Source organism: Streptococcus sp. ALY_211 (assembly GCF_058314555.1).
This window is the reverse complement of sequence record NZ_JBZFUN010000007.1, coordinates 1-57671: the sequence shown is the minus strand read 5'-3', so window position 1 is coordinate 57671 and position 57671 is coordinate 1. Positions and strand designations below refer to the sequence as shown.

Annotated in this window: 54 protein-coding genes (1 of these 54 running past the window's edge); 44 read left to right on the top strand and 10 right to left on the bottom strand. The window is 41.7% G+C overall.

Annotated elements, in window-relative coordinates; translation table 11 throughout:
• The 15 genes from truB to AC4HAJ_RS06810 all read left to right on the top strand — a co-directional run.
• On the top strand, nucleotides 1–685 hold the 3' portion of the coding sequence (truB, locus tag AC4HAJ_RS06880; RefSeq protein ID WP_491079428.1) for a tRNA pseudouridine(55) synthase TruB. It extends 230 nt beyond the left edge of the window; 685 of the gene's 915 nt are visible here — the last part of the coding sequence; its start codon lies beyond the left edge, outside the window; its stop codon occupies nucleotides 683–685.
• Nucleotides 657–1580 carry a bifunctional riboflavin kinase/FAD synthetase gene (locus AC4HAJ_RS06875; protein ID WP_491079427.1) on the top strand — a complete coding sequence of 308 codons (924 nt, stop codon included), beginning with the start codon at nucleotides 657–659 and terminating at the stop codon, nucleotides 1578–1580. The genes truB and AC4HAJ_RS06875 overlap by 29 nt, the downstream gene beginning before the upstream one ends.
• Nucleotides 1581–1682: 102 nt before the next feature.
• Nucleotides 1683–2096 (top strand): Spx/MgsR family RNA polymerase-binding regulatory protein, encoded by a 414-nt coding sequence (locus tag AC4HAJ_RS06870; protein WP_491079426.1) that lies wholly within the window; start codon nucleotides 1683–1685, stop codon nucleotides 2094–2096.
• A complete protein-coding gene (locus AC4HAJ_RS06865; protein ID WP_491079425.1) occupies nucleotides 2089–2367 on the top strand; it encodes a UPF0223 family protein in 279 nt (92 codons plus the stop codon). Before AC4HAJ_RS06870 ends, AC4HAJ_RS06865 begins: the two co-directional genes overlap by 8 nt.
• Nucleotides 2357–3121, top strand: coding sequence for an inositol monophosphatase family protein (locus tag AC4HAJ_RS06860; RefSeq protein ID WP_491079424.1), 765 nt, complete (start codon nucleotides 2357–2359; stop codon nucleotides 3119–3121). Before AC4HAJ_RS06865 ends, AC4HAJ_RS06860 begins: the two co-directional genes overlap by 11 nt.
• Nucleotides 3122–3163: 42 nt before the next feature.
• Entirely contained in the window at nucleotides 3164–4498 is a 1335-nt protein-coding gene (locus AC4HAJ_RS06855; protein ID WP_491079423.1) for an RsmF rRNA methyltransferase first C-terminal domain-containing protein, read from the top strand.
• A 130-nt stretch (nucleotides 4499–4628) separates the two neighbouring features.
• Nucleotides 4629–5501 (top strand): phosphate ABC transporter substrate-binding protein PstS family protein, encoded by an 873-nt coding sequence (locus AC4HAJ_RS06850; RefSeq protein ID WP_491079422.1) that lies wholly within the window; start codon nucleotides 4629–4631, stop codon nucleotides 5499–5501.
• An 11-nt stretch (nucleotides 5502–5512) separates the two neighbouring features.
• Complete coding sequence (pstC, locus tag AC4HAJ_RS06845; RefSeq protein ID WP_491079421.1) at nucleotides 5513–6448, top strand: phosphate ABC transporter permease subunit PstC; 936 nt, start codon at nucleotides 5513–5515, stop codon at nucleotides 6446–6448.
• Nucleotides 6438–7325, top strand: a complete 888-nt coding sequence (gene pstA / locus AC4HAJ_RS06840; RefSeq protein WP_491079420.1) for a phosphate ABC transporter permease PstA — start codon at nucleotides 6438–6440, stop codon at nucleotides 7323–7325. The genes pstC and pstA overlap by 11 nt, the downstream gene beginning before the upstream one ends.
• A 9-nt stretch (nucleotides 7326–7334) precedes the next feature.
• Nucleotides 7335–8141 carry a phosphate ABC transporter ATP-binding protein PstB gene (pstB, locus tag AC4HAJ_RS06835; RefSeq protein WP_491079419.1) on the top strand — a complete coding sequence of 269 codons (807 nt, stop codon included), beginning with the start codon at nucleotides 7335–7337 and terminating at the stop codon, nucleotides 8139–8141.
• An 11-nt stretch (nucleotides 8142–8152) separates the two neighbouring features.
• Complete coding sequence (gene pstB, locus AC4HAJ_RS06830; RefSeq protein ID WP_491079417.1) at nucleotides 8153–8911, top strand: phosphate ABC transporter ATP-binding protein PstB; 759 nt, start codon at nucleotides 8153–8155, stop codon at nucleotides 8909–8911.
• 32 nt (nucleotides 8912–8943) lie between these two features.
• Nucleotides 8944–9597 (top strand): phosphate signaling complex protein PhoU, encoded by a 654-nt coding sequence (gene phoU, locus AC4HAJ_RS06825; RefSeq protein ID WP_491079441.1) that lies wholly within the window; start codon nucleotides 8944–8946, stop codon nucleotides 9595–9597.
• Nucleotides 9598–9690: 93 nt separating this feature from the next.
• Nucleotides 9691–12243 carry a M1 family metallopeptidase gene (locus AC4HAJ_RS06820; RefSeq protein ID WP_491079416.1) on the top strand — a complete coding sequence of 851 codons (2553 nt, stop codon included), beginning with the start codon at nucleotides 9691–9693 and terminating at the stop codon, nucleotides 12241–12243.
• Between the two features lie 316 nt (nucleotides 12244–12559).
• Nucleotides 12560–13249, top strand: a complete 690-nt coding sequence (locus AC4HAJ_RS06815; RefSeq protein WP_491079415.1) for a response regulator transcription factor — start codon at nucleotides 12560–12562, stop codon at nucleotides 13247–13249.
• Nucleotides 13239–14624: a sensor histidine kinase gene (locus AC4HAJ_RS06810; protein ID WP_491079414.1), complete on the top strand. Its 1386-nt coding sequence runs from the start codon at nucleotides 13239–13241 to the stop codon at nucleotides 14622–14624. Before AC4HAJ_RS06815 ends, AC4HAJ_RS06810 begins: the two co-directional genes overlap by 11 nt.
• Before the next feature lie 261 nt (nucleotides 14625–14885).
• On the opposite strand, the gene rpsT is transcribed toward AC4HAJ_RS06810, so the two are convergent.
• The gene (rpsT, locus tag AC4HAJ_RS06805; protein ID WP_491079440.1) at nucleotides 14886–15134 is read right to left on the bottom strand and encodes a 30S ribosomal protein S20; all 249 of its coding nucleotides are present in this window, start codon (nucleotides 15132–15134) and stop codon (nucleotides 14886–14888) included.
• Nucleotides 15135–15186: 52 nt separating this feature from the next.
• Nucleotides 15187–16107, bottom strand: a complete 921-nt coding sequence (coaA, locus tag AC4HAJ_RS06800; RefSeq protein ID WP_491079413.1) for a type I pantothenate kinase — start codon at nucleotides 16105–16107, stop codon at nucleotides 15187–15189.
• Between the two features lie 123 nt (nucleotides 16108–16230).
• On the opposite strand from coaA, the gene AC4HAJ_RS06795 reads away from it, so the two are divergent.
• The 9 genes from AC4HAJ_RS06795 to nox all read left to right on the top strand — a co-directional run bounded on the left by AC4HAJ_RS06795 (nucleotide 16231) and on the right by nox (nucleotide 25493).
• Complete coding sequence (locus tag AC4HAJ_RS06795; RefSeq protein WP_491079412.1) at nucleotides 16231–16821, top strand: class I SAM-dependent methyltransferase; 591 nt, start codon at nucleotides 16231–16233, stop codon at nucleotides 16819–16821.
• Entirely contained in the window at nucleotides 16818–18095 is a 1278-nt protein-coding gene (locus AC4HAJ_RS06790) for a pyrimidine-nucleoside phosphorylase (protein WP_491079411.1), read from the top strand. Before AC4HAJ_RS06795 ends, AC4HAJ_RS06790 begins: the two co-directional genes overlap by 4 nt.
• Nucleotides 18096–18104: 9 nt before the next feature.
• Nucleotides 18105–18767: a deoxyribose-phosphate aldolase gene (gene deoC / locus AC4HAJ_RS06785; protein WP_491079410.1), complete on the top strand. Its 663-nt coding sequence runs from the start codon at nucleotides 18105–18107 to the stop codon at nucleotides 18765–18767.
• On the top strand, nucleotides 18757–19143 hold the full coding sequence (locus tag AC4HAJ_RS06780; protein ID WP_491079409.1) for a cytidine deaminase: 387 nt from the start codon (nucleotides 18757–18759) through the stop codon (nucleotides 19141–19143). Before deoC ends, AC4HAJ_RS06780 begins: the two co-directional genes overlap by 11 nt.
• Nucleotides 19144–19237: 94 nt before the next feature.
• Entirely contained in the window at nucleotides 19238–20296 is a 1059-nt protein-coding gene (locus AC4HAJ_RS06775; protein WP_491079439.1) for a BMP family lipoprotein, read from the top strand.
• Nucleotides 20297–20446: 150 nt separating this feature from the next.
• Nucleotides 20447–21982 (top strand): ABC transporter ATP-binding protein, encoded by a 1536-nt coding sequence (locus AC4HAJ_RS06770; protein ID WP_491079408.1) that lies wholly within the window; start codon nucleotides 20447–20449, stop codon nucleotides 21980–21982.
• Entirely contained in the window at nucleotides 21975–23039 is a 1065-nt protein-coding gene (locus tag AC4HAJ_RS06765) for an ABC transporter permease (RefSeq protein WP_491079407.1), read from the top strand. Before AC4HAJ_RS06770 ends, AC4HAJ_RS06765 begins: the two co-directional genes overlap by 8 nt.
• A 2-nt stretch (nucleotides 23040–23041) precedes the next feature.
• On the top strand, nucleotides 23042–23998 hold the full coding sequence (locus AC4HAJ_RS06760) for an ABC transporter permease (RefSeq protein ID WP_491079406.1): 957 nt from the start codon (nucleotides 23042–23044) through the stop codon (nucleotides 23996–23998).
• Between the two features lie 127 nt (nucleotides 23999–24125).
• Nucleotides 24126–25493: a H2O-forming NADH oxidase gene (gene nox / locus AC4HAJ_RS06755; RefSeq protein ID WP_491079405.1), complete on the top strand. Its 1368-nt coding sequence runs from the start codon at nucleotides 24126–24128 to the stop codon at nucleotides 25491–25493.
• A 72-nt stretch (nucleotides 25494–25565) separates the two neighbouring features.
• Here the strand turns inward: nox and AC4HAJ_RS06750 are convergent, their stop codons facing one another.
• Complete coding sequence (locus AC4HAJ_RS06750) at nucleotides 25566–26555, bottom strand: L-lactate dehydrogenase (RefSeq protein ID WP_491079404.1); 990 nt, start codon at nucleotides 26553–26555, stop codon at nucleotides 25566–25568.
• 200 nt (nucleotides 26556–26755) lie between these two features.
• Between AC4HAJ_RS06750 and gyrA the strand changes: the two genes are divergently transcribed.
• Both gyrA and AC4HAJ_RS06740 read left to right on the top strand, forming a co-directional pair.
• On the top strand, nucleotides 26756–29215 hold the full coding sequence (gene gyrA / locus AC4HAJ_RS06745; protein ID WP_491079403.1) for a DNA gyrase subunit A: 2460 nt from the start codon (nucleotides 26756–26758) through the stop codon (nucleotides 29213–29215).
• Nucleotides 29202–29963 carry a class A sortase gene (locus AC4HAJ_RS06740; protein ID WP_491079402.1) on the top strand — a complete coding sequence of 254 codons (762 nt, stop codon included), beginning with the start codon at nucleotides 29202–29204 and terminating at the stop codon, nucleotides 29961–29963. Before gyrA ends, AC4HAJ_RS06740 begins: the two co-directional genes overlap by 14 nt.
• A gap of 129 nt (nucleotides 29964–30092) precedes the next feature.
• Here AC4HAJ_RS06740 and AC4HAJ_RS06735 read toward each other — a convergent pair whose 3' ends face one another.
• The 6 genes from AC4HAJ_RS06735 to AC4HAJ_RS06710 all read right to left on the bottom strand — a co-directional run bounded on the left by AC4HAJ_RS06735 (nucleotide 30093) and on the right by AC4HAJ_RS06710 (nucleotide 35235).
• Nucleotides 30093–31811 carry a phospho-sugar mutase gene (locus AC4HAJ_RS06735; RefSeq protein WP_491079401.1) on the bottom strand — a complete coding sequence of 573 codons (1719 nt, stop codon included), beginning with the start codon at nucleotides 31809–31811 and terminating at the stop codon, nucleotides 30093–30095.
• 81 nt (nucleotides 31812–31892) lie between these two features.
• Nucleotides 31893–32462, bottom strand: coding sequence for an ECF transporter S component (locus AC4HAJ_RS06730; protein ID WP_491079400.1), 570 nt, complete (start codon nucleotides 32460–32462; stop codon nucleotides 31893–31895).
• On the bottom strand, nucleotides 32459–33001 hold the full coding sequence (gene coaC / locus AC4HAJ_RS06725) for a phosphopantothenoylcysteine decarboxylase (RefSeq protein WP_491079399.1): 543 nt from the start codon (nucleotides 32999–33001) through the stop codon (nucleotides 32459–32461). The genes AC4HAJ_RS06730 and coaC overlap by 4 nt, the downstream gene beginning before the upstream one ends.
• Nucleotides 32994–33680, bottom strand: coding sequence for a phosphopantothenate--cysteine ligase (locus tag AC4HAJ_RS06720; RefSeq protein ID WP_491079398.1), 687 nt, complete (start codon nucleotides 33678–33680; stop codon nucleotides 32994–32996). Before AC4HAJ_RS06720 ends, coaC begins: the two co-directional genes overlap by 8 nt.
• Nucleotides 33681–33773: 93 nt before the next feature.
• Nucleotides 33774–34460, bottom strand: a complete 687-nt coding sequence (locus AC4HAJ_RS06715; RefSeq protein ID WP_491079397.1) for a DUF4956 domain-containing protein — start codon at nucleotides 34458–34460, stop codon at nucleotides 33774–33776.
• A 19-nt stretch (nucleotides 34461–34479) separates the two neighbouring features.
• The gene (locus AC4HAJ_RS06710; protein WP_491079396.1) at nucleotides 34480–35235 is read right to left on the bottom strand and encodes a polyphosphate polymerase domain-containing protein; all 756 of its coding nucleotides are present in this window, start codon (nucleotides 35233–35235) and stop codon (nucleotides 34480–34482) included.
• Nucleotides 35236–35675: 440 nt separating this feature from the next.
• Here AC4HAJ_RS06710 and AC4HAJ_RS06705 point away from each other — a divergent pair, with 440 nt between their 5' ends.
• From AC4HAJ_RS06705 to AC4HAJ_RS06680, 6 genes are all read left to right on the top strand, one after another.
• On the top strand, nucleotides 35676–37346 hold the full coding sequence (locus tag AC4HAJ_RS06705; protein ID WP_491079395.1) for a formate--tetrahydrofolate ligase: 1671 nt from the start codon (nucleotides 35676–35678) through the stop codon (nucleotides 37344–37346).
• A 276-nt stretch (nucleotides 37347–37622) separates the two neighbouring features.
• A complete protein-coding gene (locus AC4HAJ_RS06700; protein WP_491079394.1) occupies nucleotides 37623–38942 on the top strand; it encodes an FAD-containing oxidoreductase in 1320 nt (439 codons plus the stop codon).
• Nucleotides 38943–39042: 100 nt separating this feature from the next.
• Nucleotides 39043–40620, top strand: coding sequence for a cardiolipin synthase (cls, locus tag AC4HAJ_RS06695; RefSeq protein WP_491079438.1), 1578 nt, complete (start codon nucleotides 39043–39045; stop codon nucleotides 40618–40620).
• A gap of 389 nt (nucleotides 40621–41009) precedes the next feature.
• On the top strand, nucleotides 41010–42086 hold the full coding sequence (locus AC4HAJ_RS06690) for an aspartate-semialdehyde dehydrogenase (protein WP_491079393.1): 1077 nt from the start codon (nucleotides 41010–41012) through the stop codon (nucleotides 42084–42086).
• Between the two features lie 251 nt (nucleotides 42087–42337).
• Entirely contained in the window at nucleotides 42338–43273 is a 936-nt protein-coding gene (dapA, locus tag AC4HAJ_RS06685; RefSeq protein WP_491079392.1) for a 4-hydroxy-tetrahydrodipicolinate synthase, read from the top strand.
• Nucleotides 43274–43417: 144 nt separating this feature from the next.
• Nucleotides 43418–43756 (top strand): ATP cone domain-containing protein, encoded by a 339-nt coding sequence (locus tag AC4HAJ_RS06680; protein WP_491079391.1) that lies wholly within the window; start codon nucleotides 43418–43420, stop codon nucleotides 43754–43756.
• Nucleotides 43757–43843: 87 nt separating this feature from the next.
• Here the strand turns inward: AC4HAJ_RS06680 and AC4HAJ_RS06675 are convergent, their stop codons facing one another.
• Nucleotides 43844–45148 (bottom strand): aminotransferase-like domain-containing protein, encoded by a 1305-nt coding sequence (locus tag AC4HAJ_RS06675; RefSeq protein ID WP_491079390.1) that lies wholly within the window; start codon nucleotides 45146–45148, stop codon nucleotides 43844–43846.
• A 134-nt stretch (nucleotides 45149–45282) separates the two neighbouring features.
• Between AC4HAJ_RS06675 and AC4HAJ_RS06670 the strand changes: the two genes are divergently transcribed.
• From AC4HAJ_RS06670 to AC4HAJ_RS06615, 12 genes are all read left to right on the top strand, one after another.
• A complete protein-coding gene (locus AC4HAJ_RS06670) occupies nucleotides 45283–45693 on the top strand; it encodes a peptide deformylase (protein WP_491079389.1) in 411 nt (136 codons plus the stop codon).
• 176 nt (nucleotides 45694–45869) lie between these two features.
• Nucleotides 45870–46721, top strand: coding sequence for a ribosome biogenesis GTPase YlqF (gene ylqF, locus AC4HAJ_RS06665; RefSeq protein ID WP_491079388.1), 852 nt, complete (start codon nucleotides 45870–45872; stop codon nucleotides 46719–46721).
• Nucleotides 46708–47469: a ribonuclease HII gene (rnhB, locus tag AC4HAJ_RS06660; protein WP_491079387.1), complete on the top strand. Its 762-nt coding sequence runs from the start codon at nucleotides 46708–46710 to the stop codon at nucleotides 47467–47469. The genes ylqF and rnhB overlap by 14 nt, the downstream gene beginning before the upstream one ends.
• Before the next feature lie 34 nt (nucleotides 47470–47503).
• Complete coding sequence (locus tag AC4HAJ_RS06655; protein ID WP_491079386.1) at nucleotides 47504–49009, top strand: ROK family protein; 1506 nt, start codon at nucleotides 47504–47506, stop codon at nucleotides 49007–49009.
• A 463-nt stretch (nucleotides 49010–49472) separates the two neighbouring features.
• The gene (locus tag AC4HAJ_RS06650) at nucleotides 49473–49865 is read left to right on the top strand and encodes a hypothetical protein (RefSeq protein ID WP_491079385.1); all 393 of its coding nucleotides are present in this window, start codon (nucleotides 49473–49475) and stop codon (nucleotides 49863–49865) included.
• 188 nt (nucleotides 49866–50053) lie between these two features.
• Nucleotides 50054–50899: a DNA-processing protein DprA gene (gene dprA, locus AC4HAJ_RS06645; RefSeq protein WP_491079384.1), complete on the top strand. Its 846-nt coding sequence runs from the start codon at nucleotides 50054–50056 to the stop codon at nucleotides 50897–50899.
• A gap of 178 nt (nucleotides 50900–51077) precedes the next feature.
• Nucleotides 51078–53222, top strand: coding sequence for a type I DNA topoisomerase (gene topA / locus AC4HAJ_RS06640; RefSeq protein WP_491079383.1), 2145 nt, complete (start codon nucleotides 51078–51080; stop codon nucleotides 53220–53222).
• A gap of 250 nt (nucleotides 53223–53472) precedes the next feature.
• Entirely contained in the window at nucleotides 53473–54822 is a 1350-nt protein-coding gene (locus AC4HAJ_RS06635) for a hypothetical protein (RefSeq protein ID WP_491079382.1), read from the top strand.
• A 158-nt stretch (nucleotides 54823–54980) separates the two neighbouring features.
• On the top strand, nucleotides 54981–55607 hold the full coding sequence (locus AC4HAJ_RS06630) for an SGNH/GDSL hydrolase family protein (RefSeq protein WP_491079381.1): 627 nt from the start codon (nucleotides 54981–54983) through the stop codon (nucleotides 55605–55607).
• A 74-nt stretch (nucleotides 55608–55681) separates the two neighbouring features.
• Nucleotides 55682–56527: a patatin-like phospholipase family protein gene (locus AC4HAJ_RS06625; protein ID WP_491079380.1), complete on the top strand. Its 846-nt coding sequence runs from the start codon at nucleotides 55682–55684 to the stop codon at nucleotides 56525–56527.
• Entirely contained in the window at nucleotides 56527–57036 is a 510-nt protein-coding gene (locus AC4HAJ_RS06620) for a phosphatase PAP2 family protein (RefSeq protein ID WP_491079379.1), read from the top strand. Before AC4HAJ_RS06625 ends, AC4HAJ_RS06620 begins: the two co-directional genes overlap by 1 nt.
• 216 nt (nucleotides 57037–57252) lie before the next feature.
• The gene (locus tag AC4HAJ_RS06615) at nucleotides 57253–57423 is read left to right on the top strand and encodes a hypothetical protein (protein WP_491079378.1); all 171 of its coding nucleotides are present in this window, start codon (nucleotides 57253–57255) and stop codon (nucleotides 57421–57423) included.
• Nucleotides 57424–57671 lie beyond the last annotated feature (248 nt).

Genomic DNA, 57671 nt, shown 5'->3' with positions numbered 1-57671 from the left:
AATGACAGAAGATGCAAGTGGTGAAGTCTTAGAAAAGACTCCTGTTCCAGATAATCTCACGGCAGATGAGATTGATTTAGCTATGGCGGAATTTCTTGGTCAGATCACCCAGGTGCCTCCTATGTATTCAGCGGTCAAGGTTAATGGCCGCAGGCTATATGAATATGCGCATGCTGGCGAGACGGTGGTCCGTCCCGAACGTAAGGTTTGGATCAAGAGCTTCGAGCGAACATCAGAGCCAATCTTTGAAGAAGGTATCTGCCGTTTTCGCTTTCGAGTGGTCTGTAGTAAGGGTACCTATGTACGCACCTTGTCTGTAGACTTAGGAGCGAAGCTAGGTCTGGCGAGTCATATGTCAGATCTTAGCCGTACCGCTTCAGCAGGATTATCTTTGGATCAGGCCTTAACACTAGAGGAGGTTGCGGCATGTGTCGCCCAAAATGACTACAGCTTTCTGCTCCCTATAGAATATGGCGCCAGTGACCTTCCTAAAGTGACGCTGAGTGATGCCCAGTATCAGGATGTGACGGCAGGTCGTTTTATTGAGCTAGACAGCCAAGAACCTCTTCTAGCAGCTTTTTATAAAGACAAACTAGCAGCTATTCTAGAGCCACGAGGGGCTGCCTATAAGCCTCGAAAGGTATTAATGAAAAACCATGAAAATCACACACATAACAAGAGCTAACGATATCAAGCAAACGACGGACACCGTTTTAGTTTTAGGCTATTTTGATGGTCTTCACAAGGGGCATCAGGTTTTATTTGAAGAAGCCAAGGCGATCGCAGATAGAGATGGTCTGAAAATAGCAGTACTCACCTTTAATGAAAGTCCCAAATTAGTCTTTGCCCGCTTTGAGCCAGATCTACTCAATCATATCACCTACCCTGAGAAGCGTTACCAGCGTTTTCAGGAGTTTGGAGTTGATGAACTGTACCTTATTGATTTTACAGCAAGTTTTGCCAAGCTAGATGCAGACAGCTTCCTTACCAGCTATATTAATCATTTACGAGCCAAAGCAGTCGTCGTTGGCTTTGACTATAAATTTGGGAGTGATCGCAAAGATGCCAGCTACTTGGTTGAGAAGTTTGACGGTCAGGTCCTCAGTGTTCCAGAAGTTAGGCAGGCCGGATCAAAAATTTCTTCAACGCGTATCCGCCGGCTCATCGCTCAAGGAGCTGTGGCAGAAGCTAATCAGCTATTAGGTTTTCCTTTTTCCACTAGAGGAATGGTCGTACATGGTGATGCCAGAGGTCGGACTATAGGGTTTCCAACGGCCAATTTAGCTCCGATTGATCGAACCTATCTACCAGCAGATGGTGTCTATGTTACTGATGTATTAGTTGGTTCAAAAACCTACAGGGCAATGACCAGTATTGGAAAAAATGTGACATTCGGTGGCAGTGACCTACGTTTAGAAGCAAATATTTTTGAGTTTGACCAAGAGATCTATGGAGAAACAGTAGAGGTTTTTTGGCTTGCCAAGATACGTGATATGGTAAAATTTAGTGGGGTAGACGAACTAGTGGATCAGCTCCATAAAGATCGAAAACAGGCCCTCAGCTGGCTTCTAGACTCCTAATCTCTTTAGGGGGACCGTATAGAACAATCCCTAGAAATGTCTAGCAATTTCTAGGGAATTTTTGTATAATGTCAAAATGAAAGGGGTAAGACTGATAATTTTATGATTACATTATTTTTATCACCAAGCTGTACGAGCTGTCGTAAGGCACGTGCATGGTTGGCAGACCATGAGGTCGAGTTTCAAGAACATAATATCATTACCAGTCCCTTGTCACCCGAGGAGTTGAAGGCTATTTTAGCGCTAACAGAAAACGGAACCGAAGATATTATTTCAACCCGATCAAAAGTCTTTCAAAAATTAGACCTTGATGTTGAAGAGTTGTCTATTTCAGAATTGATTGATTTGATTGCCCAAAATCCTAGTCTCTTGCGCAGACCGATTATATTGGATGATAAGCGCATGCAAATCGGATTCAATGAAGATGAAATTCGTGCCTTCTTACCAAGGCACTATAGGCAGCAAGAGCTCCGCCAAGCAACTATTCGAGCAGAATTAGAGGGAAAACATGAATAAAAACTATAACTATCCTCTCGATTCCAGCTGGAGCACTGATGAAATCTCTTCAGTGCTTTATTTTTTGAATCAAGTCGAGGATGCCTATGAGGCAAAAGTAGATGTCCAAAAATTCTTGCAATCCTATCAGGAGTTTAAGAAAGTAGTCCCAAGTAAGATGCAAGAAAAACAGATTGATCGTGCCTTTGAAAAAGCTAGTGGCTATTCGACTTATAGAGCTGTTCAAGCTGCAAAGGAACAGGAGAAAGGATGGCTCACTCTTGAAGGCTAGATTTGAACTGGCAAAAGCAATGATTTATGAAGCTGGGACCTTCATCAAATCGCATATGTCTGACAACCTGATAATCGAGGAAAAATCAAGCGCTGACGATTTGGTGACTAATCTTGATAAAGAAACCCAGGATCTCCTAGTGAATCGGATCAAAACCGCCTATCCAGGGGATGCCATCTTTGGCGAGGAAAACGATCTTTATCATGATATAAAAGATGGTCATGTCTGGGTTTTGGATCCGATTGATGGGACGGTGAATTTTATCGCACAAGGGCGTGATTTTGCGGTAATGATTGCCTATTATGAGCATGGTGTTGGTCAGTTTGGTTTGATCTACGATGTTATGGAGGATCGCTTGTACAGCGGAGGAGGCGAGTTTCCAGTAACCTGCAATGGTAGGGAACTTGCTCCTTATCAACCTAAACCGCTCAAGCGTCAACTATTAGCTGCAAATGGTAGTATGTATACCCACAATTACTTTGGTCTTGCTGATTTGGCTAAATCACTCTTAGGCATCCGTGTTTTAGGGAGCGCTGGCATTAGCATGAGCCGTGTTTTAGAAGGGCAGTTACTGGGCTATGCCTCAGCTATCTCACCTTGGGACTATGCAGCAGCTAGTATCATGGGAAAGTCTCTGGGTTATACTGTCCATACCTTAACGGGTGATAGGTTAGATTATCAGACGAGACAGGCGGTGATCTTTCTTCCGGATACGGAGGCAGAGACCCTCAAAGGATTGCTAAGATTGGACTGAGTGAGACTGCTCACGCCAGTCTTTTTTTGTTATAATGGCAATATGAATCTACCAAAAGAATTTATTGATAAATATAAACAGCTTCTCGGACCCGAGAGTCAAGATTTTTTGGACAGTTTTGAGCAGCCGCCGCAATCTGCTTATCGTACGAACCCTTTAAAGAAGGTTCAGCAGAGTTTTGATCAAGCCATCCCTAACACCAACTGGGGGCACTATGGCAAGGTATCAGGAAAATCTGTGCCCCATACAACTGGTCTTGTCTATTCACAGGAACCGGCTGCTCAAATGGTGGCTCAAGTTGCTGCTCCCCAAAAAGGCATGCGGGTTCTTGACTTAGCAGCTGCTCCGGGTGGCAAGACAACTCATCTTCTCAGTTACTTAGATAACACAGGTGTTTTAGTCTCCAATGAAATTTCTAAGAAGCGAAGCAAGATTTTAACTGAAAATGTTGAACGCTTCGGGGCTAGAAATGTCATCGTGACAAATGAAACTCCTCAAGGCTTGGCTAGGGTATTTACAGATTATTTTGATGTCATTGTATTGGACGCCCCTTGTTCAGGAGAAGGAATGTTTCGTAAAGACCCTGATGCTATCCAATATTGGTCTGCAGACTATCCAAAAGAGTGTGCTAAATTACAAAAAGAAATTCTTGAAGAAGCCATTAAGATGTTACGACCAGGCGGTCGTCTGATCTACTCTACCTGTACTTGGTCCCCTGAGGAAAATGAAGATATTATCAGATGGCTCTTGGAGGACTTTCCACAGTTTTCTCTACTGCCTATAGAGCTGCTCAATGGCATGCTGCCAGGGATCCACATGCCGGAGGCTGCAAGGATGTACCCCCACCATTTCAAGGGGGAAGGACAGTTTGTAGCCCAACTCCTAGATAAGCGTCCTCCTCTCCCTGCAAGGACTAGAAAAAAAGGATACAAAGGTAAACATCATCCGCACACGAATTTATCCAGAGAACAGATTGATTTGTGGCAATCCTTTGAAGAAGAGCAGCTCTCTACCAGATTATCGGGGATCTTGCAGGCTTTTGGAACGGAGCTTTATCTGTTGCCAGAGGACCTTCCAAATCTTGAGAGAATCAGGATTGCAAGGAATGGACTTCATCTAGGAACCTTTAAAAAAAGGCGTTTTGAACCATCTTTTGCTCTGGGTCTCGCCCTCACTAGTGATGAGACCAAGCAGACATTAGAGCTAACCGAGGAGCAGTACTGGACTTATGTTTCTGGTAATACGGTAGCCTTACCCACTAGCCTCCCCAACGGCTGGTACCATCTACTCGTTCAGGGAAACGGTCTAGGATTTGCCAAAGTTGTGGGGCAAACACTTAAGAATTTTTACCCCAAGGGACTGCGTTTTAATAGATAATTTTTGTATAAGAATTCTAAAAAATAGCTATTCAAAAAAAGACCGATGTGTTATTATTAGAAGTGGAGGCTATTGGCTTTCAAATACACTTTTTGCAAGCAGTTATTACAGTAAAAAACGGGATTAAAAAATGAAAAAATTGAATAAGAAACGCTTGGTATTTCTTGCTTTTATGGGAATTGCTCTACTGACCTTGTCAGCATGTGCTTCTTGGATTGATCGTGGAGAAAATATCACAAGCGTTGGCTCAACCGCACTTCAGCCCTTAGTAGAAGGGGCGGCAGATGGTTTCCAAGAAAAAAACAGCGATAAGATTATCAATGTTCAAGGTGGTGGATCAGGAACAGGTCTATCTCAAGTCCAATCTGGAGCTGTTCAGATTGGTAATAGCGATGTTTTCGCTGAGGAAAAGAGTGGTATAGATGCTAGTAAGCTAGTCGATCACCAAGTAGCTGTTGCCGGTATCGCCGTTATTGTCAATAAGAAAGTTGGCATGAAGAGCATTACAAGTGATCAGCTCCAAAAGATTTTCACAGGTGAATACACCAACTGGAAACAGTTAGGTGGTAAAAATATGGAAATCACTATAGTCAATCGTGCGACTGGTTCAGGAACGCGTGCGACATTTGACAGTGTCATTATGAAGGATAAGTCCAGTAAGCAGAGTCAAGAGCAAGACTCAAACGGAATGGTTCGCTCCATTGTCTCACAGACACCGGGTGCTATATCCTACTTAGCCTTCCCATATGTCGATGATACAGTTGATACGATTCAGATCAATGGCTATGAGCCGACGACTGAAAATGTTGCTACTAATAAATGGACACTATGGTCGTATGAACACATGTATACCAAGGGTAAAGCCACTGGTCTGACCAAGGAATTTTTGGACTATGTCCTCAGTGATGAGGTTCAAGAGGGCGTCGTCAAAGAGATGGGATACATCTCTATCAATGACATGAAAGTGGTCAAAGATGCCCAAGGTAAGGTAAGGGAAAAATAAGAGGAGCATTCATGAAACAACAAGATTTGGCGAAAAAATTAACATCGCCATCAAAAAATTCTCGTCTTGAAAAATTTGGTCGTACACTGACCTTTATGTGTTTAGTCTTGATTGCCTTCATTGTGGCCATGATCTTAATCTTTGTGGCACAAAAAGGACTATCGACATTCTTTGTAGATGGAATCAATATTTTTGATTTTCTATTTGGGAGAGTGTGGAAGCCTTCTGTCAAGGACGCCAATGGTTTACCGATCATGGGTGCGCTTCCTATGATTACAGGTTCCTTTATCGTAACCATTTTATCCGCCCTCATTGCAACACCATTCGCTATTGGGGCAGCTATCTTTATGACAGAGATTTCTCCCAAGCGTGGAGCTAAACTACTGCAACCAGCTATTGAATTGTTGACAGGGATCCCATCTGTTGTCTATGGCTTTATTGGTCTTCAGGTTGTTGTTCCCGTCGTACGTACTATTTTTGGTGGTACTGGTTTTGGTATTTTATCAGGAGTTTTTGTCCTTTTTGTTATGATTTTACCGACTGTTACCTTTATGACAGTAGACAGCCTGCGTTCGGTACCAAGACACTATCGTGAAGCCAGTTTGGCGATGGGAGCCACACGTTGGCAAACCATTTGGCGCGTCATTCTCAATTCCGCTAAACCTGGAATTTTTACAGCAGTCATTTTCGGAATGGCTCGTGCCTTTGGTGAAGCTTTGGCGATTCAGATGGTTGTTGGGAACTCTCCAGTTATGCCGGAGTCATTGACTACACCTGCCTCAACACTGACCTCAGTATTGACTATGGGAATTGGAAATACCGTCATGGGAACAGTCCAAAACAACGTTCTTTGGTCATTGGCCTTGGTACTCTTAATCATGAGTTTGGCCTTCAATATGTTGATGCGATTCATTACTAGGGAGCAAAAGGTAAATTATGAACGCTAAGAAATTTGATAAATTGATGACTGCGATTCTCTACACTATCGCAGGGATTATTGTAACCATTTTGGCCTCCTTGATTCTATACATCCTATTGAGGGGCTTACCACATGTTAGCTGGCAGTTCTTAACAGGAAAATCTTCAGCCTATAAGGCTGGTGGTGGTATCGGAATTCAACTTTATAATTCCCTCTTTCTTCTGGTAGTAACATTGATTATCTCAGTTCCTCTATCAATGGGAGCAGGAATATATCTATCAGAATACGCTAAAAAAGGTCGTTTGACCGACTTTATTCGTATCTGTATTGAAATCTTATCTTCCTTACCATCAGTTGTTGTTGGTCTATTCGGTTATTTGATTTTTGTAGTACAGTTCCAATATGGCTTTTCAATCCTGTCCGGTGCTTTAGCCCTAACTGTATTCAATCTACCGCAGATGACTCGTACTGTAGAAGACAGTTTGCGAAATGTTCATCACACCCAGCGTGAGGCAGGTCTTGCTTTGGGGATTTCTCGCTGGGAGACAGTCCTTCATGTCGTGATTCCTGAGGCGATTCCTAGTATTGTTACTGGTATTGTTCTCGCTTCAGGACGTATCTTTGGAGAAGCAGCTGCCTTGATTTATACAGCGGGGCAATCAGCGCCAGCCCTCAACTGGAGCAATTGGAATCCCTTAAGTGTAACCAGTCCAATCTCTATTTTCCGCCAATCAGAAACATTAGCGGTACATATTTGGAAGGTTAACAGCGAAGGAACTATTCCAGACGCAACAATGGTATCGGCAGGAAGTGCCGCCATTCTCTTGATTTTCATTTTGATTTTCAATCTCTCTGCACGCTTTATCGGTAAGAAATTGCATGCACGATTGACATCAGCAAAATAAGGAATAACTATGGCAGAATATAATTGGAATGAACGTCATATCATGACCTTTGATAACAAGGAAGAATTGGCCCTCGAGACCAAGGATCTCCATGTTTATTACGGGCAAAATGAAGCCATCAAAGGCATTGACATGCAGTTCGAAAAGAATAAAATTACGGCTTTTATTGGACCGTCTGGATGTGGGAAGTCGACATTCTTACGCAGCCTTAACCGCATGAATGATACGATCGATATTGCAAAAGTAACTGGAGAAATCTGGTATGAAGGCATCGATATTAATCGTCCAGAGATCAATGTCTTTGAAATGCGAAAGCAAATCGGAATGGTCTTTCAAAGACCCAATCCATTTGCCAAGTCTATCTACAAAAATATTACGTTTGCGCATGAGCGTGCAGGCATCAAAGATAAAAAGGTACTTGATGAGATTGTCGAAACTTCACTAAAGCAAGCAGCACTTTGGGATCAAGTCAAAGACGATCTTCATAAGTCAGCTTTCACCTTGTCAGGTGGTCAGCAGCAGCGCTTATGTATCGCACGTGCGATCTCAGTCAAGCCTGATATTTTATTGATGGACGAGCCTGCCTCAGCCCTGGATCCTATTGCTACTATGCAACTAGAAGAGACAATGGCAGATTTGAAGGAAGACTACTCCATCATCATTGTAACTCACAATATGCAACAAGCAGCACGTGTGAGTGATTATACAGCATTCTTTTACCTTGGTGACTTGATCGAATATGATAAAACGGCAAAAGTCTTTCAGAATGCCGCTTGTCAATCTACCAGTGATTATGTATCCGGTCGCTTTGGCTAGAGAGGAGTTCTATGTCTAAACCAATCTTACAGGTCAATGATCTGTCTGTTTATTATAATAAAAAGAAGGCCCTAAACAGCATTACGATGGATTTTATGCCCAATGAGATTACAACCCTCATTGGACCGTCAGGGTCTGGGAAATCGACTCTATTACGTGCTATCAATCGTATGGGAGACCTCAATCCTGAAGTGACCTTGACAGGATCAATTACCTATAATGATCATAATATCTATGGACCTAGAACAGATACTGTTGAGCTTCGTAAGGAGATTGGAATGGTTTTTCAACAGCCTAATCCATTTCCTATGAGTATTTATGAAAATGTCGTCTATGGTCTTCGTATCAAGGGAATCAAGGATAAGTCAGTTCTCGATGAGGCTGTTGAAAAATCTTTGACGGGAGCTTCCATATGGGATGAAGTAAAAGATCGTCTTCATGATTCAGCCCTTGGCTTATCAGGTGGTCAGCAACAACGGGTTTGTGTGGCACGGGTTCTTGCAACCAGTCCCAAGATTATTTTGATGGATGAGCCAACATCAGCTCTGGATCCTATATCATCTGGTAAAATTGAAGAGACGCTGTACAATTTAAAAGATCAGTATACGATGCTGATTGTGACGAGGTCCATGCAGCAAGCCTCCCGTATTTCAGACAAGACAGGGTTTTTCTTGGATGGTAATTTAGTAGAATTTAATGCAACTAAAGACATGTTCCTAAACCCAGCTAATAAAGAAACTGAAGATTATATTACAGGTAAATTTGGATAGTATAATCTATTCCATAGACAGGAAGTAAAATGATGTTACGTACACAATTTGAAGAAGAATTAGAAAAACTACATAATCAGTTTTATGCGATGGGAACTGAAGTCAGCTCCCAAATCAGTAAAACAGTTCGTGCTTTCGTCAGTCATGATCGTGAGCTGGCAAAAGAAGTGGTCGATGCTGATATCGTAGTGAATAATTATGAAACTAAGCTTGAGAAAAAATCTCTTGAAATCATTGCGCTCCAACAACCGGTATCAGCTGACCTTCGTACAGTGATCACCGTACTCAAGGCGTCAAGTGATGTTGAAAGAATGGGAGACCATGCTACAGCTATCGCTAAGGCTACCTTGCGTATGAAGGGAGAAGAACGCATTATTGCCGTTGAAGAAGCCATTAGCAAGATGGGACGTCAGGTCAGAGATATGGTTGAGGATGCTTTGACGGTATATATCAAGGCGGATGAAGACAGTGCTTACGAAGTAGCTGCACGTGATGAAATCATCGACAACCTTTTTGTCGATATTCAAAATATGACGGTGGAAGCGATTCGTGAAAAGCCAGAAGCTGCCTTTGCCGCCAAAGAGTATTTCCAAGTATTGATGTATTTGGAGCGTATCGGTGACTATGCCTGCAACCTCTGTGAGTGGGTGGTTTACCTCAAAACTGGAAAAATCATCGAACTTTAAGGCAGCTTATGTTATAATTGGCTAGACACTTGTGCTCTAGCTTTTTTGCGTATTTGGCTAGAGTCTAACCTATGTAAAGAGTGAAGGAGTTTTATGAATTCTGTAGAACACTTGATTGAAAAATTTGTCCCTGAAAATTATAATCTTTTCCTTGATATCAATCGTAAGGATAAGGTCTTTTCGGGTAATGTTGCCATATCTGGAGAAGCACTCAGTAGTGAGATTGCACTCCATCAAAAAGGATTAGCTATTAATTCAGTTTTATTGGATAATCAACCGGTTGCTTACACGATGGATGATGAGCACGAAGCTGTCCGCCTAAGTCTACCTGACTATGGTAGCATGACCATTGTGGTTGAGTTCTCAGGTAAGATTACAGATAACATGACCGGTATGTATCCTTCCTACTACACCGTAGATGGTATCCAAAAAGAAGTGATTGCGACACAGTTTGAAAGTCACTTTGCCCGTGAAGTCTTTCCCTCTATTGATGAGCCTGAAGCTAAGGCGACATTTGATTTAGCAATTAAATTTGACCAGATGGATGGTGAAATTGTCCTGTCAAATATGCCTGAGATCAATCAGGAGCTCCGTCAGGAAACAGGAGTTTGGATTTTCGATACCACCCCTCGTATGTCATCTTATTTGCTGGCCTTTGCCCTAGGTGATTTACAAGGAAAGACAGCTGAAACTAAAAATGGCACTCAGGTCGGTGTCTATTCTACCAAGGCACATCAATTATCATCCTTGGATTTTGCCTTAGACGTGGCCGTCCGTGTCATCGACTTCTATGAAGATTACTATGGTGTTGCTTATCCAATTCCTCATTCTTACCATATCGCTTTGCCAGATTTTTCGGCGGGCGCAATGGAAAATTGGGGACTAGTTACCTACCGTGAAGTCTATCTTGTTGTTGATGAGAATTCAACTGCTAGCAGCCGTCAGCAAGTGGCGCTGGTCGTAGCTCACGAGCTCGCCCACCAATGGTTTGGAAATTTAGTGACTATGAAATGGTGGGAAGATTTATGGCTCAATGAATCGTTTGCCAATATGATGGAATATGTTTCCATTGATACTATTGAGCCTAGCTGGAACATATTTGAGGATTTTCAAACAACAGGTGTCCCACTGGCCCTCAAGCGCGATGCTACTGATGGTGTTCAGTCAGTCCATGTAGATGTCAATCATCCAGATGAGATCAATACTTTGTTTGATCCAGCTATTGTCTATGCCAAGGGTAGCCGTCTGATGCACATGCTACGCCGTTGGCTAGGTGATGAGGCTTTCCGAGCAGGTCTTAAGATCTATTTTGAAAAGCATCAGTATGGCAATACTGTTGGACGGGATTTGTGGAATGCCCTTGCTCAAGCCTCAGACAAAGATGTAGCAAGCTTTATGAACGGTTGGCTGGAACAACCGGGCTATCCAGTGGTCGATCTTCAAGTTCAAAACGACCAATTAATCATCAGTCAAAAGCAATTTTTCATCGGTGAGCATGAAGATCAAAACCGTCTATGGACAATTCCACTCAATGCCAACTGGACTGGTCTGCCTGATACACTCTCAGAAGAAGGTCTTATCATTCCAAATTTTTCAGAGTTGGCGGCTGCTAATGCTCAACCTTTGCGTTTGAATACAGATAACACCGCCCATTATATCAGCCATTATCATGGTGAACTCTGGGATAATCTGCTCACAAAGTTTTCAAGCCAGGACAAGACAACCAAGCTCCAACTGTTACAAGAGCGTCGCTTGCTGGCTGAAAGTGGCGAGATTTCCTACGCTGATTTAGTCCCTCTATTAGATAAGCTTCCTGAAGAATCCTCCTTTATGCTAGCAGCAGCAGGAGAGCAAATACTTTCAGGATTGGAGCGTTTTGTTGATGAAGGTAGCCCAGCAGAACGAGCTCTTAAAGCCTTAATAAAGACTGTTGCAGGTCAAAATTTCTTGCACCTTGGTTTTGACAAGAAAGCTGGCGAAAGTGATGAAGATGAAATGCTTCGCCAGTCTGCCATCGCTCTCATGCTCAAGGCTGATGACGATGAGGCTATCGCTAAGGCTCACGATATTTATCTCTCTTTCAAAGATCGTTTAGAGCAAATACCTGCTGGCATCAGAGGCTCTGTCCTCGCTAGTGAGATGAAGCATGCCGAGACAGATGAATTAGTTGATCAGTATTTAGAAGCCTATCAAAATACTACTGATGGTAATTTCAAACGCCAATTAGCCAATGCTTTATCCAATACTAAAAATAGCACCACACTCAAGTACCTGCTTAATCAATGGAAAGATAAGACGGTTGTTAAACCACAAGACCTAGCCAGTTGGTATGCTGCCTTTTTAGCTAAGCCATTTACGCAAGAAATCGTGTGGAAATGGGCCAAAGAAAACTGGGACTGGATAAAAGCTACCTTGGGTGGTGATATGAGCTTTGATCGCTTTGTCATTTATCCCGCTAACCATTTTAAAACCCAAAAACTATTGAATGATTACCGCAAATTCTTTGAACCACAGCTTGATGATAAAGCCATCTCTCGCAATATCTCCATGGGTATTAAAGAAATCACAGCTAGAATTGAATTATTAGATCGTGATAAATCTGCTGTTGAAAAGGCACTGCGAGAAGCTGCTGGTCAGATGATTTAGCAACCATAGTTTTCCAATTACCTAGTGTTCAAACTCTAGGTAATTTTTCTTAAAAAGTTTAAGGTTTTTAGCGTCCAATTAGTAATTCCTTACCCTTTTTTAAGGTTTCTTTGCTAGAATGTATGACATAGCTAAGACAAGATATTAAGTCAAGTCATGACAAGCTAGCTCTAATAAGAATCTTTAAACATGATAGTGATAGAGCTTATGACGATCTTACTTGTCATAGGATAGGGATGCTTGAATTCCCATATAGTTAGAGTGATCACAAGGGCGGTTGATCTTGCCCAAATTCTTTGCTTAAGAGGAGTCGGTTATGAAAAAAACAAACCTAATAAAAATATTGTTAGTTGAGGATGATCTAAGCTTATCAAATTCAGTTTATGACTTCCTGGATGACTTTGCAGAAGTAACGCAGGTCTTTGATGGAGGAGAAGGGCTTTTTGAAGCTGAAACTGGTGTATACGACTTGATCATCCTGGACCTTATGTTACCTGAAAAAGATGGCTTGTCAGTCTTGAAAGAAATGCGTGAAAAGGGAGTCAAAACACCTGTTTTGATTACAACAGCCAAAGATTCCTTGGATGATAAGGGACATGGTTTTGACTTGGGTGCAGATGACTACTTGACAAAGCCATTCTATCTCGAAGAGTTGAAAATGCGTATTCAAGCACTCTTGAAACGTTCGGGCAAGTTAAATGAGAATATTCTCACCTACGGAGACCTTACTTGTGATACATCTACAAAAGCTGTCACAGTCAATGGTAGAGAAGTTGAACTGCTTGGAAAAGAATTTGACCTCTTAGTCTACTTCCTACAAAACCAGAATGTTATCTTGCCAAAAAATCAAATCTTCGATCGTATCTGGGGATTTGATAGTGATACCACAGTATCAGTCGTTGAAGTGTATATCTCTAAAGTACGTAAGAAATTAAAGGGCACTGATTTCGAAAGACAATTACATACACTACGCAGTGTGGGGTATATTCTAAAGGATGCTGCCTAATCTCAAAAAACACTTAGCTTCTGAGGGATTCAAAACCTTTTTACAGTATTCATCTGTATTCACAGTTATTTTCTTGGTTATGGCCCTGTTGATTTTGCAGATTATGCAAATTGGTATTTATTCATCGGTTGATGATAATATTAATAAAGCTGCAAACAGGATCGAAGCCTATGTTTATCGTACTATGTATCGGGCTAACTTCTTTTCAACCATTGAAGGAAGTGATGACTCCGATATTTCTGTATTTACGGATGGTAATGATTTTCTAGGATCAAAAACCTTGTTTGACAATGACGGTCAGACAGATGATGAAGACAATACAAATAGTCTATATGTTGCCCCTAGTTCGATTGTAGACATTATTGTGTATGACAAGAATGGTAAAATCCTTAATAGCAAGGACATCTTTACGGGACTGAATCAGTTAAAATTAGATAAGAACCACCTCAATGAATATCGAGCCATCAGTGTTGCAGGAAACTTTAATGATGTTGAGCACTATCGCTACAAGACCATTTCTGTATCAGATGACCGTTTTCCAGATGCAGCCTATGCAACCATAGCAATCAGTGTTAATCAGTTAGATGGTTTAAAATCTCAATATCAATTTATTATTATCACGGTGATGGTGATCTTTTGGTTGCTCTCTGTTTTTGCCAGTCTTTACTTGGCTTATACATCACGTAAACCCATTCTAGAAAGTTACGAGCGTCAGAAAAACTTTGTAGAAGATGCTAGCCATGAGTTACGGACACCTTTGGCTGTACTTCAAAATCGCTTGGAAACGCTCTTTAGAAAACCCGATGAAACAATTCTCGATAATTTTGAGACCATTGCCTCTAGTTTAGATGAAGTACGCAATATGCGGATTCTCACTACTAATCTCCTAAATCTTGCTCGCCGTGATGAAAGTTTCACTCCAGAGATCAGTCAGATTCAACCCACATTTTTTGATAAGATCTTTGAAAATTACAGCATGATCGCAGAAGAAAATGGAAAGCAATTTACCTTTACTAATCAAGTGAATCGCCCTATCAATTCAGATGCAACCTTGATCAAGCAATTAATGACAATCTTTTTTGATAATGCTGTTAAATATACAGAAGAAGATGGTGCCATTGATGTCATGGTAAGCACTAGTGATCGCCGATTGACGATCCGAGTAGCAGATAATGGCTCTGGGATTAGTGATGAGGATAAGATAAAAATCTTTGATCGTTTCTATCGTATCGACAAGGCAAGAACTCGTCAAACAGGTGGATTCGGACTGGGACTTTCTTTAGCCCAACAAATTGTAACTGCTCTTGATGGGACAATTACTGTCAGTGATAATACACCCGTTGGGACTGTCTTTGAGATTAAGATGACAGCTTAAAATGATGGATAATCATCATAGGCGCTAGACGAACAGATCTTTATGATCACTTAAAGATAAGCATATGCCCATAAAGTTCCTTTTAACGGTAGTAGTTCATTGGTGGACTATCATAATAACTCTGCTCTAAATCACTGTGCTTAATAGGTAAAATTGACTAAATAAAAAAGGCTGAGAACTTTTGTCTCAGCCTTTTTTACTCCTCAAATCAACATCGGTCCAACAAATAAAAAAACCTCCAGATTATGGAGGTGACAAGACTTAGCCAAGTTTAGTCGCAAGACGAGCTTTATCGCGGCTAGCTTTATTTTTATGAATCAATCCCTTGCTTGCAGCTTTATCGATGCTTGAAGAAGCAGCACGGTAGAGCTCTTCAGAAGGGTCAGCTTCAAAAGCTTTGATAGCAGTACGCAAAGCTGATTTTTGCGCTGAATTTTTTTCATTTTGCTTAACGTTCTTTTCAGCACGTTTGATAGCAGATTTAATATTTGCCAAAGTTTTCACCTCCATTTTTACTAACCATTCCATTATATAGGAAATAGCAGGGTTTGACAAGTCCTATTCACTTTTTCAAATAAATTTTATCGATGTTATGATAACTAGATTTGTGAAGAATTAATTCTGCTCGATTTCTCGTAGGCTTGATATAATCCTGTAAGTTGATCAGATTGATAGATTGCCAAGTTTCTTTGGCGATAGCGATAGCTTCCTCTATAGGCATTTGCGATAGATAGTGATAATAATTATCAGGATCAGTTTTTGCCAGTTCAAGCAGGCTTCTAAAACGCTCTAGGTACCAAGTTTCAATCTGATCAGCCTCAGCATCGATATAGATAGAAAAATCATAGTAATCATTGATGTAGAGATGATGATTCTGCTGGTTTTGAAAGACATTAATCCCCTCGACAATGAGAAAATCAGGAGACTGTATGGACTGGACCTCTCCGGGAATGATATCATAACTGGAATGTGAATAGACTGGAATATCCATGTCTTGACCATTTTTCATAGCATCCAAAAAGGTAACCAAAAGCTCCATATCATAACTCTCAGGGAAGCCCTTGCGATTTAGCAGCTGATGTTCGATCAAAACTTCATTAGGATAAAGAAAGCCATCTGTGGTCACAAGATCAACCTTGCTGTTCTTAAATTTCCGAGTCAGCAATAATTGCAACAGTCGACTGGTAGTAGATTTACCGACAGCGACAGACCCAGAGATGCCGATGATAAAAGGACCTTGGCTGACATTCTTTTTTAAAAAGATCCCCTTGGAAAAGCGGAGATTTTCTTGAGCGTTTTTGTAAATTTGAATAAGACTGATCAAGGGAAGGTAGACATCACGAACATCCTGGATATCAATCTTATCATTTAGACTTTTAATAGAGTCGAGCTCTTCTTGCGTCAACTCCAACTGTTCATTTTGGTGCAAGGATTGCCAGAGAGAGCGATCGATCTTTTCAAAATTTTTTAATTCTTGAGACATGGCTCTATTGTAGCATAAAATATGATAAAATAACGGCAGGAATAGCGCCTCAAAATGATCTTGCAAGAAGCAGATTTCAAGAGAGCCAAGCACTTATGCAATGAGAATAGAAAGAAATCAACAATGGCAAAAATGTACTACGCAGAAAATCCAGATGCAGCACATGACATTCATGACTTATCGGTTCGCCTGCTGGGAGAGACCTTTCACTTTTATACAGATGCTGGTGTCTTTTCAAAGAAAAGAATCGACTATGGCAGCGAAGTTCTATTGAATCAGCTAAATTTCCAGCAAGGTGAGCGTTTACTGGACTTAGGCTGTGGTTACGGCCCTCTAGGAATTAGTTTGGCTAAAGTACAGGGTTTAGAAGTGACCATGATTGATATCAATAACCGAGCGATTGACCTAGCTAAGAAAAATGCTGAGCGCAACGGTGTTATCGTAAGCGCTTATCAATCCTCAGTCTATGATAAGGTAGAAGGAAGTTTTGACCATATCATCAGTAATCCACCGATCCGAGCAGGTAAGCAAATTGTGCATCAAATTTTAGAGGAAGCTCCGGATCATCTTAAAAAAGGTGGGACCCTCACTATTGTCATTCAGAAAAAACAAGGAGCACCAAGTGCAAAAGCTAAAATGCAAGAGGTATTTGGCAATGTTAGTGTCCTAAAAAAGGATAAAGGTTATTATATTTTAAGGAGTGAAAAGATATGAGAGCAGTTGATCTAATTCAAAAAAAGCGTGATGGTCAGAGTTTATCGACGCAGGAAATTAACTGGTTGGTGGCAAACTATGCTTCTGGCCAGATCCCAGATTATCAGATGTCCGCTTTTGCGATGGCTACCTATTTTAAGGGAATGACCATGCAGGAAACCCGTGATCTAACCATGGCTATGGTTAAGACGGGAGATGAGCTAGATCTGACTGCTATTTCAGGTATTAAAGTAGATAAACACTCGACAGGAGGGGTTGGTGATAAGGTTACCCTCATACTGGCTCCTTTAGTGGCCAGTTTTGGTGTCCCCGTTGCTAAGATGAGTGGCCGAGGACTTGGGCATACCGGTGGAACCTTAGATAAATTAGAATCAATCGATGGTTACAAAATAGAGCAGAGCGAAGCTGATTTTATCGCACAAGTTCAAGACATTGGAATCGCTATTATTGGTCAGTCAGAGCACATGGTCAAAGCCGATAAATTACTCTATGCTTTGCGTGATGTAACTGCGACTGTTGATATTATGCCCTTGATTGCCAGCTCTGTTATGTCTAAAAAAATTGCAGCAGGAGCTGATGCCATCCTTCTTGACGTCACTGTTGGGGATGGTGCTTTTATGAAGACACAGAAAGAGGCTCAAGAGTTATCGGAAACGATGGTACAGCTTGGCAAGGAAGTTGGGCGCCAGACCGTTGCTGTCATGACTGATATGAGCCAACCCCTCGGAAAAGCCATTGGTAATCGTCTAGAAGTTTTGGAAGCCATAGATATCATGAAGGGACAAGGCCGTGACGATATCACAAACTTTATCTGTGACTTAGCCAAGCTCCTCCTCAAGCTCGGTGGTGTGACTGCAAAGCCATCAGAGATAAGAGAGCATTTAGTAAATGGCAAAGCCTTGAAAAAATTTGAAGAATTAGTCCAAGCTCAAGGAGGAGATGTCACAGACATCTATCGTCCGGTTAAAACCGACTTTGTCTATGATATAAAGGCTCAAAAATCAGGGTATATTACAGAAATTCCTGCTTTATACTATGGACATTTTGCCATGGAAATTGGAGCCGGGAGAGCCGTAAAAACCGACCGATTGGATTACGATGCGGGCATTATGTTCGAGAAAAAGGTTGGAGATGAGGTCAATGAGGGAGATTTAATCGCAAAAATTTACACAAATCGAAAAATTACTCAAAAAAAGATTACAGAATTTACAAAAAATGTTACAATAGAGGACAATAAGATAATCCCTCACGAGATTATTGCTATCATCGAATAGGAGAAAAAAGTGTCTATCAATAGTTATATCGACCATACTTTGTTAAAGCCTGAAGCTAGTCAGGCGCAAATTGATGCCTTATTGACTGAAGCTAAGGAGTATACCTTTGCAAGCGTTTGTGTCAATCCTACTTGGGTAGCTTATGCAGCACAGGCTCTTAAAGAGTCACCTGTTAAAGTATGTACCGTGATCGGCTTTCCTCTTGGAGCAAACACTACGGCCGTCAAAGTCTTTGAAGCCAAGGATGCCCTCGCCAATGGTGCAGATGAAATTGATATGGTCATCAACATTGGTGAGTTAAAATCAGGGCATTTCGATAAAGTTCAGGATGATATTCAAGCCGTTGTTCAGGCTAGTGGTGATAAGTTAGTCAAGGTTATCATCGAGACCTGTCTACTCACTGATGATGAAAAGGTCAAAGCCTGTCAGTTAGCTGTAGCAGCTGGAGCTGACTATGTCAAGACTTCAACAGGTTTCTCAACCGGTGGGGCAACTGTCGCTGATGTTGCGCTTATGCGCCAAACAGTCGGTGATACAGTTGGTGTCAAGGCCTCTGGTGGTGCACGCTCTTATGCAGATGCACAAGCCTTTATTGAGGCGGGTGCTACCCGTATCGGAGCGTCGGCGGGAGTTGCTATTGTAAATGGAGAAATCGCAGATAATGACTACTAATCTGGAGCAGTTGGCTATAGATGCTAGTCGTCAGGCTTATACGCCCTATTCTAATTTTCCAGTGGGAGCAGCCTTGCTGACAAAATCAGGAGAGATTTATCAGGGGTGCAATGTTGAAAATGCCAGTTATGGTTTGACCAATTGTGCTGAACGAACTGCAATTTTTAAGGCAGTATCAGAAGGCCATAGGGACTTGGAACGCATTGCGATTTATGGACACACCAAGTCTCCCATATCACCCTGTGGTGCCTGCCGTCAGGTCATGGCTGAGTTCTTTGAGCTATCAGCCCCTGTGACCTTGATCTCTAAAGAAGGTGAGACAGTCGAGATGACAGTCGGTGAGTTACTTCCATACTCATTTAGGAACTTTGAATAAGGTCCTTTAGTTGTTTTTTTGCATTAAACCTTTGGGTTTAAGATATATTTGCAACCTTGTTGCGACTTTTTTATAGGAGGGTTCATTCATGAAAATGAACAAAAAATTTGTCGGTCTTGGTTTGGCTGCTGTAGCTTTGCTTTCGCTGGCTGCATGTAACCGTTCTTCCCAATCGAAGTCAGATAGCTCTGTCCGTGCAGCTATTGTCACAGATACTGGTGGTGTTGATGATAGATCATTTAACCAATCAGCTTGGGAAGGGTTAGAAGCTTGGGGTAAGGATAATAAATTCAATAAAGACAGTGAATATACTTACTTCCAATCGAAATCAGAATCTGATTATTCCAATAATCTTGATTCTGCCAATGATAAGGGCTATAACCTTGTCTTTGGAATAGGCTATGCCCTTCATGATGCCGTTGAAGAAGCAGCAGATACCTATACGGATACCAACTATGTCATTATTGATGATGTCGTCAAAGACAAGGATAACGTGACAAGTGTCTTGTTTGCAGATAATGAAGGTGCTTACTTAGCCGGTATTGCCGCCGCTAAACAGACTAAGACCAATAAAGTTGGCTTTATCGGTGGGGTTGAATCAGATACCATCACACGCTTTGAAACAGGATTCAAAGAAGGAGTTGCCTCTGTTAATAAGAATATCAAAGTAGATGTTCAGTACGTTGGAAGCTACGATGATGCGGCTAAGGGACAAACGAAAGCAGCAACTATGCGTGCAGGTGGTGCTGATGTGATCTATCATGCTGCTGGAGGATCAGGTAAGGGAGTCTTCTCAGAAGCTAAGGAACACAATGAAGGTCTTGCCGCAGATAGTGATAAAAAGCTTTGGGTCATCGGTGTGGACCGTGACCAATCTGCAGAAGGAGATTACACCGCTTCGGATGGCAAAAAATCTAACTTTGTTTTAACGTCAACCATAAAAGAAGTGGGCACTGTTGTTAAAGACATTTCAAATGCACAATTAAAGGGTGAAAAATTCCAAGGTAATACAACCAAAACGTATGGTCTCAAAGATAAAGGGGTTGACCTTGTAACGAAAAACCTCCCAGAGGATATTAAAAAGGCTGTAGAACAAGCCAAACAAGATATTATTGATGGCAAATTAACAGTTAAAGATGGTCTTAAAAAATAATGACTTCTCATCGCAGCTGTTCTTAAAAGGGCGACCTTAAGGGTCGCTTTTTAAAGGGACTGAGATAAAAATTTTTATCTCAGTAAAACCTATAATCCTATGCAGTTATAGGTTTTACTGACCTAAAAAAGTTAGTTGAAAGGAAAGACTATGGCACAAGAAACTGTCATTGAGATGCGAAATATTACCAAAAAGTTTGGTGATTTTGTAGCCAACGATCATATCAACTTTGATGTCAAAGCTGGTGAAATTCATGCCCTTCTAGGAGAGAATGGAGCTGGTAAGTCCACTTTGATGAATATGCTCTCAGGCTTGCTAGAGCCTACAGAGGGTTCTATTCTGCTAAGGGGAAAGGATGTGAAATTAGATTCCCCCTCTAAAGCTTCCAAACTAGGTATCGGAATGGTCCATCAGCATTTTATGCTGGTCGATGCCTTTACAGTTGCTGAGAATATTATCCTAGGTAGTGAAGTGACACGCAAGGGTAAGATCGATATCAAAAGAGCGACAGATGAGATCAAAACTCTTTCAGAGAAATATGGCTTAGTTGTTGATCCATCAGCTAAGGTCGCAGATATTTCTGTGGGTGCTCAGCAGCGTGTCGAAATTTTAAAGACACTCTACCGAGGGGCAGATATTCTTATTTTTGATGAGCCAACGGCAGTGCTGACACCATCTGAAATATCAGAACTGCTTGATATTATGCGCAACTTAGTAAAAGAGGGTAAATCTATTATCCTTATCACGCATAAGCTAGATGAAATTCGTGCGGTTGCTGATCGTGTGACCGTCATCCGCCGAGGTCAGTCCATCGATACTGTCTCAGTGGCAGGAGCCAGCAGTCAAGACCTAGCAGAGATGATGGTAGGGCGTGCCGTTTCCTTCAAAACGGATAAACAACCTGCAAATCCCAAAGAAAATGTTCTTGAGATCAAGGACCTCTTTGTCAATGAAAACCGTGGTGTTGCAGCGGTCAAAGGGCTGTCTTTGGAGGTAAAAGCAGGAGAAATTGTTGGGATTGCTGGTATTGATGGTAACGGCCAAACAGAATTGGTCGAAGCGATTACTGGTCTACGCAAGATTGCTAAGGGAAAGATCTCAATTAAAGGAAAAGCCATTAACAATCTACGTCCTCGCCAGATTACTGAATTAAGTGTCGGACATATCCCTGAGGATCGTCACCGTGATGGTATGGTTCTGGAAATGACCGTCGCTGAGAACTTAGCCCTGCAGTCCTACTACAAAGAACCTTATAGTAAGTATGGTATCTTGGACTATAACTATATTAATAGCCATGCTAAGCAGCTGATGGAAGAGTTTGATGTGCGTGGTGCTGGTGAGCAAGTCAGCGCAGGATCACTATCAGGTGGTAACCAGCAGAAGGCTGTTATCGCACGTGAGGTCGACCGTGACCCAGATTTATTGATTGTTAGCCAGCCGACCCGAGGTCTGGATGTTGGTGCGATTGAGTATATCCGCAAGCGTTTGATTGCTGAGCGTGACAAGGGAAAAGCCGTCCTTGTCGTCAGCTTTGAGTTAGATGAGATTTTAGATGTTTCCGATCGTATTGCGGTTATCCATGATGGTAAAATTCAGGGAATTCTCGATCCAGAAGAAACCAACAAGCAAGAGCTTGGTGTCTTGATGGCTGGTGGAGACTTTACTAAGGAGGCTACAAATGACTAAGAAAACACAAAGTTGGGCAGTCCCATTGATTGCTGTACTTTTAGGCTTGCTGGCTGGAGCAGTTTTGATGCTGATTTTTGGCTACAATCCAATCTTTGCTTACAATGACCTACTTTATAAAGACTTTGGTTCTGTCAAAGGAATCGGTGAGATCTTTGCTACAATGTCACCACTGATTTTAATTGGTCTAGGGTTTGCTGTTTCTTCAAAGGCAGGTTTCTTTAATGTTGGTCTACCTGGTCAAGCCTTAGCAGGATGGGTATTTTCAGCTTGGTTTGCTTTAGCTCACCCTGAAATGCCACGTCCTTTATCTATATTATGCACGGTAATTATTGGACTACTAGCGGGTGCCATTATCGGAGCTGTTCCTGGTATTTTACGGGCTTATCTGGGGACCAGTGAGGTCATTGTCACCATCATGATGAACTATATTGTTCTCTATCTGAGTCAGCATTTACTAGCCAATGTCTTTTCTAAGGAGTTTATGCGTAACTCAACTCAAACGATCAAGTTCTCAGAATCGGCAACCTATCGGACCGAATTCTTTAAAGAGTTAACTAATAATTCTCATCTAGGTATCGGCTTTATTTTTGCCCTTATTGCCATTGTCATTATTTGGTTTGTTCTCAAAAAGACTCGGACCGGTTTTGAAATTAATGCTGTTGGATTAAATCCTAATGCTGCAGAATACGCTGGGATGTCTTCTAAGCAAATCATTATTTTATCGATGATCATTTCAGGTGCCTTAGCTGGTCTAGGTGGTACGGTTCATGGTTTCTCAGTAGCTGAAAACTTTAATAATCAGACCTCTTCATTGCAGATCGGCTGGGATGGTATGGCGGTGGCTCTCTTAGCTGCCAACAATCCAGTCGGTGTACCATTTGCCGCCTTCTTGTTTGCTGTGTTATCGGTCGGTAAGACAGGTATGACATCTGTTGCTCCATCAGAAATTATCGATGTAGTATCTGCCTTAATTATTTTCTTTGTAGGTAGTGATTATATGATCCGCCGCTACCTCAAGCCTCGTAAACAAATTTCCAAAAAAGGAGGTCAGTAATATTGGGTATTTTAGCAATTATTGTACTGGTTGTTGCTCAAACACTTAAGTACTCCGCACCTTTGATTTTCACAAGTATCGGTGGGACATTTTCCGAACGTGGTGGTGTTGTTAATGTCGGTTTAGAAGGTATTATGGTAATCGGTGCCTTTTCAGGAATTGTATTCAACTTGACCTATGCAGATAGTCTGGGACAAGCCACTCCTTGGATTGCCTGCCTAGTAGCTGGAGTAGTAGGGATCATCTATTCACTGATTCATGCAGTAGCTACTATCAATCTGCGGGCAGACCATGTTGTATCAGGTACTGTTCTTAATCTGATTGCCCCAGCCTTTGCAGTTTTCCTCTGCCGTGTTTTATATGGGAAAGGGGAAACGGCAAACATTGCACAATCCTTTAAACGCTTCTCATTTCCGATTTTAAAGGACATTCCAATTATTGGTGATATTTTCTTCAATAATATTTCTTTAATTGCTTATGTAGCCATCTTGGTATCTTTCCTCGCCTACTTTATCATTTTCAAGACCCGCTTTGGTCTGCGTTTACGCTCAGTAGGTGAGCATCCTCAAGCTGCAGATACCCTAGGAATTAACGTCTATTTAATGCGCTATTATGGGGTTATGCTTTCAGGATTGTTAGGAGGTGTAGGAGGAGCGATCTATGCACAATCTATTTCAAATAACTTTTCGATCACGACCATTGCTGGTCCTGGATTTATCGCGCTAGCTGCTATGATCTTTGGCCGTTGGAATCCGATCGGTGCTATGCTATCAAGCCTCTTCTTTGGTTTCTCACAATCACTAGCTATTGTCAGCCAAAGTATTTCTTTCTTGAAAGATATTCCGGTTGTTTATTTTCAAATTGCCCCTTATCTACTGACTATCATCGTGCTTGCCGCCTTCTTTGGAAAAGCAGTAGCGCCTAAAGCTGATGGTGTGAACTATATTAAGTCTAAATAATTCAAAAAAACTTGAGGATAACGACTCCTCAAGTTTTTCATTATGTGATTTTGTGAATTTGTAGTTGAAATCGTTTTCAGACTATGCTAAACTTATTAGGTAATCTATAAAGAAAGTTGGATTCCTTATGTCTAAAATCGTTGTAGTAGGTGCTAACCATGCTGGCACATCTGCCATTAAAACGATGTTAACAAATTATGGTGAAGCAAACGAAATCGTTGTCTTTGACCAAAATTCAAATATTTCATTCTTAGGGTGCGGGATGGCACTCTGGATTGGTGAGCAGATTTCAGGACCAGAAGGTCTCTTTTATTCTGATAAAGAGGAATTAGAGTCACTGGGAGCTAGAGTCTACATGGAGTCACCGGTTGAATTCATCGACTATGACAAAAAAGAAGTGACTGCTTTGGTCAATGGTCAAAAGCACACTGAGAGCTACGATAAGCTGATTTTGGCAACAGGATCACAGCCAATCTTGCCCCCTATCAAGGGCGCAGAGATTAAAGAAGGATCTCGTGAATTTGAAGCAACATTGGAAAATCTGCAGTTTGTTAAACTCTATCAAAACTCTGCTGATGTGATTGAAAAGTTAAAGCATAAAGATATTAACCGTGTTGCTGTAGTGGGTGCTGGTTACATAGGTGTTGAGCTAGCTGAAGCCTTCCAACGTAAGGGGAAAGAAGTTGTCTTAATTGATGTTGTAGACACATGCTTAGCAGGGTATTATGACCGTGACTTGACAGACAAAATGGCTAAGAATCTCGAAGATCACGGTATTCAATTAGCCTTTGGTGAAACTGTTAAGGAAGTTGCCGGCAGTGGCAAAGTTGAAAAGATTATCACCGATAAGCATGAATACGATGTTGATATGGTCATCTTAGCGGTTGGATTTAAGCCTAATACAGCTCTTGGTAATGGTAAGCTAGAACTCTACAAGAACGGTGCCTTCTTAGTAGATAAACATCAAAGAACCTCTCTACCAGATGTCTATGCTATTGGTGATTGTGCGACTATCTATGACAATGCTACAGGAGAAACAGGCTACATTGCCCTAGCTTCAAATGCCGTGCGTACAGCTATCGTTGCAGCTCATAATGCCTGTGGCAAGGAACTTGAAGGAATTGGTGTCCAAGGTTCTAATGGTATCTCTATCTATGGACTGAATATGGTATCGACGGGATTGACTCTAGAGAAGGCTAAAAATCTCGGCTTTAATGCAGCTGTGACAGAATATACTGATAATCAAAAACCTGAGTTCATTGAGTATGGGAACTTTCCGGTCACACTAAAGATTGTTTATGACAAAGATTCTCGTCGCTTACTGGGAGCACAGATGATGGCAAAATCAGACATTTCCATGGGGATTCATATGTTCTCCTTAGCTATTCAAGAGGGCGTTACGATTGACAAACTAGCTTTGACAGACATTTTCTTCCTGCCTCATTTTAATAAACCTTATAACTATATTACTATGGCAGCGCTTGGAGCTGACTAAACTAAAAGAGGATGGTAGCATCCTCTTTTTTTAGTTATAAAAAAATCAGACATTTGTCTGATTTTAGATCAATTAGTTTTTAGATGCTTCTTGGAACTCTGGGTTCTTCCATGCTTCTTCAATGATGGCTTTCAATTCATCAGCAGAAGCTTTCATTTTTTGTTGTTCAGCATCGTTCAATGGAATGTTGATTGGACGAACGATACCATGTGCACCAACAAGGGCAGGTTGACCAATGAAGACACCTTCAACGCCATCGTATTGACCATCTTGGAATACAGAAAGTGGCAATACTGCATTTTCATCGTCAAGGATAGCCTTAGTAATACGAGCAAGTGCTACAGCGATACCGTAGAAAGTTGCTCCCTTTTTATTAATGATAGTATAAGCAGCGTCACGTACGCCTTCAAAGAGTTCAACCAACTCTTCTTCTTTGAAGTTGCGTGCATCTTTGAGGAATTCTTCAAGGTTGACACCAGCAACATTAGCGTGTGACCATACAGCAAACTCTGAGTCACCGTGTTCACCCATGATGTAGGCATGGACTGAGCGAGCATCCACACCGATTTTTTCAGCGAGAGCTTGACGGAAACGTGCTGAGTCAAGTGATGTACCTGAACCAATAACGCGTTCTTTAGGGAAACCTGAGAATTTCCATGTTGAGTATGTCAAGACATCCACTGGGTTAGCAGCAACGAGGAAGATACCGTTGAATCCTGATTCAACAACTTGTGTAACGATAGTTTTGTTGATAGCAAGGTTTTTACCAACCAAGTCAAGACGAGTTTCACCTGGTTTTTGAGGAGCACCTGCAGTAATGACAACCAAATCAGCATCTGCACAGTCAGAGTATTGAGCTGCATAGATTTTCTTAGGTGATGTAAAAGCAAGTGCGTGAGAAAGGTCCAGTGCATCCCCAACAGCTTTTTCGTGAAGCTGAGGAATTTCAATAATACCAAGCTCTTGAGCGATACCTTGGTTAACGAGTGAGAATGCGTAAGATGAACCTACGGCACCGTCACCGACGAGGATGACTTTTTTATGTTGTTTAGTTGCAGTCATGTCTAAACATCTCCTTAATTTTTTTAGGCTTAAGCCCATACCACCTTATCTTACCACCTTTTAGAGAAAATGTCACTAGCTAATCCCAGATCTTCTTTTTTTAAGCGCCATGACTGGTTTATTTAGATATTAGAATACCTGAAAAAATGCCGCTTTTATGCTATAATAGTAGGGATTAAATGCAAAGAAAGAGTAGATAAATGCAAGATAGAAATCTAGTAGATGTCAATCTAACCAGTGAGATGAAAACCAGTTTCATCGACTATGCCATGAGTGTCATCGTAGCACGTGCTCTGCCAGATGTTAGAGATGGACTGAAGCCAGTCCATCGTCGTATTCTCTATGGGATGAATGAGCTTGGTGTAACTCCAGATAAGCCTCATAAGAAGTCTGCCCGTATCACCGGGGACGTTATGGGGAAATATCATCCTCACGGAGATTCCTCTATCTATGAAGCCATGGTACGTATGGCCCAATGGTGGTCTTATCGCCATATGCTGGTAGATGGACATGGAAACTTCGGTTCTATGGATGGCGATGGCGCAGCAGCACAGCGGTACACAGAAGCGCGTATGAGTAAGATTGCGCTAGAGATGCTGCGTGATATTAATAAAAATACTGTAGATTTTCAAGATAACTATGATGGTAGCGAGCGTGAACCCTTGGTTTTACCGTCTCGTTTCCCTAATCTGCTCGTCAATGGTGCTACAGGGATTGCTGTCGGTATGGCAACCAATATTCCGCCTCATAATCTAGGCGAAGCGATTGATGCAGTCAAGTTAGTCATGGATAAGCCTGATGCAACTACACGTGAGATCATGGAAGTGATGCCAGGCCCTGATTTTCCAACAGGAGCTTTGGTCATGGGGAAATCTGGTATCCATAAGGCCTACGAAACCGGGAAGGGCTCTATTGTGCTTCGTTCTCGCACAGAAATTGAGACAACAAAATCTGGTCGTGAACGGATCGTGGTAACCGAATTTCCTTATGGTGTTAATAAAACTAAGGTGCACGAACATATTGTCCGTCTAGCTCAAGAAAAACGTATCGAAGGGATCACAGCTGTACGTGATGAGTCTAGCCGTGAGGGTGTTCGCTTTATTATCGAGGTGAGGCGTGATGCTTCTGCCAATGTTATCCTGAATAATTTATTCAAGCTGACCAGCTTACAAACTAACTTTAGTTTCAATATGTTAGCTATTGAAAAGGGTGTTCCTAAGATCCTTTCTTTGCGTCAGATTATCGAAAACTACATTGAACACCAAAAAGAAGTTATCGTTCGTCGGACACGTTTTGATAAGGAAAAAGCAGAAGCGCGTGCCCATATTTTAGAAGGCTTGCTGATTGCGCTTGATCATCTTGATGAAGTCATTGCAATTATTCGTGGCAGTCAGACAGATGCTGAGGCTCAAGCCGAGTTGATGAGCCGCTTTGACTTATCTGAGCGTCAAAGTCAGGCCATTCTGGATATGCGTTTGCGCCGTTTGACCGGTTTGGAACGTGATAAGATTCAAAATGAATACAATGATCTCTTGGCTCTCATTGCTGATCTAGCTGATATTTTGGCAAAACCAGAGCGTGTAGTGACCATTATCAAAGATGAGATGGATGAGATCAAGCGCAAATTTGCAGATCAACGTCGGACAGAACTTATGATCGGGGAAGTGCTATCACTTGAAGATGAAGACTTGATCGAGGAAGAAAATGTTCTCATTACCCTGTCTAACAAGGGCTACATCAAGCGGTTAGCTCAAGATGAATTTCGTGCTCAAAAACGTGGGGGACGTGGTGTTCAAGGAACCGGTGTGAATGACGATGATTTTGTGAAAGATCTCGTATCCACAAGTACCCATGATGCTGTGCTTTTCTTTACTAATCATGGTCGTGTTTATCGTCTCAAAGGTTATGAAATCCCTGAATATGGACGCACAGCTAAAGGATTACCGATTGTTAATTTATTGAAATTAGCAGAAGGTGAAACGATTCAAACCATTATAAGTTTAGATCAAACAGTTCTTGCTGAAAAATCATTCTTTTTCACGACACGAAAGGGCCTGGTCAAGCGCACCGATGTATCTGAGTTTGCTAATATTCGTCAAAATGGACTTAAAGCACTGAATCTTAGAGATGATGATGAACTGATCAATGTGCTACTAACCGATGGTGCTAATGATATTATTATCGGCAGTCAGTTTGGGTATTCTGTGCGCTTCAATGAATCCATTGTTCGTAATATGGGACGCAGTGCCACGGGAGTCAAAGGAATGACACTTCGAGATGGTGATTGTGTGGTTGGAGCCTCTGTGATTACAGATGATCAAGAAGTTCTCGTCATCACTGAAAAAGGCTATGGAAAACGGACATCAGCCAGTGAATACCCAACCAAAGGCCGTGGTGGTAAAGGGATCAAGACTGCGAATGTCACTGAGAAAAATGGCCAGTTGGCAGGACTAGTAACAGTTGATGGTGATGAAGACATCATGATTATGACAGATACAGGCGTTATCATTAGAACAGGTGTTGCTGATATTTCTGAGACTGGTCGCTCAACTATGGGAGTTAAGCTCATGCGACTAGATGAATCAGCCAAGATTGTTACCTTTGCCCTAGTAGCTAATGAAGCCTCTAAAGAAGGAGATGAGCAAGATGTCGAAAGCTAAATCCAAGTCATCTAAAAAGCGTGGAAGATTTTTTTCAATCCTGCGTATCAGCTTAGCTCTCATTTTACTTCTGGTTGGCCTTGCCTTGATTTTTAATCGCCCAATTCGCAATTATTTTATTGCCAGAAGCAGCAACCAGTATCAGGTATCCAAGGTGGATAGAAAGACTATCCAAAAGAATGAAAAAGCTAAAGTGACTTATGATTTTGACTCGGTAGATGCTGTATCGGCTCAGTCAGTCATTGGTTCACAAATGGATGACCAAGATTTACCTGTGATTGGTGGGATCGCTGTACCAGATCTTGAGATTAACCTTCCAATCTTTAAAGGCCTTGGTAATACAGAGCTTTCTTATGGCGCCGGGACAATGAAACAAGACCAAGTCATGGGGGGAGATAATAACTATGCCTTGGCCAGTCATCATGTCTATGGTTTAACGGGTGCTTCCAAGATGCTTTTCTCACCATTGGAGCGTGCCAAGAAGGGGATGAAAATCTATCTGACAGATAAGGAAAAAGTCTATACTTATACCATCGATGAGGTTAAGACGGTAGCCCCAAGTCATGTTGAAGTGATCAATGATGTGCCGGGACAAAAGCGATTGACCTTAGTCACTTGTGATGATGCAGAGGCAACGAATCGTATCATTGTTGGTGCTACATTTGTAGAAGCAACAGATTATGATTCAGCACCAAATGATATACTAAAATCCTTTAGTACCTCCTATAATCAAATGGACTTAAACTAAAGTTTGTTGCACTTGTTGACAATATAAGGCTGGAGCAGATGTGCTCAGCCTTTTTCTTTATTTACTTAATGATTGCTTAGATTATTAAAAAATCCTCACTTCGTAGAAATGGGGATTTTTAAGGATTACTTATTGGATGAAATCATTAATTTCTTTGTCAATAGCAGTGATTTTTTCTTGAGCTTGGGTTTCAGATTGGTCAACAGTAGCAATATAGAACTTGATTTTAGGCTCGGTTCCTGAAGGACGAACAGCAAACCAAGAGCCGTCAGCCAAATGATATTTTAGGACATTGCTTGGCGGTGTTGTCAATGATTCTACCTTGCCATCTTGACTAGTAGAGGTTAATTGAAGGAAGTCTTCGGTTTTTGTTATAGCAGTGTGATTAAAGGTTTGAGGGACATGATGGCGGAATTTATCCATAATTTTTTGAATCTCAGCGGCACCATCAATACCAGAAAGTGTGACTGAAATGGTCTTTTCAGCAAAGAAACCATACTGATTGTAAATCTCAGCAATACCATCAGCTAAAGTCATGCCACGAGAGCGATAATAAGCTGCAATCTCAGCGACAATAAGGACAGCCTGTATAGCATCCTTATCTCGGACAAAAGGCTTGATGAGATAGCCGAAGCTCTCTTCAAAACCAAATAAGTAGGTGTAGTTTCCCTTATCTTCAAATTCTTGAATTTTCTCACCGATGAACTTGAAGCCTGTTAAGACATTGAACATGGTTGCCCCGTAACTTTCAGCGATCTTTGTGACCAGTTCAGTAGAAACAATCGATTTTGCCAGAGCTGCATTAGCTGGCAATGTACCAAGTGTTTTATGAGCTTCGAGGATATATTTAGCAATAAGGGCACCGATTTGGTTACCAGAAAGATTGAGATAAGAGCCATCAGCCTGACGGATTTCCACCCCGAGACGATCGGCATCAGGATCGGTAGCTACTAAAACATCGGCATCTACCTGACGTCCCAATTCTTCAGCCATAGCAAAGGCTGCTTTATTCTCGGGGTTTGGTGATGCAACCGTACTAAATTCAGGGTCAGCTGTAGCCTGAGCTTCGACAACTTGTACGGATTCAAAACCGGCTTGTGCCAAGGCACGTCGAGCTAACATTTCTCCAGTTCCATGAAGCGGAGTGTAGACGATCTTCATATCCTTACCATACTGATTGATAAGGTCTTGGTTAATGGTCACAGTCCTAACTTCCTTGAGATAGGCAGTATCAACAGCGTCACCGATCACAGTGATAAGTCCTTGAGACTTTGCCTGATCCAAATCGGCAAGAGGGATAGAAAAAGGATTGCTAATAGCACGAATATAATCAGTCAGAGCATCGGCATCTGCAGGAGGAAGCTGTCCACCATCCTCACCGTAAACCTTATAACCATTAAATTGTTTTGGATTGTGGCTAGCTGTAATCATGATCCCAGCAAATGTCTTGAGATGACGTACTGCAAACGAGAGCTCAGGAGTAGGTCTGAGACTTTCAAAGACATAGGATTTGATACCATGCTGGGCTAAAACCTGAGCAGATTCATAGGCAAATTCTTGGGAGAAATGGCGGGAATCATAAGCGATAGCAACACCACGCTCTTTTTGCTCCTGTCCTTTGGAGTCGATAAGCTGGGCCAGTCCCTCTGTTGCTTGACGTACCACATAGATATTGATACGGTTGGTTCCAGCCCCGATTACTCCTCTCATCCCAGCGGTTCCAAACTCAAGATTAGTATAAAAGGCATCCTGCCTTGTTTGATCATCCATTGCTACTAACTCACTGCGAAGATAATCAGGAAGTTCACTAAAATCCAACCATTTTTGGTAATTTTCTGCATAAGTCATACTATTAACCTCCTCTTAATCTAAAACTGCCTAAATTATAGCATGAAAATAAATAAAAAGCCATGTCATAAACATGACTCATCAACTCTTTTTTAGTCGCTGTAGACGGGGAATTATTATACCAGTTGTGATAGTAGCAACCATAATTTCAACGAGAGTATTACTACTGATAATGGCAAGTAGCAGGGACTGCCCTGTGACATCAAAGTAGTTAAAGAAAAATGCAAAACCTGCTAGGACAAACAGCGTGTTAACTAAGGCACCAGATGCTCCAGCTAGGTATAAGCCAAAAGGATTGTGGAGCAAACGATAGACTAGATAGGGGAGGATACCGATCAATAGGCGAGGAACGATAGCCACAATCAGCGATTTCCAATTCCCATCAGGTACTAAGGGGGAAAATAAGTAACTGGTCGGTGTTAAGATGATAGTATTGCGGATAACACTCATAATTCCCATAGCAAGCCCTAAGCTGCCCCCAACTTTTGGTCCAAAGAGGATGCCAGCAATGATAACAGGAACAAGGGTTAAAGTGGGTTTAACAGGGAGTGGCAAGATTTGAAAAATGACTTGACTGATGATTTCAATGACTAGCATAGTCGCAAAGAATAAAGCAATAGTAGCAATTTGCGATGAGCGTTGATGTCTCATATTAAAGCCTCCTCGATAGCAGCAATAATCGTTGGAATATCAGCCAAAGCCCCCCGACCAACATCTCCACAAGCTAGCAAGCTAGCACGCGGTTGGATCTCTTGATATCCGACATCTCGTAAGATAGTCAAATTTCGCTGAGTCAAAGGATTGTCGTACATCTTTGTATTCATAGCTGGGGCAAGCAGTTTTGGTGTTTCTCTTGGTAAGGCTAGAGCAGCGGTGGTTACCATATTATCTGCCATCCCCTGCGCCATTTTTGCAATAGTATTAGCAGAAGCAGGAGCAAGCAGGAAAAGATCTGCTTGCTTAGCGAGATCAATATGGTTAATGCTTTCTGGTCTATCTTCTACCATGACATCTAGATAGACAGAATTTTTGGACAAAACTTGAAGAGTCAAAGGAGTGATAAATTTTGTAGCCGCTTCTGACATGATGATATGAATATCATAGCCGAGCTTTTTGAGCTGGCTGGTAAGGTCGGCTGCTTTATAGGCTGAGATACTACCCGTAACAGCCAATAAGATAGTCTTAGTCATAGAGAGCTATCCTTTCATAGAGTTGTGCAGCAATCTCTTGCTTTGTAGTAGCCAGGGATTGGCTGGTTTTATCCACCAAGTAGGCCATATGCTGATCGCTAGTTATCTGAGTCAAATCGTTGGCAATAATGAGCTCAGCTTCATTTTTTGTCAGGCTGTCTCTAGCCACGTCAATCAATTCGTCTTTAGCGACATCTACCAAAAGTTTGAAGCCGACCAGTCGAATTTCTGGATTCCAGTGCTTGACCAAAGAAATCAGTTTAGGATTTTTCTTTAAAAAAAGCACTTGATAATCAGCCTGAGAAGAAATCTTATTCTCAGCATTTGTCTTACTTAAGAGGCTGGTTATATCAGAAGTTTGGCTGACCTCCGCTATGTCAGTCATATAGATAGGGCTATAATCAGAGACAGCCATACTGTGAATAAGAACATCATGAGTTTTGGTCAGTGGCTCCAGCGTCTTGAGTAGACTAGCAACATCACTGACGAGATGAGTAGTTAGATCTTGATTGGGAGCTGGCTTTAGGGCATTTTTTGTTGTCACCAAGGTGACTTGATGTTGCCCAGTCAAAAAGGCTTCTGCTATAGCTTTTCCCAGTGCCCCTGAAGAATGGTTGGTTATACCACGAACCCGATCAATTGGTTCGGTTGTGCCTCCTGATGTAATTAGAATTTTCATAGCTGTATTGTACAAAATTCCCTAATATTTGTAAATTAAACGCTCTAGTAAGAAAGCTCCAGGCAATGAAGACTGGAGCTTTGCATATAGTATTTATAAATTTTTCTTCTTTTTAGCCATTTTAGTAATTGTGATATCTAGATGATCGATACCTTCTAGAAGTGTCTGGGTGAGTTTGAAATCGTCAATGCCCACTTTCAGATCCACCTCATAGACAAGTGTCATTTCGCTTCCCTGCTTAGTGCTGGCAATGGAAATGAGATCGTGTCTGGAGCAAAGGTTTTCTAAAATGTCTATCAATTTTGTTTCTATATGCTCTGAATATTCAGCTGTCAATGTTAGAAGGCGGCGAGTCTGACCGTGGGTGAGGGCTTTCGTGTTTTCCAAAATCAGCCAGACCAGCAGCAGTATCGCTGTAAATACAGCCGACAGGACTAAAAATCCCATTCCTGAGGCTAGGCCAATAATCATTGATAAAAAAATAGCAAGCAACTCACGTGACCCACTGGTTGCTGAGCGAAAGCGGATGAGACTGAAAGTCCCTGCCACAGCAACACTGGTCCCAAGATTGCCATTGACTAAAAAAATAACCAAGGTGATAAGACTGGGTAACATCGTCAAGGTGACAACAAACTCACGTGTATACAGTGTACGATACTTATAAACCCAAGACAAACAGAGCCCCAGTCCTAAACTCGTTAAAATAGATAAGGCTAGCATACCAGCGTCAACAGTTGGTACCTTGCTTGAAAAAACAGAATCAAATAATGCTGAAGTCATAAGTCATAGGCTTCCTTTCTTAGTTATGAATGAGACTGTGTTCAATAGGCAGCCCTTGGGATTTATGGTAGGCGGTACTGTACTTAGAGAAATGACTCTCTTCGATATGGTATTTGTCTAGAATCTCTTGGAGCCATTGAGGCTTGTCACCAGGTGTCTTGATTTCCATGATAACATGGTTAGGATCTAAAAGTGGCAGTCCGTCATGACCATCAAATAAGGTAATATTATTATCCCGATATCTGAGATTTTGATCAATCGTCACACGCACCTTGCCCTTAGAATGATTTAGAGGGTTATATTTTTCTTTAAGAGAGTAGCGCTCGTAGTAGATAAACATCCGAGGGCGAAGATTTTTATAACGCTTGGTGAGCGTGCCGATCTCTCTAACCAAAGCATCGTCTTGAATATCATCATCACTGATTCCTTGAGTGACAAGCCTAGTAATAGATATAGGATTGGACAAGAGGCGGAATTTATGACCGATACCTTGTGCGTCTTTTTTCTTTAATTCTAAAAAGACTCGGCTATTAGGCTCTGGGTTAGGTAAATAGGTCCGCATACGAATTTTTTCACGACCATTTTTATGAGCAACAGAGTCCTTGATCATCTCAAAGTTATCATTGTCAAAGTAAATGTTAGTAATAGTAGAGGTCGGATAGTCATCCTCTACCAAGAAGACTTTTAAATCCTGTAAGAGCTCTGCTAATTGCTTTTTATCGACAATATACTTTGTTTCAATGCGTTTAAAGTTAGTTTCAAATGTAGTTTCCATAATTACTAATCCTCCTTATTGTTAGTGATACTTTGTCTCTTGTAAATTTTTTTATCTTTGACAGAAGTATTCCGACAGAATAACAGGGATATATTGCAGTACAATTAATCTTTATTGTGGATTTTGCTACGACTTTAAAGTTTTGTTTGCGATTAAGAATATACGGTATCATCCTTTAAAAAATGATGACTCGCTTTTCATGCTAAAAAATAAGAGAAAAATGATCGCAATAGTCTAGATCGCTGTATACTGAGGAAGTGCTCGTGTTATGATCTTGTTAAAAAACTGAATGATTAATTTTTATGGATATAGAGGGTGATAAATAGGCTAAAGGAACCAATAATTTCCGAATGTTTGATATATATTTGCAAGAAATGGTACGCTTTTTTAGTGAAGTTTGTTATAATGAGGGAGCCTAAGTTTTAAAAAAGGAGTGTTCCATGAAATCTGATATCGAAATTGCTCAAAGCGTTGAATTAAAACCTATTACAGACATAGCTGAAACCATTGGTATTAGCTTGGATGATCTGGAGTTGTATGGAAAATACAAGGCAAAATTATCTTTTGATACTATTGAGAAAGTCCAAGAAAATACTCCAGGAAAATTAATATTGGTGACAGCCATTAATCCGACAGCTGCCGGAGAAGGTAAGTCAACAGTAACGATCGGATTGGCAGACGCTCTCAATCAAAGTGGAAAATCGACCATGATTGCCTTGCGTGAGCCATCGTTAGGTCCTGTTATGGGCATTAAAGGTGGTGCTGCCGGTGGTGGTTATGCTCAGGTATTGCCTATGGAAGACATCAATCTTCACTTCACGGGTGACATGCATGCGATTACGACGGCTAATAATGCTCTTTCAGCCTTTATAGATAATCATATGCATCAAGGTAATGAGCTAGGAATTGATCAGCGCCGTATCATCTGGAAGCGTGTGCTTGATCTCAACGATCGTGCGCTTCGCCAAGTCACGGTTGGTCTAGGCAGTCCGATCAATGGGATTCCTCGTGAGGATGGTTTTGATATTACAGTGGCTTCGGAAATCATGGCCATCTTGTGCTTAGCCACAGACATCAAGGACTTAAAAGAACGTTTGTCTGCCATTGTCATCGGCTATCGCTATGACCGTACACCTGTATACGTTAAAGATTTGAAGGTTGAAGGCGCCTTAGCTCTTATACTTAAGGATGCTATTAAGCCTAATTTAGTACAAACTATTTATGGAACCCCAGCCCTGGTTCATGGTGGGCCTTTTGCCAACATTGCTCATGGATGTAACTCAGTCTTAGCCACTAAAACGGCTTTGGGTTTGGCGGAGTATACCATCACTGAGGCCGGATTCGGAGCGGACTTAGGAGCTGAAAAATTCCTAGACATCAAGACACCCAATCTTCCCAAATCTCCTGACGCTGTTGTCATCGTTGCGACTATTCGTGCCCTCAAGATGCACGGCGGTGTGGACAAATTAGCTTTAGGAGAAGAAAATATTGAAGCACTTAAAGCAGGTTTTGCCAATTTAAAACGCCATGTTGCTAATATTCGTAAGTTCGGTTTGCCTGCAGTTGTAGCTATTAATGAATTTAGCACGGACACCCCAGCAGAAATCGCCACTCTTAAAGACCTTTGTGCCAGTATTGACCTACCAGTAGCCCTGACCAGTGTCTGGTCTAAAGGAGCAGAAGGCGGTCAAGAATTGGCTAAAGCTGTTGTTGAGACCGTGGAGAAGGGACAGGCAAATTACCACCGTCTTTATGACGATAAGGCTACCCTAGAAGATAAGATAAAGAAAATTGTCACTGAGATTTATGGTGGCCGTAGAGTTGTGTTTGAAAAGAAGGCTAAGACACAACTGAAACAATTTGCTGAGTTTGGCTGGGATAAATTGCCTGTTTGTATGGCCAAAACCCAGTACAGCTTCTCTGATGACCCTAATTTACTAGGAGCTCCTACAGACTTTGATATTTCCATTCGAGAATTTGTTCCCAAAACTGGTGCTGGTTTTATCGTTGCCCTAACGGGTGATGTGATGACGATGCCAGGACTTCCTAAACAGCCAGCCGCTCTCAATATGGATGTTGCAGAAGATGGAACAGCCATTGGCCTATTTTAGAGTTGTTGGCAGAAATTTCGGACACAGCAGCTATGGTATGAAAGCTAGTCCTCTCTATAAGGTTATTAGAATTAGTAATGACGAAAAAAGGAATACGCCCCAAGATAAGGGCGGCCAACCACTGCGCCTAGCAAATAAAATTGATCAAATAAATAAGGCTGAGAACTTCTGTCTCAGCCTTTTCTTTTCAACCTAGCAATCCCGTAGTGGAAATAAGACAATAGGTCATGCCCTTTGCTAAAATGAGAATATAAAGAAAGGAAACAATAATACAATATGAAAACATATGACATGATTGTAATCGGTTTTGGTAAAGCCGGAAAAACCTTAGCAGCAAAAACAGCTGCCCAAGGTAAGAGCGTCGCTATGATTGAAAAGGATGCCACCATGTATGGAGGGACTTGTATCAATATCGGTTGTATTCCGACCAAAGTTCTGATTACAGCAACGGAAAAAGGCTACGATTTCACAGATGCGATGGCTGAGAAGACAGCTGTAGTAGAGCGTCTTCGGGCCAAAAATTTTGGCATGCTTGATAATGCTGCGACGGCTGATGTTTATAATGCCAGTGCTCGCTTTGTGGGCGATAAGATCCTTGAGATTACAAGTGACCAAGAGACGGAGCAGCTAACCGCAGACGTGATTATTATTAATATCGGTGCCGTATCCAATGTTCTTCCTATCCCTGGCTTGACGGAATCAAAGCACGTTTATGATAGTACTGGCATTCAGAATCTACCTGAGCAACCTAAGCGTCTTGGTATTATCGGTGGTGGTAATATCGGTCTTGAGTTTGCCAACTTGTATGCTAAGTTGGGTACGGAAGTAACAGTTTTTGATCCGATCGAACGCATTTTTGCGCGTGAAGAAGAAGAAATTTCTGGCCTTGCGCAAACCTACATGGAAGAAGATGGTGTTACCTTCAAATTAGGGACTAACATCACCCGGGTCAGCAACCAAGGAGAAGAGGTTGTCATTACAACTGATAATGGTGATTTTAACTTTGATGCTGTCCTTTATGCCACTGGCCGTAAGCCCAATACACAAGGACTGGGGCTGGAAAATACTGCTATCAATTTAACAGACCGTGGTGCTATTGAGGTTGATGAATACTGCCAGACAGCAGTCCCTAACGTTTTTGCCGTAGGAGATGTCAATGGAGGCCCTCAATTCACCTATGTCTCTTTGGATGATTTCCGAATTGTCTTTAATTATCTAAATGGTAATAAAGACTACTCACACAAGAATCGTCATCATGTTCCTTATTCGACCTTTGTTAATCCGCCTTTGGCACGAGTTGGGATTGATGAAAAGACTGCCAAAGCGCAAGGGTTAAACTATAAGGCAAATAGCTTACCTGTAGCTGGAATGCCTCGTGCCCATGTCAATGGCGATCTACGTGGAATCTTCAAGGTGGTTGTCGATGCAGATAGTCAACAGATTTTAGGAGCAACTTTATTTGGAAAAGAAGCCCATGAGCTGATTAATCTCATCACTCTTGCCATGGATAATGGTATTCCCTACACTTATTTCCAAAAGCAAATTTTCACTCATCCTACCATGGCTGAGAATCTCAATGATGTCTTTAATTTTTGAATTTACTCGTAAAAAAGGGGTTGAGAAAATTTTTTCTCAACCGTTTTTAGAGTGAATTCTGTGGTATAATGAATAGCATCTATTTTAAGTGAAAGGGGAGATTATTATAGACGATACAAATAAGGTTAGACGCCTGTTAAGTAAGGGAAGAAGAAGTCTGTTACGTGGTATTTTTAGCCGAACGACAGTCATTGTCCTGCTTTTGCTCTTGCAGATTTTCGTGATCGTATCTAGCTATATGTGGTTGGACAACTACCGTCTGCACATTCAAGTTCTGGATGGTATAATTGCTAGTATTTCCGTACTCTATTTATTTAATAGCCGAATGGACTCTACTGCAAAATTAACCTGGATGCTTGTTGTTATACCGTTTCCAATTTTAGGGGGCCTCTTTCTCTTGTACACCAAGATTGATTGGGGTTATAATGGCATGAAGCGCCAGCTGCAAAGTAATATCAATCAGACAACCCACTATCTGCAGCAAGATGATGCTGTCTTGAATGAGTTAAAGGCATCTCACAGCACCTTTTATAATCTAGCTAACTACCTTAACTTTGACGATAATCATTTTCCCGTTTATCGCCATAGTCAGGTGACTTATTTCCCTTCGGGTGAGGAGAAGTTTGCTGAACTCAAGAAACAGCTCAGACAGGCTAAGAAATATATTTTCATGGAATACTTCATCATAGATGAAGGTATTATGTGGGGGGAAATTTTAAGTATTTTAGAAGAGAAAGTGCAAGAAGGTGTTGAGGTTCGTGTCTTATATGATGGCATGATTGAGATGACCACACTCAGCTATGGCTACAGTAAGCGCCTAGAAAAGTTAGGAATCAAATCAAAAGCTTTTGCTCCCCTATCTCCGTTTTTGTCAACCTACTACAATTATCGTGATCACCGAAAGATTGTTGTCATTGATGGAGAAGTAGCTTTTACCGGTGGTATCAACTTGGCAGATGAGTACATTAATGCTATCGAGCGTTTCGGTCACTGGAAAGACACTGCAATCATGATTCAGGGACAGGCCGTAGATACCTTCACCATTCTCTTCTTACAAATGTGGGGACCTATCACAGAAAATTCGCAAGTACGCTCTTATCTGGGACAGCATCATCACCCTACTGTCAATGATGGCTATGTCGTTCCCTATGCGGATTCTCCGTTAGATGACGATAAGGTAGGAGAAAATGTCTACATTGATATTTTGAATCATGCTAGAGATTATGTACACATCATGACCCCTTACTTAATTCTAGACAGTGAGATGGAACATGCCCTCAAGTTTGCGGCAGAACGTGGGGTTGATGTTAAGATTATTATGCCAGGTATTCCAGATAAGCCGATCGCTTACTACCTTGCCAAAACTTATTACAAAACGTTAATCGAGTCTGGTGTCAAGATCTATGAATACACTCCAGGCTTTGTGCACGCAAAAGTCTTCGTTTCCGATGACCAGCGAGCAACGGTTGGCACGATCAATTTAGACTATCGCAGTCTCTATCATCATTTTGAATGTGCAGCCTACCTCTACCAATCTTCAGAAATTAGAAAAATTGAAAGAGATTTCCAAAAGACACTGGAAGACTCTAAAGAAGTCACTGAGGAAATACTCAAAGAGCTGCCATTTGCAGAAAAAGCCATTGGGGCAGTGGTTAAGACTGTCGCTCCCTTGTTATAAATCTCAAGCTATGCTATAATACTGACATGCGATGAGTCGATTTGGTCGTAAGACCATATTGCGCTAGGGAGGTCATAAACGCAGGAGCGGACCTTGATAGTTTGTGTGAACCATTCTATCTCATTCTCAAGAATGCCCTTGAGCCTCTACCTAGTAGGTAGGGGCTTTTTACATGGCATGAAACGTAAAAAAAGCGTGGGATAACCCAGCTCGACCGGTTAGATTTTCTCATCAATGATTGGACTAAACTTTATTTTTTGAAAGAGCTAGGTTGACTATGATGATTTTCACCCTAAATCCCTTTTCTTTCCCTTGCAAAAAGTGTATAATAAGGGCACTATAAGTTTTTAGAATATTATGAAGGTTGTTCTCAAAGAAAGGGCTAAATTATGGGATATACAGTAGCAGTTGTTGGTGCCACTGGTGCCGTTGGGACACGAATGATTCAACAGTTGGAGCAATCAACGCTTCCTATTGACCGCGTTCGTTTATTATCTTCCAGTCGTTCTGCTGGGAAAGTACTCCAGTATAAGGGACAAGAGGTCACAGTAGAAGAAACAACAGAAAAGTCATTTGAAGGAGTCGATATTGCTCTTTTCTCTGCCGGAGGATCTGTTTCTGCTAAATACGCTCCTTATGCGGTTAAGGCTGGTGCTGTTGTGGTCGATAATACATCCTATTTCCGCCAAAATCCCGATGTCCCCTTGGTTGTTCCTGAGGTCAATGCTCATGCACTTGAGGGGCATAATGGTATCGTAGCTTGTCCTAACTGTTCAACCATCCAAATGATGGTGGCTCTTGAGCCAGTTCGTCAGAAGTGGGGATTGAGTCGTATCATCGTCTCAACCTATCAGGCTGTGTCGGGAGCAGGTCAGTCTGCCATCAATGAAACGCAACGTGAGTTGAAAGAAGTTTTAAATGATGGAAAGAGTGCTAGAGAGGTTGAAGCACATCTCCTTCCGACTGGTGGGGATAAAAAGCATTATCCTATCGCCTTTAATGCTCTCCCTCAAATTGATGTTTTTACCGACAATGACTATACTTACGAAGAAATGAAGATGACCAATGAGACCAAGAAAATCATGGAAGATGATGCTATTGCAGTCTCTGCAACCTGCGTGCGTATTCCGGTCTTGATGGCTCATTCAGAATCTATCTATATTGAAACAAAAGAAGAAGCGCCAATCGAAGAGGTTAAAGCTGCCATTGCGGCTTTCCCTGGTGCTGTTTTGGAAGATGATGTGGCTAACCAAGTCTATCCACAGGCAGTTAATGCTGTAGGCTCACGTGAGACCTTCGTCGGTCGTATTCGTAAAGATTTAGATACTCCCAAAGGTATTCATATGTGGGTGGTTTCAGATAACCTTCTCAAGGGTGCAGCCTGGAATTCTGTCCAAATCGCAGAAACGCTGCACGAAAAAAGTTTGGTTCGTCCAACATCTCAACTTAAATTTGAATTGAAATAAAAGAGAATGCCAGTCCAGAATTAGGACTGGTTTACCTATATGGCTTAAGGAGAAGCAGCCTTATGAATCGACAGCTCTATTATGCTAAGCTATTAGTATTCTTTCTAACTACCTATGCATTGGTACTGCTAATCATTATGAACGGTTGGATGCATAGTCATTTTACTTTCAAAGATGTTGCTCTATTGACAGTGACGTCAGGAGCTATATGCATTGCTATAGACAAGAAAAATAGAAAGGACTAGTCCCCTATGTCTTATCAAGACTTAAAAGATATTTCCTTAATAACAGCCTTTATCACTCCTTTTCATAAGGATGGCTCGATTAATTTTGAGGCTATTCCATCTCTGATTGAGCACTTACTGGATCATCATACAGAGGCTCTTTTGCTGGCAGGAACTACTGCAGAAAGCCCTACACTGACCCATGATGAAGAGCTACAGATTTTTAAAACAGTACAAGAGGTCGTAGCTGGTCGTGTCCCTTTGATCGCAGGTGTGGGAACAAATGACACCCGTGATTCGATTGAATTTGCAAAAGAAGTTGCGGAGTTTGGTGGCTTTGCTGCAGGTCTGGCAATTGTCCCTTACTACAATAAACCGTCTCAAGAGGGCATGTACCAACATTTTAAAGCTATCGCAGATGCTTCTGATCTTCCTATTATTATCTATAATATCCCAGGCCGTGTCGTTGTTGAAATGACTCCGGAGACCTTGTTGCGTTTGGCAGAGCATCCTAATATTATCGGTGTTAAAGAGTGCACCAGCCTGGCCAATATGGCCTACCTTATCGAGAATAAGCCGCAAGAATTTTTAGTCTATACAGGTGAGGATGCGGATGCTTTCCATGCCATGAACCTTGGTGCTGATGGTGTTATTTCAGTTGCTTCCCATACAAATGGTGATGAGATGTTTGAGATGATTCAGGCTATTGCCAACAATGATATCAAGTCAGCAGCTGCTATCCAACGTCGCTTTGTTCCCAAAGTCCATGCCCTCTTTTCATATCCAAGTCCAGCCCCTGTCAAGGCCGTTCTCAACTATATGGGCTTTGCAGCTGGACCAACACGCTTACCTCTCGTCGCTTGCCCGGATGCAGATGCTAAGCGCATCATTAAGGTTGTCATAGATGGTGACTACCAAGCGACCAAGGAAACAGTTACAGGTGTCGTCAGACCTGACTACTAGTCAGGCGATTCCCAGGATTTTTTACAAAAAGTCCCTAATAAGCGGCTATCTAAATAGAAAATAGTGAGAGCACTTGAGGAAAAACTTGACAAATATAGCTATCCTGTCATAATGGTTTTTAAATAATAACGAAAGAGGCCAAGTATGCAAATTACCAAACGCAATGGACAAGTGGTTGAATTTGATCCAGAAAAAATCTATCAGGCTATTTTAAAGGCGGCTCAAGCTGTTTATGTTCTGGATGATAACCTGCGTCAAGAATTAGCAGAAGTGACCAAAAAAGTTGTCATCGATCTTGAAGAGGCCCATGCCGATCGTCCAACCATTAGCATGGTTCAGTCGCAAGTCGAAAATCGTCTCATGGATGCGGGCTACATTAGTATTGCCGAGCACTATATTGCTTACCGCTTGCAGCGTGACTTAGAGCGTAATGGTTATGGAGAAAAAATCGCAGTTCACCTACGATTTGAAAAATTAAAATAACAAAAAGAGAATCCCAGGATTCTCTTTTTATTATCTGATTTCTGCAATAGTTAAAAGTAAGATGGGATAGCTGAACCAGATTCAATCCTAGTCTCTCTGCATCTTTTTACCCAACTCTTTATCTAGTTTGATTAGGGTTGCAACCACTGATGCCAGTTTATGATCATTTTCAAGGTAGATAATGGGGAAGCTTTGAGCATGGAGAAAGGATTTTTTTGATAAGAGTGGAATATCTCTGTCTTGCAGTTGACCAATAGTTAGCTCTTTTGGAGGATAGAGACTGATGAATTTTGGGCCGACCTGATAGTCCCAATGTTCACCCAGTTGCGACAGCAAGGCTAGTGCCTGATCTTGACGATTGGCAAAGCTATTTTTAAGTCTATCCAGATGACGCTGAAACATGCCATTTTCCAGATAGAGGGATAAGGCTTTTTGCATAATCAAACTAGTATCGTAGTCCATCAGATGCTTATAGGCTAAAAAATCATCTAAAATTTGTGAAGGAAGGACAGACATTCCAAGTCGCAATGCTGGAAATACAGTTGTACTAAAGGACTTGAGATAGATGACCCTATTATGCGTATCATAGTAGTGTAAGGGAAGGTTGTCAGATCGTGTAAAGTCTCCCATGTAGTCATCCTCTACAATATAGACCTGATAGCGGTGGGCGAGCCTGACCAAGGTTTCTTTTTCTTGTCTACTGTAGGAGAGCCCAAGCGGATTAGATAGTCTTGGAATCGTATAGAAAAACTTGATGGGCTGGCTAGCAAAGAGCTGCTCTAATTGGGTAAAATCAAGCCCCTCTCTACCACGATCAATCGTCAGATAAGGTAGCCCTTGTTGTTTAATTAAATGATTGAAGCGGTGATAAGTTGGTTGTTCGATCAAGATGCGATCTTTCTGATTGGGAAAGGTCATTTGTGACAGAATATAGAGGGCCTGCTGGGTACCTGAGGTAACGACCAGATTGTCAGGACTAGTATAGATAGCCCGATCTAGCAAGTGTTTTTGAAGGGCTTGGCGCAATTCTGGTAAGCCATGTCCCTGCTGGCTGGCATTAAAGAGGTAATTTTCTCTCCCCACTAACGTTTCTGATAAACAGCTGGTAAAGTCTTGGTAGGCCAGTTGGTGATAGTCTTGGATGCTAATATCTAGATCATCGTCAGTTTCCTGTTCTTCCTGCCCTTCCAAGACATAATATCCACTCTTAGGAACGGCATAGATAAGGTGTTGGTAGCGAAGCTCTATCAGAGCCTTTTCAACTGTGTCTTTATTGCAGTTAAAGCTTTGACTAAGCTGACGAATAGATGGCAATTTATCACCCTTTTTGAGGTGGCCACTAGTAATAGCAGTGCGAAGATAGCTGATGATTTGTTGGTGCTTGGTTGCCATAATCCTCCCCTTGCTTTCAGATGATAGTTGTCTCTATTGTACACTGCCCACCCAATAAAGACAATAAAATCTTAGGATAAGCGCTAGCGCAAATATGGTAAAATAGGAGAAAAATGTGTAGCAAAGGAATAGTGATGGAAAAAGCAATTATCCGAGATGAGTTTTTCTTGTCTCAACCTTCTAAATCTGCCACCCCAGCAGATCTTCCTCTAGCTAAGGATTTACAGGATACACTAGCTGCCCACCGAAAAGATTGTCTTGGGCTAGCAGCCAATATGATCGGTAGCAATAGGCGCGTGATTATCATCAATATGGGCCCATTTGATCTCGTTATGTTCAATCCTATCCTGATCACAAGAGCAGACCCCTATGAAACCAAGGAATCCTGCTTATCTTTATCTGGTGAGCGGTCAACCCAGCGTTATCGCAGTATTAACGTTTCCTACATGGACCAAAACTGGCAGACCAAAACTATTGTTCTAAAAGATCTCCCTGCCCAGATCTGTCAGCATGAGATGGATCACCTAGATGGTATTCTCATTTAAAAGCCCCTATTAGATAAGCTAAATGATCTATCTTAATACGTCCAACTAAACTGGATAGGATTATGGGATTAGAGAGCATAAAACTTAGAGATTTCATGCTATAATAGTTAAGATTAGCTAATATGATGAAAATAAGAGTCAGGCTACTGAAACCTGATTAGTACGAAAGGAGTAACATGGCTACTATTCAATGGTTCCCAGGACATATGTCCAAAGCACGTCGTCAGGTGCAGGAGAATATAAAACACGTTGATTTTGTAACGATCCTTGTGGATGCCCGTCTGCCACTATCGAGTCAAAATCCCATGTTAACAAAAATTGTCGGGGATAAGCCCAAGCTCCTTGTCCTAAATAAGGCGGACCTAGCTGATCCAGTCATCATCAAGGATTGGCAAGATTTTTATGAAAATCAGGGCATTAAGACGCTTTTGGTCAATGCCAAAGAGTCTGCCACTGTCAAAAAAATCACGGCTGCTGCCAAAGAACTGATGGCAGACAAGTTGGAGCGTCTGCGCCAGAGAGGCATCAAAAAGGAAACGCTAAGGACGATGATTATCGGTATTCCAAATGCAGGTAAGTCTACTCTGATGAATCGCCTAGCAGGTAAAAAGATTGCAGTAGTGGGTAATCGTCCTGGTGTGACTAAGGGGCAGCAGTGGCTCAAATCTAATAAAGATTTGGAAATCTTGGATACTCCTGGTATTCTATGGCCAAAATTTGAAGATCAGACGGTTGGATTAAAGTTAGCTCTGACAGGAGCTATCAAGGATAATCTTTTGCCTATGGATGATGTGACTATTTTTGGTTTGGATTATTTTAAAGCGCATTACCCAGAGCGCCTGCAAGAGCGCTTCAAAGGCATCGATCTTAGCTTACCTTCACCTGAAATCATCATGCTGCTAACAGAAAAACTAGGCTTTAGAGATGATTACGATCGCTTCTATAGCCTCTTTGTCAAAGAGGTCAGAGATGGTAAGCTAGGGCGCTATACACTGGATAGGGTGAGTGATCTAGATGGCGACCATTAAGGAAATAACAGAGCGTCTGGCAGGGATTACACAGCTAAATGATCCCTTATTTGAAGAGTTGTCTAAAGATAAGCGCACAGGTGTCCAAAAAGCTATCCAAAAAAAGATCAAGGAGCTCAAAGTCAATCAGCTAGAGGATGAGCGTCTAGAGAAGATGTTGGCTTATGAGCGAGGACTTTATGATCAAGGGATAGAGCTGATCGCTGGAATCGATGAAGTAGGACGTGGTCCCCTAGCTGGTCCGGTCGTAGCAGCAGCCGTCATTTTACCTAAAGGCTGTAAAATCAAGGGATTGAATGATAGTAAGAAAATTCCTAAAAAAGATCATGAAACTCTCTATCAAGCCGTTAAAGATCAAGCCCTGTCAGTCGGTATTGGTATCATGTCTAATCAGGTGATTGATGAGGTTAATATTTATCAAGCGACGAAACTAGCTATGATAGAGGCCGTGAAGCAATTGGACCAAGCCCCCAAGCACCTCCTGATAGATGCCATGAACTTGGAACTAGATATAAAGCAGACAGCCATTATTAAGGGAGATGCCAATAGCTTATCTATTGCCGCAGCTTCGATTGTGGCAAAAGTAACCAGAGATAGAATGATGAGGGAGCTCGACGAGTGTTATCCAGGCTATGGCTTTTCGTCCAATGCTGGCTATGGCACCAAGGATCATCTGCGTGGTTTAAAGGAAAAAGGGATCACGCCTATCCATCGCAAGACCTTTGAGCCTATTAAATCAATGTTATGACTTGAGGAGATAAGAGCTATTATGGGAAATAGAAATGAATAAAGGAATAGAGAAAAGGATAACGACCGAGCGTGAAAAGATGTTAGCTGGACGCCTCTATAATGCGTCAGATCCAGAGCTGGTCGATCTTCGAGAAAGGGCGCGTATTATGACGCGCATGATCAATACAGAGGAACACCCAGATCAGGCAGATGTACTGATCAAGACCTTTCTTGGTCAGACGGGGCAATCAGTTAGCCTTGGTCCAGGTTTTGAGTGTGACTATGGTAGTCATATCTATCTGGGAGAAAACTTCCAAGCAGGGGCCAATACAACCTTTGTTGATGTCTGTGAAATTCATATCGGCAACAATGCTGAGATTGGTGATAATTGCCAGATTTTGACCTCTCTTCATGCCGCCAGTGATGCAGAAAAAGTGTCTGGGAAGGAATTTGGAAGGCCTGTAGTCATTGGCGATAATCTACAATTAGGGAGTGGAGCCATGATTTTACCGGGCGTTACACTAGGCCACAATGTCAGAGTAGAGCCCAGCACCGTTATCACTAGAAGTTTTGGAAGTAACGTCCTAGTTGGCGGTAATCCCGCACGGGTACTTAGAGATTATTCCTATCCTTACTTTTTAACCATCGCTGTCCGAGGAACTGACATCAGGCATGCCCTCTTAGATGCCAGTCTAGATTTCTACGATCAAACGACAGTGCCAACTCCGGACAATCTCGAAGAGTTTTTAGAAACCTTGAGAGTGATTATAGCGCCTTACCGTCATCATATCCAAGGGATCGCTGTCTCCTTTCCTGGGGAAGTCAGCAAGGGAGGACGTATATTCCACAGTCATGTCCTTCCCTACCTCAAGGATTATCCCTTGGCCCAGCATCTATCAGAAGCCTTTGATCTACCAGTATCAGTGATCAACCAGACGAATGCCGTGACACTAGCAGAGACGGCAAATGGCCCCTTAAAAGAGGTTGATAGTGGGGCTGTCCTAATGTTAGAGACAAGGGCAACACTAAGTTTGATGGTCGATAAGCATCTTGTCAGTTTTCCTTTGAGCCAACATCAGTCTAGCTATGCCAGCAAGGCTAAAAAAGATTCTCAATCCAATCGACTCGGTGCCCTCAAAGACGCCCTTGATCTCAATAAAGAGACCTTAGAAAAGCTGCTGGAGCAGACAGGTCCAGCTGATCATTTTATCCAGCAGGCTGGTGAGTTGTTACAGCTAGATCAGCCAGATATACAGTCTGTTTTTGATCGTTTGAAGGATGGATCTTCTCGAGAGCTCCTAGCCTTATTTGAAGACTATTGTCGCAGAATTGCCCACCTTGTGCTGACGCTTCAGATCCATACGCAGATTGATCTGGTGGTTATAGGAGGGGCGATCAGCAGCCAGCCTCTCTTGCTTGACACGGTCAAAAAAGAGTACCAAAAACTGTTTGACAGTGTTCTTGGCTCCCAGCACTTTAAGGCCCTGACCATCAAGACTGCTCATTACCAAAGTGATGCCGATTTAATCGGAGCTCTTCTCAATTACCAAAAAGTATGATGAAAATGAGACGGCCGTCACCGATTTGATGGCTGATTTCTTATTATATAGACAAAAGAGTGCTAACTAATCTCAATGCTCTTTTACAGACACACAGTCAACTTATCCTGATTTTCATGAGATTGTAGTAGCAAGCACAGAAGTAAATAGTTCTAATTATAAGTCCAGTTGTTATGATGAGAAGATATTTGCGATACTTAGCAAAACAATAGTTGCTCTATTTGTCAGATTAGGGGAGTTTTAAGTTTGTTAGTGCAGTTATTGTCAATATATTGGCAACAACCTATTACTAAGAGGATAATCTCTCATACCAATAATTAAATAAGGAGTCAGCAGGATATTAACGAATCAGAAGGACAAATACCAGCAAGAATTACAGGACTTTGCCCACTATCGCTTGAAAAGGGTTTGGACAGCCATGGGAGTTTTTCCCATAGCGGCACTTTATATCATCTTTCTTATCATGATGAATACATCAAACATTGATGAGTCGAACATCAGAAAATTTAACTATATCTGCATTAGTTCCTTGCTAGCCTTTCAGATGATCTTTCTGGCTCCTCATCTTAAGAATCTGTCCCAAAAGACCAAAGCTCATCCGAACTGGCAGCAGGAATTACAAGCTAAAGTGTCTCTGACACTATCAGAGAAGTTAGTGAGTTTGTTACCAAGCTTTGGGGTCATGCTGATCGTGGTGGTAGCTTTTACCAGTTTTTATCACCCTAATAGCCGACCAGATACCACCGATGAGTACAAGGAGCCTCCTTATTCTGTTCCTTCAAGCTCCAGTGAGTCTGAGATAAGGGAGGAAATGGATAATTTCAACAGTTATAAGGAGTCAAAAGACAACAAATAACAAGAGCTGAAGAGCCTAATATAAAAAAGAAGACCTGAAAATAGCCAGTATCAGCGTAAAGGTTGGGATGAAATTCCCAGCCTTTTTTACAGTTGAAAATATAATTTTACATAAATTTATTTCTAAAAAATTATAAAACAAATACACTTTTTAAAATTTTTTACGGATAAATAGATAGAGGTGTATTTATGAATAATTTTGAACTCTTCAAGCTCAAGCAGGCTGGATTGAGTAATCTACAAGTCAATCATATTATCCATTACCAAAAGACCAGTCAACGCTCTCTATCCCTAAGAGACATGGCAGTCATCTCTGAGACTAGCAAGCCGGTTCTATTCATGGAGCGTTATAAAGCGTTAGATATCAAGGAGCTTAAGCAGACATTTAAGAAGTTCCCATCTTTTTCGATTCTGGACGAGATCTACCCAATGGCTTTGGCAGAAATGTACAACCCACCTGTCCTCCTGTTTTACCAAGGAGATTTGACACTTTTAGAGAGGATGAAGTTATCTATTGTAGGATCTCGTGATTGTTCTAAAGTTGGAGTAGCTTCTGTCCAAAAAATTATTTTAGGCCTAAAAAATAATCTGGTGATTGTCAGTGGTTTAGCCAGAGGGATTGACACAGCTGCCCACATGGCTAGTTTAAAAAATGGCGGTCAATCGATAGCAGTGGTCGGATCAGGCCTAGACCAATACTATCCCAAAGAAAATCGGGATCTGCAAGATTACATGGCCAAGCATCATTTGATTTTATCAGAGTACGAAGCCGGTCAACGGCCACTTAAGTTCCATTTTCCAGAGCGCAATCGTATCATTGCAGGACTCTCGCAGGGAACCTTAGTTGTGGAAGCTAAGCGCCGATCGGGTAGTCTGATCACCTGTGAGCGAGCCATGGAGGAAGGACGGGATGTCTATGCTGTACCCGGCAATATCATCGATGGCAAATCGGATGGCTGCCTTCATCTGATTCAAGAAGGTTGTAAATGTATCACTAGTGGTCAGGATATTTTAGAAGAGTATCAGCTATTATAATGAGCCTTTGCTTTTTGAACTTTATACCTTCTAAACCCTATGGCAATAGTGGATTTTACCAAATTTTAGGTGTAATTCATTATTGAGTTTTCCTATAGGAAAAACGTTTTTGATTGACAGTCCCTGAAAAGTGGGTTATCATGCTAGGAGTTTATCAAGATGAGAGGGAGGGATACTCATGGCAGTAGCAACTCAAGCTAAGACGGCAAAGAAAACCGTCAAAAAATCAGGGGCTAAAAAAACGACTAAACGATCCACACCCAAGAAAAACTTGGTCATCGTAGAGTCCCCTGCCAAGGCCAAGACGATTGAGAAGTATCTAGGACGCAATTATAAGGTTGTTGCCTCAGTAGGGCATATTCGAGACCTGAAAAAGTCCTCGATGTCTATTGATTTTGAAAATAATTATGAGCCACAGTATATCAATATTCGAGGCAAGGGTCCCTTGATTAATGATTTGAAAAAAGAGGCAAAAAAAGCCAAGCAAGTCTATCTGGCCAGTGACCCGGACCGTGAAGGAGAAGCTATTTCCTGGCATTTAGCTCATATTTTAGACTTAAATCCCCAGGAAAAAAACAGGGTTGTCTTCAATGAGATCACAAAAGATGCGGTCAAAAATGCTTTTGTTGAACCACGAACGATTGACATGGACCTAGTAGATGCTCAGCAGGCACGTCGTGTCTTGGATCGTATTGTGGGCTATTCGATATCACCCTTACTCTGGAAGAAGGTCAAAAAGGGTCTGTCAGCCGGGCGTGTGCAATCTGTTGCTCTTAAGCTGATTATTGATCGAGAAAATGAGATAAAAAACTTTAAACCAGAAGAATATTGGACTATTGATGGTGCTTTCAAAAAAGGAAATAAAAAGTTCCAAGCCAGTTTTTATGGTCTCGATGGTAAAAAGTTCAAGCTGAAAACTCAAGATGATGTCCAGCAGGTCCTAGCCCGTCTGACTAGTGATGATTTTAGTGTGGATAAGGTTGAAAAAAAGGAGCGCCGCCGCAATGCTCCTCTCCCTTATACAACCTCATCACTCCAGCAGGATGCGGCTAATAAGATTAATTTTAGAACCCGTAAGACCATGATGGTTGCTCAGCAGCTCTACGAAGGGATTAGTCTTGGTCGTGGCGGTCAGCAGGGGTTGATCACCTATATGCGGACGGACTCGACTCGCATCAGTCCAGTGGCGCAAAATGACGCCGCAAACTTTATTACCGATCGCTTTGGTCTTAAGTATTCTAAGCATGGTAATCGCGTGAAAAATGCTTCCGGTGCTCAGGATGCCCACGAAGCCATTCGCCCTTCCAGTGTGTTCAATACGCCCGAATCTATCGCCAAATACCTCAATAAAGACCAGCTTAAACTCTACACCCTTATTTGGAATCGGTTTGTAGCTAGTCAGATGACAGCAGCCGTTTTTGACACGATGAAGGTAACCTTGGGTCAAAATGGTGTTATTTTTAATGCTAATGGTAGTCAAGTCAAATTTGATGGTTATCTAGCTGTCTATAATGACTCTGATAAGAACAAAATGCTCCCAGAGATGGCAGAAGGCGATAAGGTCAAAAAGGTCACAACCACACCTGAGCAGCACTTTACTCAGCCGCCAGCCCGCTATTCTGAGGCTACACTTATCAAGACCTTGGAGGAAAATGGGGTTGGCCGTCCTTCTACCTATGCACCGACTCTTGAAACGATTCAAAAGCGTTACTACGTCCGTCTGGCAGCCAAACGTTTTGAGCCTACTGAGCTGGGAGAGATTGTCAACAACCTCATCATAGAGTTTTTCCCAGATATCGTTGATGTCGCCTTCACAGCCGAGATGGAAGACAAGCTCGACGGTGTGGGTGAAGGAAAGCAGAAGTGGCAAAAAGTTATTGACGAATTTTACAAACCGTTTGAAAAAGAGTTGGAAAAAGCAGAAGATGGTATCGAAAAGATTCAGATCAAGGATGAGCCAGCAGGTTTTGACTGTGATCTTTGTGGTCATCCGATGGTCATAAAATTAGGGCGATACGGTAAATTTTATGCCTGCAGCAACTTTCCAGACTGCCATAATACCAAGGCCATCACCAAAGAAATCGGTGTGACCTGCCCAACCTGTGGTAAAGGACAAGTGATCGAGCGCAAAACTAAACGGAATCGTATCTTCTATGGCTGTGATCGCTATCCTGAGTGTGATTTCACCTCTTGGGATCTCCCGGTAGGCCGTAACTGTCCCAAATGCCAACATTATTTAGTTGAAAAGAAAGTCCGTGGTGGCGGCAAGCAGGTCGTCTGCAGTAATGACGCTTGCGATTATCAGGAAGAGAAAGTCAAATAATTCGATAGGATATCAGTATAAGAGAGTTGGAGAGAAATCAATAATTTGAAGAATTTGATTTCTCTGCGCTCTTTTATTAATTACTAAAAAGTTTAAGAGACAGTATAGAATTTAGGTAACTTTTATTTAAATTTTATTGAGTATTTGTTACATAGATCTTTACATTTGATACTGATTTATGGTAAAATACATTAAGTATCATTTAAGGTACACTCAAGTATTCTACAAGTATTAAGTAAAGGAGTTCGATATGAACACTAGAGAAGAATGGGTAAAGCAGTTTGAAGCTCTTACTGGTCGTAAACCTACAGCTGCTGAGTTCGCTAAGGCAAAAGATACAAATTTTGACTTGACTCAAATTCCAGCTCTTGCAGGTTTACAAGAAAACCCAGTTGCAGATAATCAACCTGCTGCTCCGCAAGAATCAGCTGTGGATAATGCCCCTGCTCAAGATTTATCAGCATCAACGCCAGCAGCTAACGAGTCAGCTGCTGATATGCCCACTCAAGAGCCCTTATCTGGGCAGTCCGCTCCAGTACAAGGGCAAGCCCCTCAACAAGAGCCTGGATTTGCTCAGCCTCAAATGCCGCAAGCCCAGCCACAACAAGGTGGTTTCCAGCAGCCAGGCTTCCAACAGCCCGGTTTTGCTCAGCCTGGTATGATGCAACCAGGTATGACTGGTAATAGTGGCAAAGGCTTGAGCCTTATTGCTCCTATCATCTCCATTGTATTCTCTTTGATTTTTGCTGGCTTGTCCTTTACCAAGTTATCATTTATCTTTTTAGGACTTGCTGTTCTTGGTTTGATTGTAGCTGCAACCTTAATTATTTTGAATAAAAAAGATGCTAAGCTTCTGTCAATCATTGCAACTGCTGTTGCTGGGCTTGCTGTTATTATCAGTATCGGTGGCGTTGTGGTTAATTCTTCCAATTCTTCAGCTTCCAAGGCTAAGACAGAAGAAAGCTCTGCTAAAGAGTCTAAAAAGAAGACTACTGTCAAGGATGATAGTACAGACGTATCTGAATATACTGATGGTGACTATGACTTTGACTGGACTATGGACAAGGTTGAAGATCTTGAGATCGAAAAAGATTCGGTTGCTGACATTGTAGAGACCTATGGGAAAGCGACTGAAGCTCAAATTTCTGGAGATAGTCTAAGTTTGACTTATGAAAAGAGTGATGATGACTATGATACTAGGGTTCGTCTATCATTCTCCAAACAGTATGATGGTACTTGGATCTTGGATTATTATTCTGCTGGATTTGAAGCAGATGATATCGATACTCAAGGAGAAAGCTATAAATCTGATTGGACCAAAGCAGATTATGATGCTTTGAAAGAAGGAGATTACGATACTGGTGATGGTGGTACAAAATGGAGCACCATCAAAGATAAGCATGATAAGCCAAGTAAAGCTCACTATACCATTGATCGATACAGCGGTGATTCAGAGGCGAAAAAAGGTCTCAAAGTTAGCTATGATGACTTCTCTGCTACAGGTGATAAAGCTCAAAGTGTAGATCTGGAATTTATTCAAACAGGTGATGATTATCAACTTAGCAGTAAATATGGTTATGGCGCTGATATTGATGACTAAACTTATTTGAAAAAGAAGACATATGTCTTCTTTTTTTGCTATAGATAGATGAAAGAAATAGAGACAGACTGGTAGTAACGTTTGAGATTCCTGTAGAATTAGCACATAACAATGAGCCAATAGTGGTAAATTAATAACAATTCTGCTAGACTAATCGTATGACTATGGAATCTGCACATGATCCTGCCTTAGCACAGCATCGCAAAGAGCGCTGCCAGATATTTGCGACTGAGTCTGCTAAGACAGGTGTTATATTATTTTTAGGGAGCTCGCTGGTAGAGTTCTTTTCTTTGAAGAAGTTTTTAGGACACGACTTACCTCTGGTTAATCATGGGATTGCTGGCCTAACGGCTCATTGGATGGCAGGGCATATCCCTGATCTTCTGGGACAGGTTCAGGCAGAGAAGATTTTTTTGCTGATTGGCACTAATGATTTGGGAATGGGCTACAGTGCAGCAGATACGGCTATCAGCATTGAGGAGATCCTAGCTGGCTTGAGAGAGTTGGCGCCGTGGAGTCGTATCTATCTCATATCTGTTTTACCTGTCAACGAATCTGAGGCTTATAAAGAACGTGTCAAGATCAGGAAAAATGACATGATCCAGTCTTTGAATAAACAGCTTGCCAATTTACCTGGTGTTGAGTTTATCGATATTTTTGATTCCTTACTGGATCCCTCAGGACAGTTAGCGGAGTTTTGGACGACAGACGGACTCCATCTAAGCCAAGCAGGCTATGCTAGGTTAGCTGAGGGACTGTCAGCCTATCTTGATGAACCTCGCTAATCCTAAGACATCAGTCGTATGGATGCAATAAAACCTTGGGCAGGCAGGAGTTGAAATGGTTTGAAGGAGAGACAATGAAAGTTGGATTAGTATTAGAAGGCGGCGGTATGAGAGGTCTCTATACTGCAGGTGTCTTAGATGCATTTTTAGAGACTGGAATTGAAGTCGATGGGATTGTTGCTGTTTCAGCGGGAGCTTTGTTTGGTGTCAATCTACCATCTAAGCAAAGAGGACGCGGACTGCGCTACAATAAAAAATATATCGGCCACAAAAACTATATGAGTTTGTGGTCTTGGCTTCGCACCGGAAATTTTGTTAATAAAGAGTTTGCCTATTACCAAGTTCCTTTAGCTTTAGATGTTTTTGATCAGAAGACCTTTGAAGAATCAGGAACGGATTTTTATGCTGTGGCAACAGAGGTTGAGACAGGAAAGCCAGCCTATTTAAAGGTGAGAGATGTCTTTAAAGACATGGAGATTTTGCGGGCCAGTTCAGCTTTGCCCCTAGCTTCTAAGATGGTTGAATGGCAGGGCAAGCACTATCTCGATGGTGGCTTGTCAGACTCGATTCCAGTAGATTTTGCACGGCAACAAGGCTATGATAAGCTCATCGTCGTTCAAACACGACCGCTGGCCTATCGCAAAAAACCGTCGAATGGATTCCTTTATAAATTGGCCTATCGCAAGTATCCTAAGTTTATCAAGGTAGCCAGTCAGCGATGGAAAACCTATAACCAGACGATAGAGGAAATTTTACACCTAGAGGAAGAAGGGGAGCTCTTTAGTATTCGGCCAGGATCAGATCTAAAGATTGGACGCTTAGAGACAGATCCTAACAAACTAGATGAGATCTATCAGCAGGGACTAGAAGATGGTCGGAAATATATGCCTCAGCTGATCACTTACCTCAAGGAGTCGTGATGAAGGATTATGCACAGTTCTACAAATGGCTAAGTGCCCCCTTTCGTCATTATCCAAGTGCTTTGATCCTTCTTAAAGGGTTCAATCAAGTCTTAACAGTCTATATGTACCTGCTTTACCCTTTTATTCTCGGTCACCTATTAGTAAACAGACAATGGCAGGATTTGTTCTTAAATCTGTCTCTACCAGCTCTTAGCTTCCTTGCTGTCAGTTTTTTTAGGCACTATTATAATCGTCCAAGACCCTATGAGAGTTGGGAAATAGAGCCTCTTTTACAAAAAGAAACAAAGGGGCACAGTCTGCCTAGCCGTCATATTTTTTCTGCCTGCTTGATCAGCTGTCTTAGTCTCCAACTGAGTCCAGGACTGGCTGCATTAAATCTTTTCCTATCCGCCATTCTTGGTCTCATTAGAGTAATTGGTGGCGTTCATTATCCCCGTGATATCTTTTGGGGCTACGGCTTAGGGATCGCTGTAGGACTCTCTCAGGTCTGCTTACTGATCTTATAGGACTGCACTGCTAGGTGCGGTCTTTTTTTCTGTCGCTAAAATGGCTGATTAACATAAAATCAAGCATTAAAAACAGCACTTCATGATAAAAAATTAACAATTCATGATATTAGTCTTTGAAATAATCATCAAATGAGTATAATAATAATTGTTGTTAACTCCTAACAGCGATACAAAAAGGGAAGAATAAAATTTTATCAAGTAGAGGTTCACGTGATGTTAATAAAACGTAATTTAGTAACGATACTTTTTGCTCTATTTTTCTTCTTAGCCTTTAAGCTGATTGCTAATCAGTGTCAGATCTGGAGTTATTTTTACAACGGCTTAGCTTATGGTATTCCAGCCACAATCATTGTGCACAGCTTGCTCAACATTGAAGAGCAGTGATATAGCTACAGTTGGTCGTATTTTAAGGGATTATGAAAAGAAAGTTTATTGAGACCGATTTAATATCATAAAGCTATTTAGAGGTGGCTAGTCCTGGATTGGAGAGGGACTAGCCATTTTTTGTTATGTGACTTTCAGTCCGTCTCGCTTCGTAGATTCGAGACAAATAAACCACCCGCTATGCGGGTGCGCAACAGAGGTTATACCAAAAAAACTCCAAACGCGCTACAATAAAGGTGTTCAAGCCT

What these genes read in the sequence shown, in the direction of transcription:
- AC4HAJ_RS06875 (WP_491079427.1), top strand. Translation starts at nt 657, where the DNA reads ATGAAAATCACACACATAACAAGAGCTAACGATATCAAGCAAACGACG.
- AC4HAJ_RS06870 (WP_491079426.1), top strand. Translation starts at nt 1,683, where the DNA reads ATGATTACATTATTTTTATCACCAAGCTGTACGAGCTGTCGTAAGGCA.
- AC4HAJ_RS06865 (WP_491079425.1), top strand. Translation starts at nt 2,089, where the DNA reads ATGAATAAAAACTATAACTATCCTCTCGATTCCAGCTGGAGCACTGAT.
- AC4HAJ_RS06855 (WP_491079423.1), top strand. Translation starts at nt 3,164, where the DNA reads ATGAATCTACCAAAAGAATTTATTGATAAATATAAACAGCTTCTCGGA.
- AC4HAJ_RS06850 (WP_491079422.1), top strand. Translation starts at nt 4,629, where the DNA reads ATGAAAAAATTGAATAAGAAACGCTTGGTATTTCTTGCTTTTATGGGA.
- pstC (WP_491079421.1), top strand. Translation starts at nt 5,513, where the DNA reads ATGAAACAACAAGATTTGGCGAAAAAATTAACATCGCCATCAAAAAAT.
- pstA (WP_491079420.1), top strand. Translation starts at nt 6,438, where the DNA reads ATGAACGCTAAGAAATTTGATAAATTGATGACTGCGATTCTCTACACT.
- pstB (WP_491079419.1), top strand. Translation starts at nt 7,335, where the DNA reads ATGGCAGAATATAATTGGAATGAACGTCATATCATGACCTTTGATAAC.
- pstB (WP_491079417.1), top strand. Translation starts at nt 8,153, where the DNA reads ATGTCTAAACCAATCTTACAGGTCAATGATCTGTCTGTTTATTATAAT.
- phoU (WP_491079441.1), top strand. Translation starts at nt 8,944, where the DNA reads ATGTTACGTACACAATTTGAAGAAGAATTAGAAAAACTACATAATCAG.
- AC4HAJ_RS06820 (WP_491079416.1), top strand. Translation starts at nt 9,691, where the DNA reads ATGAATTCTGTAGAACACTTGATTGAAAAATTTGTCCCTGAAAATTAT.
- AC4HAJ_RS06815 (WP_491079415.1), top strand. Translation starts at nt 12,560, where the DNA reads ATGAAAAAAACAAACCTAATAAAAATATTGTTAGTTGAGGATGATCTA.
- AC4HAJ_RS06810 (WP_491079414.1), top strand. Translation starts at nt 13,239, where the DNA reads ATGCTGCCTAATCTCAAAAAACACTTAGCTTCTGAGGGATTCAAAACC.
- rpsT (WP_491079440.1), bottom strand. Translation starts at nt 15,134, where the DNA reads ATGGAGGTGAAAACTTTGGCAAATATTAAATCTGCTATCAAACGTGCT.
- coaA (WP_491079413.1), bottom strand. Translation starts at nt 16,107, where the DNA reads ATGTCTCAAGAATTAAAAAATTTTGAAAAGATCGATCGCTCTCTCTGG.
- AC4HAJ_RS06795 (WP_491079412.1), top strand. Translation starts at nt 16,231, where the DNA reads ATGGCAAAAATGTACTACGCAGAAAATCCAGATGCAGCACATGACATT.
- AC4HAJ_RS06790 (WP_491079411.1), top strand. Translation starts at nt 16,818, where the DNA reads ATGAGAGCAGTTGATCTAATTCAAAAAAAGCGTGATGGTCAGAGTTTA.
- AC4HAJ_RS06780 (WP_491079409.1), top strand. Translation starts at nt 18,757, where the DNA reads ATGACTACTAATCTGGAGCAGTTGGCTATAGATGCTAGTCGTCAGGCT.
- AC4HAJ_RS06775 (WP_491079439.1), top strand. Translation starts at nt 19,238, where the DNA reads ATGAACAAAAAATTTGTCGGTCTTGGTTTGGCTGCTGTAGCTTTGCTT.
- AC4HAJ_RS06770 (WP_491079408.1), top strand. Translation starts at nt 20,447, where the DNA reads ATGGCACAAGAAACTGTCATTGAGATGCGAAATATTACCAAAAAGTTT.
- AC4HAJ_RS06765 (WP_491079407.1), top strand. Translation starts at nt 21,975, where the DNA reads ATGACTAAGAAAACACAAAGTTGGGCAGTCCCATTGATTGCTGTACTT.
- nox (WP_491079405.1), top strand. Translation starts at nt 24,126, where the DNA reads ATGTCTAAAATCGTTGTAGTAGGTGCTAACCATGCTGGCACATCTGCC.
- AC4HAJ_RS06750 (WP_491079404.1), bottom strand. Translation starts at nt 26,555, where the DNA reads ATGACTGCAACTAAACAACATAAAAAAGTCATCCTCGTCGGTGACGGT.
- gyrA (WP_491079403.1), top strand. Translation starts at nt 26,756, where the DNA reads ATGCAAGATAGAAATCTAGTAGATGTCAATCTAACCAGTGAGATGAAA.
- AC4HAJ_RS06740 (WP_491079402.1), top strand. Translation starts at nt 29,202, where the DNA reads ATGTCGAAAGCTAAATCCAAGTCATCTAAAAAGCGTGGAAGATTTTTT.
- AC4HAJ_RS06735 (WP_491079401.1), bottom strand. Translation starts at nt 31,811, where the DNA reads ATGACTTATGCAGAAAATTACCAAAAATGGTTGGATTTTAGTGAACTT.
- AC4HAJ_RS06730 (WP_491079400.1), bottom strand. Translation starts at nt 32,462, where the DNA reads ATGAGACATCAACGCTCATCGCAAATTGCTACTATTGCTTTATTCTTT.
- coaC (WP_491079399.1), bottom strand. Translation starts at nt 33,001, where the DNA reads ATGACTAAGACTATCTTATTGGCTGTTACGGGTAGTATCTCAGCCTAT.
- AC4HAJ_RS06720 (WP_491079398.1), bottom strand. Translation starts at nt 33,680, where the DNA reads ATGAAAATTCTAATTACATCAGGAGGCACAACCGAACCAATTGATCGG.
- AC4HAJ_RS06715 (WP_491079397.1), bottom strand. Translation starts at nt 34,460, where the DNA reads ATGACTTCAGCATTATTTGATTCTGTTTTTTCAAGCAAGGTACCAACT.
- AC4HAJ_RS06710 (WP_491079396.1), bottom strand. Translation starts at nt 35,235, where the DNA reads ATGGAAACTACATTTGAAACTAACTTTAAACGCATTGAAACAAAGTAT.
- AC4HAJ_RS06705 (WP_491079395.1), top strand. Translation starts at nt 35,676, where the DNA reads ATGAAATCTGATATCGAAATTGCTCAAAGCGTTGAATTAAAACCTATT.
- AC4HAJ_RS06700 (WP_491079394.1), top strand. Translation starts at nt 37,623, where the DNA reads ATGAAAACATATGACATGATTGTAATCGGTTTTGGTAAAGCCGGAAAA.
- AC4HAJ_RS06690 (WP_491079393.1), top strand. Translation starts at nt 41,010, where the DNA reads ATGGGATATACAGTAGCAGTTGTTGGTGCCACTGGTGCCGTTGGGACA.
- dapA (WP_491079392.1), top strand. Translation starts at nt 42,338, where the DNA reads ATGTCTTATCAAGACTTAAAAGATATTTCCTTAATAACAGCCTTTATC.
- AC4HAJ_RS06680 (WP_491079391.1), top strand. Translation starts at nt 43,418, where the DNA reads ATGCAAATTACCAAACGCAATGGACAAGTGGTTGAATTTGATCCAGAA.
- AC4HAJ_RS06675 (WP_491079390.1), bottom strand. Translation starts at nt 45,148, where the DNA reads ATGGCAACCAAGCACCAACAAATCATCAGCTATCTTCGCACTGCTATT.
- AC4HAJ_RS06670 (WP_491079389.1), top strand. Translation starts at nt 45,283, where the DNA reads ATGGAAAAAGCAATTATCCGAGATGAGTTTTTCTTGTCTCAACCTTCT.
- ylqF (WP_491079388.1), top strand. Translation starts at nt 45,870, where the DNA reads ATGGCTACTATTCAATGGTTCCCAGGACATATGTCCAAAGCACGTCGT.
- rnhB (WP_491079387.1), top strand. Translation starts at nt 46,708, where the DNA reads ATGGCGACCATTAAGGAAATAACAGAGCGTCTGGCAGGGATTACACAG.
- AC4HAJ_RS06655 (WP_491079386.1), top strand. Translation starts at nt 47,504, where the DNA reads ATGAATAAAGGAATAGAGAAAAGGATAACGACCGAGCGTGAAAAGATG.
- AC4HAJ_RS06650 (WP_491079385.1), top strand. Translation starts at nt 49,473, where the DNA reads ATGATGAATACATCAAACATTGATGAGTCGAACATCAGAAAATTTAAC.
- dprA (WP_491079384.1), top strand. Translation starts at nt 50,054, where the DNA reads ATGAATAATTTTGAACTCTTCAAGCTCAAGCAGGCTGGATTGAGTAAT.
- topA (WP_491079383.1), top strand. Translation starts at nt 51,078, where the DNA reads ATGGCAGTAGCAACTCAAGCTAAGACGGCAAAGAAAACCGTCAAAAAA.
- AC4HAJ_RS06635 (WP_491079382.1), top strand. Translation starts at nt 53,473, where the DNA reads ATGAACACTAGAGAAGAATGGGTAAAGCAGTTTGAAGCTCTTACTGGT.
- AC4HAJ_RS06630 (WP_491079381.1), top strand. Translation starts at nt 54,981, where the DNA reads ATGACTATGGAATCTGCACATGATCCTGCCTTAGCACAGCATCGCAAA.
- AC4HAJ_RS06625 (WP_491079380.1), top strand. Translation starts at nt 55,682, where the DNA reads ATGAAAGTTGGATTAGTATTAGAAGGCGGCGGTATGAGAGGTCTCTAT.
- AC4HAJ_RS06620 (WP_491079379.1), top strand. Translation starts at nt 56,527, where the DNA reads ATGAAGGATTATGCACAGTTCTACAAATGGCTAAGTGCCCCCTTTCGT.
- AC4HAJ_RS06615 (WP_491079378.1), top strand. Translation starts at nt 57,253, where the DNA reads ATGTTAATAAAACGTAATTTAGTAACGATACTTTTTGCTCTATTTTTC.